The sequence below is a fragment of the Actinoplanes cyaneus genome (assembly GCF_016862095.1).
GTDB lineage: Bacteria > Actinomycetota > Actinomycetes > Mycobacteriales > Micromonosporaceae > Actinoplanes > Actinoplanes cyaneus.
Genome location: NZ_BOMH01000039.1, coordinates 1 through 55,282 on the forward strand (window position 1 = coordinate 1; position 55,282 = coordinate 55,282).

General features: G+C 71.4%; 54 protein-coding genes (1 of these 54 cut by a window edge). 31 read left to right on the plus strand and 23 right to left on the minus strand.

Translation table 11 applies throughout. The annotated features are described in order from the left end of the window. Nucleotides 1-410: 410 nt before the first annotated feature. Nucleotides 411-758 carry a histone-like nucleoid-structuring protein Lsr2 gene (locus Acy02nite_RS25775; RefSeq protein ID WP_203744943.1) on the plus strand — a complete coding sequence of 116 codons (348 nt, stop codon included), beginning with the start codon at nt 411-413 and terminating at the stop codon, nt 756-758. A 632-nt stretch (nt 759-1,390) separates the two neighbouring features. Beyond that, the gene (locus Acy02nite_RS25780; RefSeq protein WP_203744944.1) at nt 1,391-2,470 is read left to right on the plus strand and encodes an NAD-dependent epimerase/dehydratase family protein; all 1,080 of its coding nucleotides are present in this window, start codon (nt 1,391-1,393) and stop codon (nt 2,468-2,470) included. Between the two features lie 34 nt (nt 2,471-2,504). On the opposite strand, the gene Acy02nite_RS25785 is transcribed toward Acy02nite_RS25780, so the two are convergent. Continuing rightward, nucleotides 2,505-5,522: a putative bifunctional diguanylate cyclase/phosphodiesterase gene (locus tag Acy02nite_RS25785; RefSeq protein ID WP_203744946.1), complete on the minus strand. Its 3,018-nt coding sequence runs from the start codon at nt 5,520-5,522 to the stop codon at nt 2,505-2,507. An 86-nt stretch (nt 5,523-5,608) separates the two neighbouring features. On the opposite strand from Acy02nite_RS25785, the gene Acy02nite_RS25790 reads away from it, so the two are divergent. Beyond that, nucleotides 5,609-6,238 carry a class I SAM-dependent methyltransferase gene (locus Acy02nite_RS25790; RefSeq protein ID WP_203744948.1) on the plus strand — a complete coding sequence of 210 codons (630 nt, stop codon included), beginning with the start codon at nt 5,609-5,611 and terminating at the stop codon, nt 6,236-6,238. Nucleotides 6,239-6,266: 28 nt separating this feature from the next. Here the strand turns inward: Acy02nite_RS25790 and Acy02nite_RS25795 are convergent, their stop codons facing one another. From Acy02nite_RS25795 to Acy02nite_RS25810, 4 genes are all read right to left on the minus strand, one after another. Further along, entirely contained in the window at nt 6,267-6,995 is a 729-nt protein-coding gene (locus Acy02nite_RS25795) for an HAD family hydrolase (RefSeq protein ID WP_203745256.1), read from the minus strand. 96 nt (nt 6,996-7,091) lie between these two features. Further along, complete coding sequence (locus Acy02nite_RS25800) at nt 7,092-7,844, minus strand: ROK family protein (RefSeq protein ID WP_203744950.1); 753 nt, start codon at nt 7,842-7,844, stop codon at nt 7,092-7,094. Between the two features lie 56 nt (nt 7,845-7,900). Further along, complete coding sequence (bioD, locus tag Acy02nite_RS25805) at nt 7,901-8,668, minus strand: dethiobiotin synthase (RefSeq protein ID WP_239175230.1); 768 nt, start codon at nt 8,666-8,668, stop codon at nt 7,901-7,903. Nucleotides 8,669-9,102: 434 nt separating this feature from the next. Further along, entirely contained in the window at nt 9,103-10,239 is a 1,137-nt protein-coding gene (locus Acy02nite_RS25810) for an 8-amino-7-oxononanoate synthase (RefSeq protein ID WP_203744952.1), read from the minus strand. Between the two features lie 85 nt (nt 10,240-10,324). Between Acy02nite_RS25810 and bioB the strand changes: the two genes are divergently transcribed. After that, nucleotides 10,325-11,320, plus strand: coding sequence for a biotin synthase BioB (gene bioB / locus Acy02nite_RS25815; protein WP_203744954.1), 996 nt, complete (start codon nt 10,325-10,327; stop codon nt 11,318-11,320). Beyond that, nucleotides 11,320-11,544 carry a biotin synthase auxiliary protein BsaP gene (bsaP, locus tag Acy02nite_RS46685; protein ID WP_307872294.1) on the plus strand — a complete coding sequence of 75 codons (225 nt, stop codon included), beginning with the start codon at nt 11,320-11,322 and terminating at the stop codon, nt 11,542-11,544. The genes bioB and bsaP overlap by 1 nt, the downstream gene beginning before the upstream one ends. Nucleotides 11,545-11,829: 285 nt before the next feature. Here bsaP and Acy02nite_RS25820 read toward each other — a convergent pair whose 3' ends face one another. Both Acy02nite_RS25820 and Acy02nite_RS25825 read right to left on the minus strand, forming a co-directional pair. Next, nucleotides 11,830-12,900 (minus strand): GNAT family N-acetyltransferase, encoded by a 1,071-nt coding sequence (locus Acy02nite_RS25820; protein ID WP_203744957.1) that lies wholly within the window; start codon nt 12,898-12,900, stop codon nt 11,830-11,832. An 87-nt stretch (nt 12,901-12,987) separates the two neighbouring features. Continuing rightward, nucleotides 12,988-13,698: an ACT domain-containing protein gene (locus Acy02nite_RS25825; RefSeq protein WP_203744959.1), complete on the minus strand. Its 711-nt coding sequence runs from the start codon at nt 13,696-13,698 to the stop codon at nt 12,988-12,990. 329 nt (nt 13,699-14,027) lie between these two features. On the opposite strand from Acy02nite_RS25825, the gene Acy02nite_RS25830 reads away from it, so the two are divergent. From Acy02nite_RS25830 to Acy02nite_RS25890, 13 genes are all read left to right on the plus strand, one after another. Further along, a complete protein-coding gene (locus Acy02nite_RS25830; RefSeq protein WP_239175210.1) occupies nt 14,028-14,738 on the plus strand; it encodes a pyrimidine reductase family protein in 711 nt (236 codons plus the stop codon). 109 nt (nt 14,739-14,847) lie between these two features. Beyond that, entirely contained in the window at nt 14,848-16,593 is a 1,746-nt protein-coding gene (locus tag Acy02nite_RS25835; protein ID WP_203744963.1) for an ATP-binding protein, read from the plus strand. A gap of 15 nt (nt 16,594-16,608) precedes the next feature. After that, nucleotides 16,609-17,760: an exonuclease SbcCD subunit D gene (locus tag Acy02nite_RS25840; protein ID WP_203744965.1), complete on the plus strand. Its 1,152-nt coding sequence runs from the start codon at nt 16,609-16,611 to the stop codon at nt 17,758-17,760. After that, a complete protein-coding gene (locus tag Acy02nite_RS25845) occupies nt 17,757-20,255 on the plus strand; it encodes an AAA family ATPase (RefSeq protein ID WP_203744967.1) in 2,499 nt (832 codons plus the stop codon). Before Acy02nite_RS25840 ends, Acy02nite_RS25845 begins: the two co-directional genes overlap by 4 nt. Then, the gene (locus tag Acy02nite_RS25850) at nt 20,252-21,220 is read left to right on the plus strand and encodes a hypothetical protein (protein ID WP_203744969.1); all 969 of its coding nucleotides are present in this window, start codon (nt 20,252-20,254) and stop codon (nt 21,218-21,220) included. The genes Acy02nite_RS25845 and Acy02nite_RS25850 overlap by 4 nt, the downstream gene beginning before the upstream one ends. 1,006 nt (nt 21,221-22,226) lie before the next feature. Beyond that, nucleotides 22,227-22,910, plus strand: a complete 684-nt coding sequence (locus Acy02nite_RS25855; protein WP_203744971.1) for a sigma-70 family RNA polymerase sigma factor — start codon at nt 22,227-22,229, stop codon at nt 22,908-22,910. Then, nucleotides 22,907-23,686 (plus strand): zf-HC2 domain-containing protein, encoded by a 780-nt coding sequence (locus Acy02nite_RS25860; protein ID WP_203744973.1) that lies wholly within the window; start codon nt 22,907-22,909, stop codon nt 23,684-23,686. Before Acy02nite_RS25855 ends, Acy02nite_RS25860 begins: the two co-directional genes overlap by 4 nt. Nucleotides 23,687-23,887: 201 nt before the next feature. Next, the gene (locus Acy02nite_RS25865; protein ID WP_239175212.1) at nt 23,888-24,583 is read left to right on the plus strand and encodes a COG4315 family predicted lipoprotein; all 696 of its coding nucleotides are present in this window, start codon (nt 23,888-23,890) and stop codon (nt 24,581-24,583) included. Between the two features lie 17 nt (nt 24,584-24,600). Then, a complete protein-coding gene (locus Acy02nite_RS25870) occupies nt 24,601-25,362 on the plus strand; it encodes a DUF4142 domain-containing protein (RefSeq protein WP_203744975.1) in 762 nt (253 codons plus the stop codon). A 45-nt stretch (nt 25,363-25,407) separates the two neighbouring features. Next, nucleotides 25,408-26,544 carry a Pecanex-like protein 1 gene (locus Acy02nite_RS25875; RefSeq protein ID WP_203744977.1) on the plus strand — a complete coding sequence of 379 codons (1,137 nt, stop codon included), beginning with the start codon at nt 25,408-25,410 and terminating at the stop codon, nt 26,542-26,544. A gap of 284 nt (nt 26,545-26,828) precedes the next feature. Further along, the gene (locus Acy02nite_RS25880; RefSeq protein ID WP_203744979.1) at nt 26,829-27,728 is read left to right on the plus strand and encodes a DNA-3-methyladenine glycosylase family protein; all 900 of its coding nucleotides are present in this window, start codon (nt 26,829-26,831) and stop codon (nt 27,726-27,728) included. Nucleotides 27,729-27,826: 98 nt separating this feature from the next. Continuing rightward, a complete protein-coding gene (locus Acy02nite_RS25885; RefSeq protein WP_203744981.1) occupies nt 27,827-28,723 on the plus strand; it encodes a diacylglycerol/lipid kinase family protein in 897 nt (298 codons plus the stop codon). Between the two features lie 125 nt (nt 28,724-28,848). Then, the gene (locus tag Acy02nite_RS25890; RefSeq protein ID WP_203744983.1) at nt 28,849-29,064 is read left to right on the plus strand and encodes a hypothetical protein; all 216 of its coding nucleotides are present in this window, start codon (nt 28,849-28,851) and stop codon (nt 29,062-29,064) included. A 513-nt stretch (nt 29,065-29,577) separates the two neighbouring features. Here the strand turns inward: Acy02nite_RS25890 and Acy02nite_RS25895 are convergent. Next, the gene (locus Acy02nite_RS25895; RefSeq protein ID WP_203744985.1) at nt 29,578-30,678 is read right to left on the minus strand and encodes an MBL fold metallo-hydrolase; all 1,101 of its coding nucleotides are present in this window, start codon (nt 30,676-30,678) and stop codon (nt 29,578-29,580) included. A 148-nt stretch (nt 30,679-30,826) separates the two neighbouring features. Here Acy02nite_RS25895 and Acy02nite_RS25900 point away from each other — a divergent pair, with 148 nt between their 5' ends. Next, nucleotides 30,827-31,345 carry an LURP-one-related family protein gene (locus tag Acy02nite_RS25900; protein WP_203745262.1) on the plus strand — a complete coding sequence of 173 codons (519 nt, stop codon included), beginning with the start codon at nt 30,827-30,829 and terminating at the stop codon, nt 31,343-31,345. Nucleotides 31,346-31,354: 9 nt separating this feature from the next. After that, nucleotides 31,355-32,821 (plus strand): deoxyguanosinetriphosphate triphosphohydrolase family protein, encoded by a 1,467-nt coding sequence (locus Acy02nite_RS25905; RefSeq protein ID WP_203744987.1) that lies wholly within the window; start codon nt 31,355-31,357, stop codon nt 32,819-32,821. A 77-nt stretch (nt 32,822-32,898) separates the two neighbouring features. Here the strand turns inward: Acy02nite_RS25905 and Acy02nite_RS25910 are convergent, their stop codons facing one another. After that, nucleotides 32,899-33,528, minus strand: a complete 630-nt coding sequence (locus Acy02nite_RS25910) for a TetR family transcriptional regulator (protein WP_203744989.1) — start codon at nt 33,526-33,528, stop codon at nt 32,899-32,901. Nucleotides 33,529-33,873: 345 nt separating this feature from the next. On the opposite strand from Acy02nite_RS25910, the gene abmR reads away from it, so the two are divergent. From abmR to Acy02nite_RS25925, 3 genes are all read left to right on the plus strand, one after another. Then, a complete protein-coding gene (abmR, locus tag Acy02nite_RS25915) occupies nt 33,874-34,428 on the plus strand; it encodes an ATP-binding transcription factor AbmR (RefSeq protein ID WP_203744991.1) in 555 nt (184 codons plus the stop codon). 404 nt (nt 34,429-34,832) lie between these two features. Beyond that, nucleotides 34,833-35,555, plus strand: a complete 723-nt coding sequence (locus Acy02nite_RS25920) for a HipA family kinase (RefSeq protein WP_203744993.1) — start codon at nt 34,833-34,835, stop codon at nt 35,553-35,555. Further along, nucleotides 35,552-35,920, plus strand: a complete 369-nt coding sequence (locus Acy02nite_RS25925; protein ID WP_203744995.1) for a DUF3037 domain-containing protein — start codon at nt 35,552-35,554, stop codon at nt 35,918-35,920. Before Acy02nite_RS25920 ends, Acy02nite_RS25925 begins: the two co-directional genes overlap by 4 nt. A 54-nt stretch (nt 35,921-35,974) precedes the next feature. On the opposite strand, the gene Acy02nite_RS25930 is transcribed toward Acy02nite_RS25925, so the two are convergent. Further along, the gene (locus tag Acy02nite_RS25930) at nt 35,975-36,844 is read right to left on the minus strand and encodes a transglutaminase-like domain-containing protein (protein ID WP_203744997.1); all 870 of its coding nucleotides are present in this window, start codon (nt 36,842-36,844) and stop codon (nt 35,975-35,977) included. A gap of 5 nt (nt 36,845-36,849) precedes the next feature. Then, nucleotides 36,850-37,659 carry a MerR family transcriptional regulator gene (locus Acy02nite_RS25935; RefSeq protein WP_239175213.1) on the minus strand — a complete coding sequence of 270 codons (810 nt, stop codon included), beginning with the start codon at nt 37,657-37,659 and terminating at the stop codon, nt 36,850-36,852. A 196-nt stretch (nt 37,660-37,855) separates the two neighbouring features. Here Acy02nite_RS25935 and Acy02nite_RS25940 point away from each other — a divergent pair, with 196 nt between their 5' ends. Further along, a complete protein-coding gene (locus Acy02nite_RS25940) occupies nt 37,856-38,923 on the plus strand; it encodes an ATP-dependent DNA ligase (protein ID WP_203745001.1) in 1,068 nt (355 codons plus the stop codon). 116 nt (nt 38,924-39,039) lie between these two features. Then, nucleotides 39,040-40,560 carry an alpha/beta hydrolase gene (locus tag Acy02nite_RS25945; RefSeq protein WP_203745264.1) on the plus strand — a complete coding sequence of 507 codons (1,521 nt, stop codon included), beginning with the start codon at nt 39,040-39,042 and terminating at the stop codon, nt 40,558-40,560. Here Acy02nite_RS25945 and Acy02nite_RS25950 read toward each other — a convergent pair. Then, complete coding sequence (locus tag Acy02nite_RS25950; protein WP_203745003.1) at nt 40,511-40,966, minus strand: potassium channel family protein; 456 nt, start codon at nt 40,964-40,966, stop codon at nt 40,511-40,513. The two genes, Acy02nite_RS25945 and Acy02nite_RS25950, sit on opposite strands and share 50 nt — an antisense overlap. Nucleotides 40,967-41,044: 78 nt before the next feature. On the opposite strand from Acy02nite_RS25950, the gene Acy02nite_RS25955 reads away from it, so the two are divergent. Further along, nucleotides 41,045-41,500 (plus strand): GNAT family N-acetyltransferase, encoded by a 456-nt coding sequence (locus Acy02nite_RS25955; RefSeq protein WP_203745005.1) that lies wholly within the window; start codon nt 41,045-41,047, stop codon nt 41,498-41,500. Nucleotides 41,501-41,654: 154 nt separating this feature from the next. On the opposite strand, the gene ligD is transcribed toward Acy02nite_RS25955, so the two are convergent. From ligD to Acy02nite_RS25970, 3 genes are all read right to left on the minus strand, one after another. Then, on the minus strand, nt 41,655-42,686 hold the full coding sequence (gene ligD, locus Acy02nite_RS25960) for a non-homologous end-joining DNA ligase (protein ID WP_203745007.1): 1,032 nt from the start codon (nt 42,684-42,686) through the stop codon (nt 41,655-41,657). Between the two features lie 264 nt (nt 42,687-42,950). Then, nucleotides 42,951-43,550, minus strand: coding sequence for an LPXTG cell wall anchor domain-containing protein (locus tag Acy02nite_RS25965; RefSeq protein ID WP_203745009.1), 600 nt, complete (start codon nt 43,548-43,550; stop codon nt 42,951-42,953). Nucleotides 43,551-43,650: 100 nt separating this feature from the next. After that, a complete protein-coding gene (locus Acy02nite_RS25970; RefSeq protein WP_203745011.1) occupies nt 43,651-44,136 on the minus strand; it encodes a hypothetical protein in 486 nt (161 codons plus the stop codon). 63 nt (nt 44,137-44,199) lie between these two features. On the opposite strand from Acy02nite_RS25970, the gene msrB reads away from it, so the two are divergent. Then, nucleotides 44,200-44,604 (plus strand): peptide-methionine (R)-S-oxide reductase MsrB, encoded by a 405-nt coding sequence (msrB, locus tag Acy02nite_RS25975; protein WP_203745013.1) that lies wholly within the window; start codon nt 44,200-44,202, stop codon nt 44,602-44,604. On the opposite strand, the gene Acy02nite_RS25980 is transcribed toward msrB, so the two are convergent. The 4 genes from Acy02nite_RS25980 to Acy02nite_RS25995 all read right to left on the minus strand — a co-directional run bounded on the left by Acy02nite_RS25980 (nt 44,590) and on the right by Acy02nite_RS25995 (nt 46,793). After that, nucleotides 44,590-45,057: a dihydrofolate reductase gene (locus tag Acy02nite_RS25980; protein ID WP_203745015.1), complete on the minus strand. Its 468-nt coding sequence runs from the start codon at nt 45,055-45,057 to the stop codon at nt 44,590-44,592. The two genes, msrB and Acy02nite_RS25980, sit on opposite strands and share 15 nt — an antisense overlap. After that, the gene (locus Acy02nite_RS25985; RefSeq protein WP_203745017.1) at nt 45,054-45,851 is read right to left on the minus strand and encodes a thymidylate synthase; all 798 of its coding nucleotides are present in this window, start codon (nt 45,849-45,851) and stop codon (nt 45,054-45,056) included. The genes Acy02nite_RS25980 and Acy02nite_RS25985 overlap by 4 nt, the downstream gene beginning before the upstream one ends. Before the next feature lie 13 nt (nt 45,852-45,864). After that, nucleotides 45,865-46,473, minus strand: coding sequence for an NAD(P)H:quinone oxidoreductase (wrbA, locus tag Acy02nite_RS25990; RefSeq protein WP_203745266.1), 609 nt, complete (start codon nt 46,471-46,473; stop codon nt 45,865-45,867). 65 nt (nt 46,474-46,538) lie between these two features. After that, nucleotides 46,539-46,793 (minus strand): isoamylase early set domain-containing protein, encoded by a 255-nt coding sequence (locus tag Acy02nite_RS25995; protein ID WP_203745019.1) that lies wholly within the window; start codon nt 46,791-46,793, stop codon nt 46,539-46,541. Between the two features lie 83 nt (nt 46,794-46,876). Between Acy02nite_RS25995 and Acy02nite_RS26000 the strand changes: the two genes are divergently transcribed. Further along, nucleotides 46,877-47,323 (plus strand): GNAT family N-acetyltransferase, encoded by a 447-nt coding sequence (locus Acy02nite_RS26000; RefSeq protein WP_203745021.1) that lies wholly within the window; start codon nt 46,877-46,879, stop codon nt 47,321-47,323. 463 nt (nt 47,324-47,786) lie between these two features. Here Acy02nite_RS26000 and hemQ read toward each other — a convergent pair whose 3' ends face one another. The 3 genes from hemQ to hemE all read right to left on the minus strand — a co-directional run bounded on the left by hemQ (nt 47,787) and on the right by hemE (nt 51,003). Next, entirely contained in the window at nt 47,787-48,491 is a 705-nt protein-coding gene (gene hemQ, locus Acy02nite_RS26005; RefSeq protein ID WP_203745023.1) for a hydrogen peroxide-dependent heme synthase, read from the minus strand. Beyond that, complete coding sequence (hemG, locus tag Acy02nite_RS26010; RefSeq protein WP_203745025.1) at nt 48,488-49,885, minus strand: protoporphyrinogen oxidase; 1,398 nt, start codon at nt 49,883-49,885, stop codon at nt 48,488-48,490. Before hemG ends, hemQ begins: the two co-directional genes overlap by 4 nt. Nucleotides 49,886-49,968: 83 nt before the next feature. Continuing rightward, complete coding sequence (gene hemE / locus Acy02nite_RS26015) at nt 49,969-51,003, minus strand: uroporphyrinogen decarboxylase (protein ID WP_239175214.1); 1,035 nt, start codon at nt 51,001-51,003, stop codon at nt 49,969-49,971. A gap of 82 nt (nt 51,004-51,085) precedes the next feature. Here hemE and Acy02nite_RS26020 point away from each other — a divergent pair, with 82 nt between their 5' ends. After that, nucleotides 51,086-51,658, plus strand: coding sequence for a DUF3000 domain-containing protein (locus tag Acy02nite_RS26020; protein WP_203745029.1), 573 nt, complete (start codon nt 51,086-51,088; stop codon nt 51,656-51,658). A gap of 533 nt (nt 51,659-52,191) precedes the next feature. Here Acy02nite_RS26020 and Acy02nite_RS26025 read toward each other — a convergent pair. Continuing rightward, nucleotides 52,192-53,319, minus strand: coding sequence for a S1C family serine protease (locus tag Acy02nite_RS26025; protein WP_203745031.1), 1,128 nt, complete (start codon nt 53,317-53,319; stop codon nt 52,192-52,194). 176 nt (nt 53,320-53,495) lie between these two features. Here Acy02nite_RS26025 and Acy02nite_RS26030 point away from each other — a divergent pair, with 176 nt between their 5' ends. Continuing rightward, nucleotides 53,496-54,797 (plus strand): HRDC domain-containing protein, encoded by a 1,302-nt coding sequence (locus Acy02nite_RS26030; RefSeq protein WP_438820868.1) that lies wholly within the window; start codon nt 53,496-53,498, stop codon nt 54,795-54,797. 351 nt (nt 54,798-55,148) lie between these two features. Beyond that, nucleotides 55,149-55,282, plus strand: partial view of a thiolase family protein gene (locus Acy02nite_RS26035; RefSeq protein ID WP_203745033.1) — the beginning only. The gene runs 1,063 nt beyond the window's last position; 134 of the gene's 1,197 nt are visible here — the first part of the coding sequence; it begins with the start codon at nt 55,149-55,151; the stop codon falls past the right edge of the window.

Genomic DNA, 55,282 nt, shown 5'->3' on the forward strand with positions numbered 1-55,282 from the left:
GGACGTGCGGGGTGGGACGGGGCTGAGGACCAACCGGGCGGCGGGAGGGTTGGACGAACCGCCCCGGCGTCGGAGAATCGGCGACGAGGCGGCTCGGGATCGGGGCGCCGGCGTGCTGGCGTGGGCAGCGCTTCTCACCGAGGGCTCCGGAGGTCTGGGAGCGCTCCCAGGTGTGACGTTACCGCACATTCACAGGTACGAAAAGAGTCTCCGGGCAACGTTTCCGAGCAGGGCTGACCACCCTCCGCTGCCGAGTGGATGCGCAGAGGAATTGCGACATGCCAAGAGACGCAATTTGCAATGGCTACCATGTGCGCGACACAATGAATGTGACGACGACTAATCGCGGCATCCCCATCGCTCGCGTACAGCCGTCACCCGAATGACATCGCTGTAGGAGCGAACACAACATGGCCAAGCAGATTATTACCCTTCTGACCGACGACCTCGACGGCGGAGAGGCCGACCGCACCGTCGAATTCGGACTCGACGGCGTGAACTACACGATCGATCTGTCCGAGAAGAACGCCGGCAAGCTGCGTAAGGCTCTGGAACCGTTCCTCTCCGCGGCCACGCGCCTGGGCCGTTCCGGTGTCACTCCGACGGTTGCCCGGCGGGCCGCCCCGGCCGCGACGAGCCGGTCGAGCCGCGACCAGAATCAGGCCATTCGGGAGTGGGCCAACAAGAACGGCTACCCCGTTTCCGAGCGTGGCCGGATCCCGAGCAACGTCGTCGAGGCGTACCACGCCAAGCGATAGTCCGTCCGCCTGTCGTAAACGGCGTCACCGGGTCACCCGGTGGCGCCGTTTTCACAGCAGAACTCCGCGGGACGTCCCTCGGGCACCGATCCGGCACGGCCGGAACGCGTGGGCCGGGCGGCCGCCGGGGCGCACGGTTCCCCTGATGACCGGAGTCGATCCGGGCGGATTCCGGCGTCCGGCGCGGACAACCCGCGTTCATGATCGGGATCCGGCCATTTCGGCGGGCCGCGTGGAATGACCCCGATCCGGGACGCTTGCGTCGTGACCGGCGCGGCGCCCGTGACCACCGACCGGCGGCTGAATCGTGGGGCGGGCCGGGCTCACGGCGTACCGGAAAACTGATCGGACCGTGCCGGAAAACGGCGCGGGACGTGCGCGAAAACCGCGACGCCGGGCCGGTACGGGGCCGACCTATCGCCGCGGCGCGGGCGAAGCCGAGCCGGAAACGCGACGTATCGCAACGGCGGAAACCGACGCCGGGAAGTGCGGAAACCGGCGTCCGGGAAGAAGGAAAACCGCCGGTCCGGACGCGGAAACCGGCATGCCGCGGACCGGGCGCGGAAAACTTGCGGTGCGGAATAGTCGCGTGAATCCGATTCGATCGCGGTCCCGCGGGTACGCCCTCCGGCATGCGTGTCGTCATCGTGGGCGCGACCGGTAACGCCGGCACCGCGCTGCTGCGCCGCCTCCGGAGCGAGACGGACGTCGAGGTCATCGGAATTGCCCGCCGCACCCCACGGGACAGCGGGCCGTACGCCGACATGGAGTGGCACTCGGTCGACATCGGGCGCGACGACGCCCTGGACCGGCTCACCCCGATCCTGAACGGCGCCGACGCGGTGGTGAATCTGGCCTGGCAGATCCAGCCCAGTCACGACCAGCGGCAGCTCTACCGGACGAACGTGCTCGGCAGCCGCGCGGTGTTCCGGGCGGCGCTGCGGGCCGGGGTCGCCACGCTCGTGCACGCGTCCTCGGTCGGGGTGTACTCGCCGGGACCGAAGTGGGCGTACGTCAAGGAGAGCTGGCCGCGGGCCGGCGTGCCGGAGTCGTCCTACAGCCGGCACAAGGTGCTGACCGAGCGGATGCTCGACGAGATCGAGTCCGACCATCCGACGCTGCGGGTGGTGCGGCTGCGGCCGGGGCTGATCTTCCAGCGGGACGCCGGGACGGAGATCGGGCGCTACTTCGCCGGGCCGCTCCTGCCCGCGCGGCTGCTGCGCTTCGGCTGGGTGCCGGTGCTCCCGGCCAACCCGGGGCTGCGGCTGCAGGCGGTGCACGCGGACGACGTCGCCGAGGCGTACCTGCTGGCGTTGCGGGCCGACGTGCACGGCGCGTTCAACATCGCGGCCGGGCCGGTGCTCGACCCGATGGTGCTGGCCAAGGCGTTCCACGGGATGCCGCTGCCGGTGCCGGGGTTCGTGCTGGCGGGGGCGGCGGCGCTGAGCTGGGCGCTGCGGCTGCAACCGGTGGACCGCGGGTGGGTCAAGCTGGCGCTCAAGGCCCCGCTGCTGTCGTGCGACCGGGCGCGGGACGAACTCGGGTGGCGGCCGGCGCGGGGCGCGGTGGAGTCGCTGCACGAGCTGGTGGACGGGCTGGCCGAGCGGGCCGGGCGGGACGACTCGCCGCCGCTGGACCCAGCGGGCAGCAAGCCGGGGCGCCTCGGTGGACTGTTGCGCGGGCGGTTGCCCGGCTCCGGGAACCCCTACTGACGACGTACCGGGAAATCGCCCTTGATCGGAGGCTTCAGACGGCGACCGAGGCGCTGGTCATCCAGGCGAGCACCTCGGTCGGGCCGAGCGGGCTGGAGAAGAGGAAGCCCTGGCCCAGTGGGCAGCCCATCCGGACCAGCAGGTCGCGGTGCGCCATGTCCTCGATCCCCTCGGCGACCACCACGAGTTGCAGCGATCGGGCCAGGCTGACGATGCCACCGACCAGCTGCGGGCTGGTGACCATGTCGTCGATGAAGGTCTTGTCGATCTTGACGATGTCGATCGGGCGTTGCCGCAGGTAGCCCAGCGACGAGTAACCGGTGCCGAAGTCGTCGATGGCGATCCGGATGCCCATCTCGCGCAGCACGCTCAGATCGGCCCAGATCCGCTGCTCGTCGTCCTTCATCAGCAACGTCTCGGTGATCTCCAGCATCAGGGACTGCGGGGGTACGCCGGTGTGGTGCAGCGCGTTGCGCACCTGTTCCACGAAGCCGGCCTCCCGGAACTGGCGGACCGACACGTTGACGCTGACGTAGGGCGCACCGCCCGGCGGCAGGATCCGGCGCCACTCCGAGACCGTGCGCAGCGCCTCCTCCAGGACCCACCGGCCCATCGGCACGATCAGCCCGCTCTCCTCGGCGACCTCGATGAACTCCTCCGGGGTGATCACGCCGCGGCTCGGGTGGGCCCAGCGGACCAGCGCCTCGAAGCCGACCGCGTAACCGGTGACCAGGTCCACGATCGGCTGGTAGTGCAGCAGGAAGTGGCCCTCGTTGACCGCGTGGTCGAGCGCCGAGCGCAACTCCAGCCGCTCGACCATCTCGGCGTGCAGGTGCCGCTGGTAGCGCCGCCACTGGTTCTTGCCGGCGCCCTTCGCGACGTAGAGCGCGAGGTCGGCCTGGCGCAGCAGCTCGTCCCCGTCGGTGGCCTCCAGCGTGGTGGTGATGCCGATGCTGGTCATCGCGTGGAGCGGCTTGGCGTCGGTGTCGATCGGCGAGGCGAGCGCGGTCAGGATCCGGTTGGCGGTGTCCTCGACCGCGAGGGGGTCGTTGACGTTCTCGATCAGGGCCGCGAACTCGTCACCGCCGAGCCGGGCAGCCGTGTCGTCGGCGCGCAGCGAGCCGGCGATCCGGTTCGCGACCTCGATCAGCAGCTGGTCGCCGATGGCGTGCCCCAGCGTGTCGTTCACGATCTTGAAGTCGTCCAGGTCGATGAAGAGCACCCCGACCACCGACCCGTCCCGGGCACTGCGGGCCAGCGCGTGCTGGAGCCGGTCGTGGAAGAGCACCCGGTTCGCCAGGCCCGTCATCGCGTCGTGGAACGCCTGGTGCATCAGCTCCCGCTGGAGTTTGCGGGGCTCGGTGACGTCCCGCATGGTGATCACCACGCCGGCCACGCTGGGGTCCGCGCGCAGGTCCTGGCAGTGCAGCTCGAGCAGCAGCTCGGTGCCGCGCGCGTTGAGCGCCCGGAAGTCCAGCTGCTGCGAGACGGTGTCGCCGCCACGGACCGCGCCCAGGACGTCGATCAGCCGGTTCCGGTCAGCCACGTGGATGACGTCGGGCAGGCGCACCCCGGTCGGGTCGGCGCCGAAGACCCCGAGGGCGGACGGGCTGGCGTACCGGATCCGGTCGTCGGAGTCCAGGATCGTGATCACGTCGGCGGTGTTCTGGATCAGGGTCCGGAAGTACGTCTCGCTGTTGCGCTGGTTGACCTCGTGGTTCAGCGCGATCCGCTCCAGCGCCAGCGCCACCTGCCCGGCCAGCACCTCCACCGAGCGCTGCAGCTCGCGCAACGCCCAGCCGGGCGCGCCCACGTGCAGCACCCCCACCAGCGAATCGCCGTGCGGACGGTCCTGCAGCACCATCGGGCAGCGCAGCGTCTCGGGGAACTGGGTGAGCCGGACCGCGACCGCCCAGTCCACGTCCCGGGTGTGCACCAGCCGGGCCGCGGTGCCGGTCGCCCGGTCCACCGCCGCCTGCGCGGCGGCCTCCGGCGACGACGGCTCGGCCTGGGCGATGCTGATCGCCAGCACCACGCCGTGCGGCACGTCCCCGGGCAGCAGCTGGGCGACAGTGGTGCGGACCGCCAGCCCGACCGCCTCGGCGTCCGCCGCCGAGACCAGCGCCGCCGACGCCTCGCGCAGCGCGCGCTCCCGGGTCATCGCCTGCCGGTGGCTCGTCATGATCCCGGCCATCCGGGCCAGGACCAGCATCAACATCAGCAGACTGAGCACCGCCACCAGGAACAGGCCGGCCACCTGGCTCTCCTGGAACAGCTTCGCCATCAGCACGCTCGGTGCGACCAGCGCGGCGATCGCGAGCAGGGCCAGGCGTCCGCGGCTGGTCTCCGAGGCCTGCGCTCCCGACTGGCGGGTGAGCTCGGCCATCGACGGGATCAGGGCGGCCATCGCGGCGGTCGCGTACAGGGCCAGCTGCCCGTACGCCGAGGTCCGCACCACGTCCGCGACCAGCATCGCGCCGGTGCCCGCGCCGAGCCAGTACCCCGAGGCGACCAGCCGCCCCGGCACCACGGCCAGCCGGATCAGCAGGCCCAGGCAGAGCAGGTCGGCCACCGGGAGCAACTGCTCCAGGCCGCCCACGGACAGGTCGGACATCCGCGGGCCGATCACGAACGTCCAGACCAGCAGCGCCGCGCCGGACGTGACGATCGCCGCGTCGAGCAGGCCCGGCACGTCCCGGCCCGAGCCGGTGCGCCGCCGCGTGAACACCGCGAGCGCGGCCGCCAGCAGCGGGTAGGAGGCGAGCAGCAGCGCCGTGCCGACCGGCTCCAGCCACGACAGCCAGTTCGTCAGGAACGACGGGGCGTTGCCGATCGCGGCGCCCAGCCCGGAGAGCACCGTCGCACCGGCCAGCAACCACCACGGCCGGCGGTCGTCGGGCTGAGCGCGGTAGGTCCCGACGAGCACGGCGACGGCCGCGGAGAGGCCACCCGCCAGGATCAGCCAGCCGCGCAGCTCGGCGGCGACCGCGTAGGCGACGGCGAGGACCACGATCCAGGCGCCGAACAGGGCAGCCGGCCATCGCGTCGGCATCCGGCGTCATCCTCCCGACTCAGTCCTCTATGACCGACTCTTCGGCTGGTGGATCACCGATCTGAGCCAACGGGCACAATCGTCTGGTGCTTCTCGAATTCGTACGCGCTCACACCGTCCTGGCGCCGGTCGCCTTCATCCCGGAGGTCAAGCTGCGGCAGGCCGAGGAGCCGATCGCGCTCTGGGAGGCGACCGAGGCGAGCGGGGACGAGCAGCCGCCACCGTTCTGGGCGTTCGCCTGGGCCGGCGGGCAGGCGCTAGCCCGGCACATCCTCGACGAGCCGTCACTGGTGGCCGGGCGCAGCGTGCTCGATCTGGCCACCGGGTCCGGCCTGGTCGCCGTCGCGGCGGCGCTCGCCGGGGCCCGGCCGGTGGTCGCCAACGACATCGATCCGCTGTCGCTGGCGGCGGCCGCGGCCAACGCCGAGGACAACGGGGTGGCGGTGCAGACCCTCGAAGGGGACCTGCTGGACACCGACGACAAGTACGGGGTGGTGCTGGCCGGCGACGTCTTCTACAGCCGGGAGATGGCCGGGCGGGTGCTGCCCTATCTGCGGCGGGCGGCCGGGCGGGGGTCGCTCGTCCTGGTCGGCGACCCCGGCCGGGCGTACCTTCCGGAGGGGCTGGTCAGGCGGGCGACCTACGACGTGCCGGTCACCGAGGCCCTGGAGAGCTGCACGCAACGGCGTACCTCGGTCTGGCAGGTCCTGTCCTGACTCACTCGGACAGGAGGGCGATCAGCACTCACTCGGACAGGAGGGCGATCAGCCCGAAGCCGTCCTGGACGATCACGTCCGGCTCGGGGCTGAGCATCGGATCGTCCGGGTCCTTGCGGCCCGACGGCATCAGGATCGCCTTGGCCACGTCGGCGCGCCGGGCACACGCCACGTCACGCCGCCTGCTGTCACCGACGAACCAGCACTCCGCCGGCGGCACCCCGAGCGCGTCGGTGGCGTTCCAGATCATCTGCGGGTTCGGCTTACGGACGCCGGCCTCGTCGCTGTAGATCTGCACGGCGAAGTGGTGATCGATCCCGGCCGCGGCCAGATAGTCCCGGTGCGCGGCGCCGCTGAGCGTGTTGCTGACCACTGCCAGCGGGATCCCGGCCGTCGTGTACGCCGCCAGCGCCTCGCGGATGCCCGGCCGCAACTCCCAGCTGTTGCGCCAGGCCCAGGCGTAGCTGAGCTTCGTGATCGCGCCCCGGACCGCCACCTGCGCGGCCGGCGGCCAATCCTTGATCACGAACCGCTCCCAGACCTCGGCCTGCGGCAACTCGTCCGGCGAGTCCTCGTCCCGCCAGCGGGCATACGCCTCGCCGCCGGTGGCGAACGACTGCTGGATCCGGCCCGGCGTGAGAACGCCGTGGATCAGGTTGTAGACCTTCAGCACCAGCTCGGGCGAGACGGGCCGGGCCTCCCGCGGCGAGTCGGCGAGGACCCCGCCGAAGTCGAGCAGCAGCGCGGCCGGCCTCATCGCTGCCCCGGCGTCCACGCGCGCACCCCCCGCAGCACGGCCTTCTTCATCGCTGCCCCGGCGTCCACGCGCGCACCCCCCGCAGCACGGCCTTCTTCATCGCTGCCCCAGCGTCCACGCGCGCACCCCGCCGACGATGCCGGCCGTGTTCGGCACCACGACCACGTCGTCACCCATCCGGGCCAGCTGGGCCGGGGTGATCAGCCGGGAGTTGCCGCCACCCAGGTACACCCGGTCCCACAGGAAGACCGGACGCAACCCCTCGATCACGTTCCGCACCCGCCGTGACCAGAGCGCATCGCCCAGACGACGGCGTTCATGCTCCCCGATGTACGTGTCGTAGGACATCCCCCAGCGCACCGGCGCCTGCGACATCTCCAGGTGCGGGGCCAGCTCGCCGCCGTCGAAGAGCGCGCAGCCCAGGCCCGTGCCCAGCGTCAGCACCAGCTCGCAGCCGGTGCCCGCGACCACCCCGGCACCGTGCACCTCGGCGTCGTTCAGCACCAGTGTTGGCAGGCCGAACGCCTCCGCCAGGGCGGTGCGCGCGTCGAACCCGTGCCACGCGTCGACCAGCTCCGGATCCACCCTGGTGCGCGGGCCGCTGCGGGTCACGTAGTGCGGCGTCGCGACGACCACCCCGTGCCGGATCATGCCGGGCATGCCGACGGTCACCCGGTCCGCGTTCGGCAACTGGCCACCCAGATCGACCAGCGTCTTGACGAAAAGCTCCGGCGGCAACGGGTACGGCGTCGGCACCCGGATGGGCTGCGCCCGCATCGTCCCGGCGTCATCGAGCACCGAGCCCTTGATGCCGCCGCCACCACAGTCGATCGTCAAGGTGAAAGTCACGCCGCCAGTTTGCACGGAACTCACCTCCCGACAACGCAATTGTGACGGGAGCGTCGTTACCCCGCCTCCTCGGCCCAGACCCGCCAGTTGTCCAGGACACCGTGCAGGGCCGGCGTCAGCCAGCCCGGAGCCGAGCGCCGGAAGACCCCCGGATCCATCGACCCCGCGCCGGCCGGCAACGCGCCGACCAGATGCGGGACCAGCTCGCTCAGGTTCGCCCAGTGGACCAGCTCCGGCTCGGCCGGCCACGCGCCCAGAATCACCTTGGCCGGGACGCCGCGACGACTCAACGCCTCCAGGGTGAGCGCCGTGTGGTTCAGCGTGCCCAGCCCGGCGCGGGCCACCACCAGCACGCTCGCCCCCAGCGCGGTGGCCAGGTCGGCGAAGGTCCAGACATCGCCGCCCGGCCGCAGCCCCATCGGGACCAGCAGGCCGCCGGCGCCCTCGACCAGGACCAGGTCGTGCTTGTCGGCCTCGGCGCGGATCGCGTCGACGACCTCGTAGAGCTCCAGCGGCGGCAGCTCGGCGACCTTGGCGGCGGCCAGCGGGGCGAGCGGCTCCGGGTACTCCGCGAGAGTCTTCACCGTGTCCGGCCCGGCCAGCCGGGTGACCACCTCGGCGTCGGTCGGCGCGCCGGTGACCGTGCCGGTCTGCCCCGGCTTGATCACCGCGACCCGCAGGCCCTCGGCCTGGGCGGCGGCGGCCACGGCGGCCGTGCTGATGGTCTTGCCGACCTCGGTGTCGGTGCCGGTGACGAGCACGATGCCGTGCCACTCCCCCGGCGCGGCGGCCCGCCGGGGCGTCGCCTGCACTCCGGTGGGCACCGATGCGTCGTCGACTTCACCTTCACGGGAGTCGGTTGCCTCCGCCGGATCGCCGGGCGCGGCGGTCTCCGGCTGCGGCGTCGCGGCCGGATCTGCGGTGGCTGGGCCCGGCTCTCCGGGTTCCGGCTCAGGGGGCGGCGCGGTCACAAGCGGCGACGGTACGCCCTCACCCCGCTCGCCGTCTCCCGCAGGTCCCTCCCCGGCGTGCCCTCCCGTGGCAAGTCCATCCTCGGCGCGCACTGCCGTGGCAGGTTCCTCCCCGGGGTGCACTCCCGAGGCTCGCCCGCCGCCGTGCGCGAGCAGCGGATCGGCCGGATCCGGCGTCCGCGGCGCGGTGACCGCCGGCAGCCCGTGGCCCCCGCTGCGCCAGCCACGTGGGAGCGGGGTGACCGCGACTCCCGGGTACGAGGAGGCTGTCCGGGGTGGGTTGGCGTTCATGGTGCGCACTCCACGATCACGTCCAGTGCCCGGGCGAAGTCCGCCTCGGGCACGCCCGCGTTGACGGTCAGACGCAGGCGCGAGCTGCCGTCCGGCGTCGACGGCGGCCGGAAACAGCCGACCGCCACGCCACGATCCCGGCAGTCCGCGGCCCAGCCGACCGCGGCCTCCGGGCCCGGCGCGGGCACCGACAGCACCCCGGCCGCCGGGTCGGCGACCTCGAACCCGGCGGACCGCAGCCGCGCGGCGATCCGGGCGCCACGCTCGAACAGCGTCGCCCGCCGATCGTCCGCCGCCTGGGCCAGCCCGACCGCGGCGTGCACGCCGGCGACCACGGAGGGCGGCGGGGCGGTGTCGTAGATGAAGGTGCGGCCGGTGTCGACCAGGTGCCGGATCACCGGCCCGGCGCCGGCGACCACCCCGCCCGCGCCGCCCAGCGACTTGGAGAGCGTGGCGGTGACGATCACGTCAGGCTTCCCGGCCAGGCCGGCCGCCGCGACACCGCCGCTGCCCGACCCGCCGAGCAGACCGAGCGCGTGCGCGTCGTCGACGATCAGCAGCGCGCCCCGGGCCGAGGTGACCGCGTGCAGCTCGGCGAGCGGGGCGAGGTCGCCGTCCACGGAGAAGACCGACTCGGTGACGACGGCGGCGGTGCGGCCCGGATGCGCGTCGAGGATCGCGGCGACGCCGGCCGGATCGTTGTGCGGCGCGACCGTCACCGGCAGGCCGGAGATCTTGCAGCCGTCGATCAGGGACGCGTGGTTGAACGCGTCGGAGACGACCAGGTCACCGACCGCGGCGACGGCACGGATCACGGCCAGGTTCGCCAGGTAACCCGAGGAGAACACCAGGGCGGCCTCCGCCCCGAGCCAGGAGGCCAGCGACGACTCGAGCGCGGCGTGCGCGTCGGTGCTGCCACGGACCAGGCGTGAACCGGTGGCTCCCAACCCGTACGCCTCGAGTGCCGACCTGGCCGCCGAGACCACCGCGACGTGGCCGGAGAGGCCGAGATAGTCGTTGCCGGCCAGATCGACGACGGAGTCGCCGGCCGGCCGCGGCCTGAGGTGACGGGTCAGCCCCGCCTTGGCCCGTTCGCGGGCCAGGCGGTCGAGCGACTCCAACCAGTTCGCCACGACGCCCCCAGAGATCACGAGAATCGGAAACTACCACCCACCTCCGACAGTCCCCGCCGGGAAGGGAAGTCTGTAGGGTACGGACATGCCTCAGATCCTCGACCGGGCACGTGCCCGGGTCCTCGACGGCGGCGCCGGCCTCGATCAGGCCGAGATCCTCGAGATCCTGCGACTGCCCGACGAGGACCTTCCCGAGCTGCTCCAACTCGCCCATGACGTCCGGATGAAGTGGTGCGGCCCCGAGGTCGAGGTCGAGGGGATCGTGTCGCTGAAGACCGGCGGCTGCCCGGAGGACTGCCACTTCTGCTCCCAGTCGGGGCTGTTCGCCTCACCCGTCCGGGCCGTCTGGCTGGACATCCCGTCCCTGGTCAAGGCCGCCGAGCAGACCGCCGCCACGGGCGCGAGCGAGTTCTGCATCGTCGCCGCCGTGCGCGGGCCCGACCAGCGCCTGATGGATCAGATGCGCGAGGGTGTCAAAGCGATCAAGGAAGCCGTCGACATCCAGGTCGCGGCGAGCCTCGGCATGCTCACCCAGGAGCAGGTCGACGACCTCGTCGACATGGGCGTGCATCGCTACAACCACAATCTCGAGACCTGCAAGTCCCACTTCCCGAACGTGGTGACCACCCATTCGTGGGAGGAGCGCTGGTCCACGCTGACGATGGTCCGCGAGTCCGGCATGGAGGTCTGCTGCGGCGGCATCCTCGGCATGGGCGAGACGATCGAGCAGCGTGCCGAGTTCGCGGCGCAGCTCGCCGAGCTCGACCCGCACGAGGTCCCGCTGAACTTCCTCAACCCGCGGCCGGGCACCCCGTTCAGTGACCGTCCCGTGGTCGAGGGCAAGGACGCGCTGCGCGCCATCGCCGCCTTCCGGCTGGCCATGCCGAGGACCATCCTGCGGTATGCGGGTGGGCGCGAGATCACGCTCGGTGACCTCGGCACCCGGGAGGGCCTGCTGGGCGGCATCAACGCCGTGATCGTGGGGAACTATCTGACGACGCTCGGCCGGCCCGCCACCGCGGACCTGGAGCTCCTGCAGGACCTGAAGATGCCGGTCAAGTCGTTGTCGGCCACGTTCTGATGCCGATGGACCGGGGCAGCACGCGGGCACAGGGCGCGGCCCCGGTCCCGCCCTACTGCGACCACTGCGGCGAACCGGCGGCGGGCGGCCACGCGGCGTGCGCGACGGCTCGCGAGTTGGAGCCGCCGCGCTTCTGCCCGGATTGCCGGCGTCGCATGAAGGTTCAGGTCGTCCCGACCGGCTGGACCGCCACCTGCGTGGAGCACGGCACCCGCCACGGGTGACTCCCACGAGTGGTTCCGGCTGGTGCTCACGGCTGCAAAAGCGCCCCACCACAGCCATCAGCACCAGCCGGCAACCGCGCGCCGCACCGGGACCCGGCTGGCACTCACGGCTGCAAAAGCACCGGAACACAGCCGTCAGCACCAGCCGGCAACCGCGCGCCGCACCGCAAGCCCGCACCGGGACCAGGCTGGCGCCCACAGCAGCCGGCACCGGCCCGTCGCGTCGCTCGGGGTTTTGGGTGGCAGCGGGCCTGAACCAGTACCCGCCGCCACCCCTCTCACCCGCTACCCGGAATAGCGAGAGTCCTCGTGCTCCTGACCTGAGGTGACCTCATCGGCCACGGGCTCGGCACGGGCCGGGAGGGTGACGCTGACCAGGGCGCCGTCGCGGTCCAGAGAACCGCGGCCGAGGCGGCGCAACGTGCGCAGCATCGCCGCGTTGTCCGCCGCCGTGTGGGCGACCAGCGCGGCGAACCCGGCCCGCCCGGCGTGCGTGCGCAGCCGCCGGAGCAGGGCGGTGCCCAGGCCGCGGCGCTGCCAGTCGTCCTCGACGAGGACCGAGATCTCGCCCAGCTCACCCTCGGCGAACAGGCTGGCCATCGCCACCACGCGCCCGCCGGACGTGACCGCGAGCAGGGTCACCCCGCCGACCGGCTCCAGCAGGCGGCGCAGCCGGGCCTCGACCGGCGCCCCGCCGCTCAGGTAACGCCGGCGCAGGGTGGCCGCCGAGCACCGGTCGTGCAGCTCACGGACGGCGGCCAGATCGTCGGCGAGGGCCGGGCGCAGCGTGACCTCCGCCCCGTCCGGCAGCATGAATGTCACATTCTCCCGCTGGTGGCGGGTGACCGCGGCGGCGAGCTCGACCAGGGCCTGGGCCCGCGCATACTCAGCCGGGGTGAAGGCGGGCAGCGCGCGCAGCACCTCGTAGGAGCCGCCGGCCGGGTCGGCCAGGGTCATCCGCCCGCCGTGCACGCCGGGCTGGTCGTAAGCCGGGTGCGGACGCCAGCGCACGTCGGTGGCGTCGAGCAGGGTCACCAGGGTCTCGCCGAGCGCGTCCGGCTCGTGGACCAGGCGACCGGCCATGGCGAACGCGCGGGTCGGCTGGTCGGCCAGGCCCTGCGCCTCGGCGCGGCTCACGAACGCGTCCCGCCCGCGGCCCTTGGCCACCGCGGCCAGCAGGTCGGGCTCGGTCATCGCGTCCGGGGCGTCGACCAGGAAGTCGTCGACCGCGCCGCCCTCGGTGGTGTGCACCTGGACGGCGAGGATGTTGACCGATTTCAGGGCCAGGCTCGCGGTCAGCACGGACAGGTAGCCGGGACGGTCGTCGACCGTCGCCCGGATTCGCCACAACGCCATGCGGGGCACCCCTTTCGCTCCACCTCAAGAGTGCCCCGACGTTGTTGCCGTCTTATTGCCTGAGCTGCGAATTCGTCGTTAAAGCGATCACACCTTGGCGATGGTCGCGGGCGTCACGGCGTCCAGCCGGTCGCCCAGGATCACCGCGGCGGCGCGCACCAGCTGGGCCACCCGGTCCACCTCGGTCACGTGGAAGGCGGCCGCCTGCAGGTCGTCCTCGTCGGTGCGGGCGACCAGCAGGACCAGGCCGCCACGACCGAACGGCGCGACCGCGTAACGGGCGCCGCCCGGCTCGGCGAACGGCCGGGCCCGCAACGGGGTGACCTCGGGCAGGTGCAGCGGGGACGGGGCGCGCCACGACGCGTACGCCACCCGGGGTTCGTGCTTGACGCCGTTGGCGCCGCTGCGGGCCGCCCAGTCGGCGGGAACCACCGCGGCGGCCGCCCAGTCGGCGGCGAGCAGGCCGGGCATGGCGTCGACGAGGGTGGCCAGGCCGTCCGCCGGGTTCGCGGCGACCTGGGCGAGCAGCTCGGCGTCGTGACCGCCGTTGACGGGCGCGCCGATCGCCTTCCACACGCCGTCGACCTGGACGCCGGGAATGGCGGCGAGCCCGGCGAGGAGGCGTTCCACGCGGGCCGCGCCCGGCCAGACGACGGTGAAGTCGTCGACGGCCCGGCCGCCGAGCCGCTCCAGCACGACGACCTGGACGATGTCCGCGCCGGCCACACCCAGGGTGCGCGCGACCTGGCCGAGGGCACCGGGACGGTCCGGCAGGGTGACTCGAACCCGCAGCAACATGTAACTCCTCCCGTCGCGACGGCCGGTGGCGCCGTCCCTGCTGATGCCCAAACAGTGCCCAACCGGCGTTTCCGACCCGTTGCACGGTCGTGTCCCGGCCGTCAAGCCGAGTGGGATATGCCAGATTTCACAACTCGCGCCGGGCATCCCGGGCTCCGGGCCGGCCCCCGGCTGTCGCCTGTCCGACAGCCTCGCGACCGATAGGGTCGAGGCATGATTTGCGAGCCTTGCCGGGATCGGCGGCACGGGGACTGCCAGGGCGGGTCATGGTGCGACTGCCAGCATCGGGAGCCCGCGCCGGTCCCACCGGTGACCGGGCCGCCCGGTCCATGAGCACGCTGCCCTCCGGCCGGGACGAGCTGGCCGCACGCTATCCCCGGCTGGGCCGGCCCGCCCTGCGGGTGAACTTCATCGCCAGCGCCGACGGCGCGGTGACGGTCGGCGGCCTCTCGGCCGGGCTGCAGGGCCCTGGCGACAAGGAGGTCTTCGACACCCTGCGGATGGTCTGCGACGCGCTGATCGTCGCCGCCGGCACGGTTCGCGCCGAGCGCTACGACGCGCTCCGCCTCACCCCCGAGGACCGCGCCTGGCGTACGGCCCAGGGCCTGCCCGAGTTCCCGCTGATGGTGATCGTCTCCGGCTCGCTCGATCTCGATCCGGCCCAGCTGATCTTCTCGGACGCGCCGATCCGGCCGCTCGTGCTGACCCACGGCGCCGCCCCGCGCTCCTCGCCGATCGCCGAGGTCGCCGAGCTGGTCCGGGTCGGCGACGAGCGGGTCGACCTGGCGGCCGGCCTGCGGGAGCTGCACGCGCGCGGGGCGACCCAACTGCTCTGCGAGGGCGGCCCGGGCCTGCTCGGCTCGATGATCGCCGCGGACCTCGTCGACGAGCTCTGCCTCACCGTCGCGCCGCTGCTCGCCGGGGGCTCGGCCGGGCGCATCGCGCACGGCCCGGCGGCGCCGCCGCGGCGGATGGCACTGCGGCACGCGCTGACCCGGGAGGACATGCTGTTCCTCCGATACGGCCGCCCGCGTGTCTGACCTTTTCGATCAAGATCTTGTGCATAACTCTGTGGATGAACCCCATAAGTTGTGGAAAACCCGAAAGGCTGACGATCCCGTGGGGATTTTGTCGTACCTCTGAGGCACCATGATCGGCGTGTCTGACGAAACTTCCCCCGTCGGGCGGGTTCTTGGTACGGCCGACGCGACCCCGCTCCAGTTCTGGACGGCTGTCGCCCCCGGCAGTTACCTGCAGCTCGACGACGTCGTGACCACGAAGCGTGACCTGCCGGACCGTGAGCCGGTGACGATCTCCGGCGTGGTCACCCAGGTCCGGGCACGGCACGAGGGCGCCCAGTTCGACTCGGACGTGTTCGCCATCGCCGACGGCACGCTGCCGGCCATGGTGCAGGAGGCGGCCGAGATCACCACCACGCGCGTCGATCCGGAGCTCTACGTCCCGCCCGCTCCCGGCGCGATCGTGCACCGCGCCTCGGGGGCCGACCGGGACGCCGCCCTGCACTTCGACCGGATGGAGCGGCGCGTCCCGATGGGCACCGGCCGCGACGGCGTCCCGGTCTTCCTGAACGCCGACTTCCTGGACGGCACGCGCGGCGCGCACGTCTCGATCTCCGGCATCTCCGGCGTCGCCACCAAGACGAGTTTCGCCACGTTCCTGCTCTACTCGGTGTTCCGTTCCGGTCAGCTGGGCGCCGACGGGGCGAACGCGCGAGCGCTGATCTTCAACGTCAAGGGTGAGGACCTGCTCTTCCTCGACCACCCGAACACGAAGCTGGACGAGGCCACCCGGGCGAACTACAAGCTGCTGGACCTGCCGGACACCCCGTTCACCGACGTCCGGGTCTACGCGCCGCCGCGCGCCGGTGACCCGTCCGGCGCCCCCGACGTGAGCGGCCGGCTGACCGGGGTCGACTCGTTCTACTGGACGCTTGACGAGTTCTGCTCCCTCAAGCTCTTGCCGTACGTGTTCGCCGACGCCGACGACGAGCGCCAGCAGTACACGATGGTCGTGCACTCGGTCACCGCCCACCTGAACCGGTATGCCGTCCCGGCCGAGGGCGGGATCAGCATCGACGGCCGCCGCATCGGGTCGTACGGGGATCTCGTCGACCACATCGTCGAGCAGCTCACCGACGACGAGACCCGGGGCACCTGGGCCGGCAGCGCGGTCAACATGGGCACCGTCAACGCGTTCGCCCGCCGCATGATCAACAGCAAGCGCGACCTGTCCCGGCTGATCCGCGGCGACCTGGCCCAGCGCCGCCCGCACCAGATCAAGACCGCCGACAGCGCCCAGGTCACCGTGGTCGACCTGCACAACCTGCCGGACCGGGCGCAGCGCTTCGTGGTCGGCGTGACGCTCAAGACCGAGTTCGAGGAGAAGGAGAAGGCCGGCACCGGGCGCCCGCTGCTCTTCGTGGTCCTCGACGAGCTGAACAAGTACGCGCCTCGCGAGGGCTCCTCCCCGATCAAGGAGGTGCTGCTGGACATCGCCGAGCGCGGCCGGTCCCTGGGCGTGATCCTGATCGGCGCGCAGCAGACGGCCAGCGAGGTCGAGCGGCGGATCGTGACGAACTCGGCGATCCGGGTCGTCGGCCGGCTCGACCCCGCCGAGGCCTCCCGCCCGGAGTATGGATTCCTGCCGCCCGCGATGCGTCAGCGCGCGCTGCTGGCCCGCCCCGGCACGATGTTCGTCAACCAGCCGGACATCCCGGTCCCGCTCTGCGTCGAGTTCCCGTTCCCGGCGTGGGCCACCCGCAAGTCCGAGTCCGGTCCCCCGCCGGCGGAGACCCAGCGCTCGATCGTGCAGGGCGCCGACCCGTTCGCCGTCATCGGCGGGCGTGCCGGTGGCGACGACGACATCCCGTTCTAGGTCTAAGGTTCTGCGATGCGCATCCTGCACACCTCCGATTGGCACGTCGGCAAGGTTCTCAAGGGCCGGAACCGCTTCGAGGAACACACCAGGGTGCTCGCCCAGGTGATCGAGATCGCCCGGGTGGAGCAGCCTGATCTGGTCATCGTCGCCGGCGACCTCTACGACACCGCGGCGCCCACCGCCGAGTCGACACGTCTGGTCACCCGGGCGCTGTCCGCCCTGCGCAACACCGGGGCGCGGGTGGTGGCGATCGGCGGCAACCACGACAACGGCATGGCTCTGGACGCGCTGCGGCCGTGGGCCGACGCGGCCGGCATCGAGCTGCGCGGCTCGGTCCGGGACAGCCTCGCCGACCTGCTGATCGAGGGCACCACGACGGCCGGCGAGCGATGGAAACTCGTCGCGTTGCCGTTCCTCTCCCAGCGCTACGCGGTCCGCGCCGCGGAGATGTACGAGTTGACCGAGGCCGAGGCGAATCAGACCTACGCCGATCTGATGGCGCGGCTGATCGCCAAGCTCAGCTCGTCCTTCGACGAGCCCGGCGTGGTCAACCTGGTCACCGCGCACCTGACCCTGGTCGGGGCGAGCACCGGCGGCGGCGAGCGCGAGGCGCACACGATCATGGGCTACGCCGTGCCCTCCACGGTGTTCCCGCAGAACACGCACTATGTGGCGCTCGGCCACCTGCACCGCTCGCAGCGGGTGATCGGCCCCTGCCCGGTGCGCTATTCGGGCAGTCCCCTCGCCGTCGACTTCGGCGAGGAGGAGAACGTCAGCTCGGTGGCGATCGTCGACGTCGGGGCCGAGAAGGCCGCCCAGGTCCGCGACGTCCCGGTGACCTCGGCACTCACCCTGCGCACGGTCAAGGGAACCCTGGAACAGCTCGCCACGGTGAACCTTCCGGATGCCTGGCTGCGTGTCCTGGTGCGTGAGGCGCCCCGCCCCGGCCTGCGCGAGGACGTGCAGGAGCTGCTGCCGAACGCTCTGGAGGTCCGCATCGACCCCGACATGCTGCCCGATCGCACGGGGGCCCGCGCCGCGGAACGCGCCGGCCGTTCCCCGCGCGAGCTCTTCGGCGACTACCTGGACAGTCGTGGGAACGCCGAGGAGGGCGTCCGCGAGCTCTTCGACGCGCTGTACGACGAGGTGAGCAGCAACCAATGAGGCCCATTCGGCTCGACATGTCCGGTTTCACGGTGTTCCGTGACCAGACCACAGTGGACTTCACCGACGCCGACTACTTCGCGCTCGTGGGCCCGACCGGCTCGGGCAAGTCGACGGTGCTGGACGCGATCTGTTTCGTCCTCTACGGCCAGGTCCCCCGCTGGGGCGGCGCCCGGGGCATCGGCAACGCGCTCGCCCCGTCCGCAGCCGAGGCCCGGGTGCGCCTGGTCTTCGAGTCGGCCGGCGACCGGTATGTCGCCACCCGCGTCGTCCGGCGCGACGGCCGGGGCAACGTCAAGACGTCCGGCGCGGGGCTGCAGCTCATGCCGCCCGGTTTCGACGTGACGAAGCTGGACACCGGCATGGACCTGGAGGATCTCGGGGAGGTCCTGGCCGGCGTCCCGGCCGAGATGGACGAGGCAGTGCTGCACGCCGTCGGCCTGCCGTACGAGCAGTTCACCAGCTGTGTGGTGCTGCCGCAGGGCCAGTTCGCCGACTTCCTGCACGCCAAGCCGGCCACCCGGCAGCAGATCCTGATCAACCTGCTGGGTCTCCAGATGTACGAGAAGGTGCAGGTCAAGGCCGCCGAGCGGGGCAAGACCGCGGAGGCCAAGCTGTCAATGGTCGATCAGTCACTGGCCGCCCTGGAGGACGCCACCGAGGAAGCCGTCGAGGAGGCGGCCGCCCGTCTGGCGCGGATGCGCGAGCTGACCACCGAGGTCGAGGCCGCGATGCCGGGGCTGCGGGCGGCGCGGGCGGCCGAGGAGACGGCCCGCGGCACCCGTGACACGCTCGACGCGGAGCTGGGCCTGCTCTCCTCCGTCCGTACGCCGAAAGGTCTGGAGGAAGCGACCGGCGCAATCCTTGCCGCCCGGGAGGCCGCCGGAAAGGCCGCGGTGGCGGTGCACGAGGCCGAGGAGGCCGAGGAGAAGGTCCGCGGCGAGCTGACCGCGGCCGGCGATCCCGGGTCGCTGCGGCTGGCGCTGGACCGGCACACCGAGCTGGAACGCCTCGTCGAGCAGGAGGCGTGGTTCGCCGGCAAGGTGTCGGTCGCCGAGGTGGAGAGCCAGGACGCGCGGGCCGCCGCCGACCTGGCCGAGTCCGAGCACATCGGCGCGCAGCAACTGCTCGAGCAGGCCCGGCAGGACTACCGCGACGCCCAGCAGCTCGACCGCGCGACAGCGCTGCGCGGGCACCTGACCGCCGGGGACAACTGCCCGGTCTGCGAGCAGCCGGTCGCCGTGGTGCCGGAGGTGCCGCGCGAGTCCGCCGTCCGGCTCGCCGAGGCGGCCGGCGCCGCCGCGCGGGAGGCCGCCGAGCAGGCGACCGCCCGCTGGCAGCAGCGCGACGCGGTGGCCCGCAACCTGGAGAGCGACCTCGAACGCAAGCGCGGGCAGTATGAGCACCATCTGACCCGCCTCGCCGAGGTCCGCAAGGCCGTGCAGGGGCTGCCCGGGGTCGAGGCGATCAAGCAGCGGCTCGCCGAGTTCGGCCGCCTGCAGGGCAAGCTGGAGGACGCGACCTCCACGGTCCGCGCCGCGCGCGACACGCTGCGCTCCGCGCAGACGGCGGTCCAGGCCGCCGAGGAGCAACAGCGTTCCGCCTGGCGGAAGTTCGATGTGGTACGGGATGGGCTGGCCCGCTTCGTCCCCCCGCCCGCCGACCGCGACGACCTGGCCGCCGCGTGGCAGTCCCTGGTCGGCTGGGCCCGGGCCGAGCACGCCGCCCGCCTCGCCCGCCGCGACGAGGCGGAGGCCGCGGTGACCGCCGCGCACGACACCACGGTCCGGGCGCACGCCGCGATCGTGGCGCTCTTCACCGAGGCCGGGGTGCAGCCCCCGTCCGCCCGCGCCGACGACGCCGAGGCCACCCTGATCCGGGCCGCGGCGGTCACCGCCGAACGGGCCGAGGCTGCCTGGCAGCGCCTCGCCGAGCGGCTCGAACAGGCCCGCGAGCAGCAGGAGCAACGGATGGCCCTGCAGCTGGAGAGCCGGGTCGCCAAGTCGCTCGCCGGTCACCTGCGGGCGAACAACTTCGAGCGCTGGCTGCTCGAGGAGGCCCTGGACATGCTGGTCGACGGCGCGTCCCGGATCCTGCGCGAGCTCACCGGCGGGCAGTACGAGTTGATGCACGACAAGGGCGAGTTCTACGTCGTCGACCACCACGACGCCGGGCTGCGCCGCGCGGTGCGCACCCTCTCCGGCGGGGAGACGTTCCAGGCGTCGCTCGCCCTCGCGCTGGCGCTCTCCGAGCAGCTCGCCGGGATGAGCACCACGGCGGCCAGCCTGGAGTCGATCGTGCTGGACGAGGGCTTCGGCAGCCTCGACGCCGCGACCCTGGACGTGGTCGCGGCGACGCTGGAGAACCTCGCCGCCCGCGGTGACCGGATGGTCGGGCTGGTCACCCACGTGCAGGGGCTGGCCGAGCGGGTGCCGGTCCGGTTCGAGGTGCACAAGGACGCGCGGACCGCGTACGTCGAGAGGGTCGGCCTGTGACACGGATGTTCGTCGACGCGTGGGACCCGGCGTACGGGGCGAGCTTCGAGGGCGGGGACGGCGAGGGGCCGGCCTCGCCCAGCAGCGCGCAGGTCGACACCGACGTGGAGGTGCCGGCCGCCGAGTGGGCGCCGATCGACGTGCCCCCGGCGGCCCGGCCGCCCCGGGTGGTGTTCCTCGTCGACGGCGTGCGGCGCAACGACGCGCAGATCTGGACGGCGGAGGAGGACGGCACCTCCTACGCCGGGCTGGCGGCGTCGTTCGCGGCGGGCGTCGTGCGCTGCGACCTCGGGCGAGGAGTGGCCGAGCTGGTCTCCGCAAAGGTCGGCCGCGGCCTGTTCACCGCGAGCCCGTCGATCACCGACGTGCAGGCCGGCACGGTCCGGTACGAGATCCACCGGATCAACGGGACCGGCGAGGCGAGCAAACTGCCGGCCGCCGTGCAGGGCCCGCTGACCGCGCTGGAGATCGAGATCTCCAGCGCCGCGCGGGACGGCGGGACGGACGGCGCCGACCTGCTGATCGTGGACGGTCCGCTGCGCAACCGGCGGCAGCTGCCCCGCACGATCGGGTATGTGAAGACCCAGCAGAAGCAGTACCTGCCGGCCGCGCTGACCACCGTGGTGACCGCGTTGCGGCCGAGCCAGCGGACCCCGGTCTTCCACCTCGGCACGGTGTGGGGCGGCTGGTCGTGGTACCTGCGGCTGCCCGGGGCCACGGGGGCGCCGTGGTCCGGGATCGTGCGGGTCGAGTGCTCCCCCGACTTGACCGTCGACCAGGCGATCGAGCTGGCCGGGCTCTCCTCGGCGACGCTGCCGAAGTTCGCGTCGTCGTCGTACAAGGATCCGCGCGCCCCGCAGAACCTGGTGCCGATCGCGGGCCTGGAGCGGCGGCTGCGCGGCATGCTCGGTGACTCGCGGGTCCTGCACCGGGCGCTGGCCCTCGCCACGGCCCGGTCCCGCTGACGGCCGTCATCAGCCTGTCCCCAGTGAGCGCCGGTCGAGTCGACCGGCGCTCACTGTCGTCAACGACACCGGACACCACCGCCCAGCGGCCCACCGCCACACCACCCACACAACGGCCCACCGTCACACCACCCGCACAACGGCCCGCCGTCACACCACCGGCACCGCGCCCGGCCGACACACCACGCGCACCGCGCGGGCCGCCGTAGTGCGGGGGCTTCCCGGCTGGTCCTCATGGTCGTTATCGAGCGCCGATAACGACCATGAGGACCAGCCGAAGACCCGGCGGCGCGGCTGAGGGGTGGAGCGGGCCGGAGGTCGCGCGGGGCTGGGCGGTGGCGGGCTCACGACGTACGCGCGAATCAGCGGCCGGAAGCGCAGCGGAGCCGGCGGCGGACAGCGGAGCCGTCTCAGTTCCCGGGATGGGTGCCCGCATATCGGAACAGATCGGTCGGCTAACAGAAATTGGCCAAGAATTTTGGATCGTTGTCCCGGATCGGGCCGATCACTGCCCGTGGACCCGGGCGACCGGCGCCCAGCGGCATCTGGTAAACAATCGCTTACAAATCCGGAAAGCGTCCCAGCAGCAAGATCAAGAATTGGGAGCGCTCCCGACCGGGTGTCGCCCGAAAGGGTCCAAGAGATATCGGGGCATCCTCCGAACGGTTCGGCGACCCCGCCTTTCACCACACATTACTCACCGGTGAACACGCAACGGAATCATCCGTTCACGCAGCGAGATCACGCTCTCCCGCGTCCGGGGAAATTATTCTCAGAGCCATGTCTCGGGCCCGATGTCACTGAGTATCATTCCGCCTTACCTGGCGTCCGAATCGGCGTAGATCAATCCCCCCATGATCCGCGACCCGGCACGCCGCCACGATCGTCACCACAGCGGAGGACCCTTGAGACCGAGTGTCCCGGAAATTCTCGCGCCGGCTTTGATCCCGGCCGGGCCCCCCAGCCGTAACACAGGCGACGGGGAAAGGTCCGGGCGGAGGAATCGATGCATGCGGTGGCCGAGAAGCGGCTCACGCCGGAGAGGGTGCGTGTGATGGCGCGACACTCCGGAAGCAGGTGGCAAGCGGTCGACAAAGGGCGTGGTGCGCAGGATGACGGTTCGGTGATTCCCCGTCAGCAGTCGGCTCGGCACGGAGCACAGCCGGACACCGGCGCCAGCCACGAAGACACCCTTGTCAAGCTGCTCTACGAAGAGCACGCGGGCCCGTTGCTGATGTTCGTGCTGCGGCTGACCGGCGGTGACCGGCAGCGCGCCGAGGACATCGTGCAGGAGACGCTGCTGCGAGCCTGGCGCAACGCGCACCGGCTCGGCGCGCAGGGCCAGCAGTCGCTGCGCCCGTGGCTGGTCACCGTGGCCCGCCGGATCGCCATCGACGAGCACCGCAGCGCCAACGCGCGCCCCGCGGAGACGTACGATCGCGAGCTGGAGAGCTTCCCGACCACCTCGGACGAGACGGACCGCGTCCTGCAGTCGATGACGGTGTCGGATGCGCTCCGCCAGTTGAGCCATTCCCACCGGGAGATCCTGATCGAGACGTACTTCCGGGGCCGGACCGTGCCCGAGGCGGCCGAGTCGCTCAACCTTCCGCTGGGCACGGCGAAGTCCCGCGTGTATTACGCTCTGCGTGCGCTGCGTACCGCTCTGCAGCAGCGGGGGGTGACGGAATGACCCAGGATCAGCACTACGACGTCGCGTCGTACGCCCTTGGCGTGCTCGACGACCGTGACGCGGCCCGGTTCGAGGACCACCTGATCGACTGCCCACAGTGCGCCTTCGAACTGGAGTCCTTCGTCCAGGTGGCGGACGCTCTGGCGGACGTCGACGCGGAGGCGCTGCTCGCCGCGGAGAAGGCCGAGAAGGACGGGCTCCTTCTCACCAAGATGCTCACCGAGGTGCGCACCGACCGGAGCCGGGCCAACAGCCGCCGGCTCTACTCGCTCGCCGCCGCCGTGGTCATCTTCGCGATGCTCTCCATCGGCGCGCTCTTCGCCGGCGGCAAGTGGCTCGGCACCGACGCGCCGGCCACCAGTCCGGCCACCACCGCCCAGCGCGGCAGCGACCAGCTCGACCCGCTGCCGGACAGCAACGGCGTCGGCATCGGTGGCACCGCCCTGCCCGGTGAGAACTACAGCGGCACCGACAGCCGCACGAACGTCAGCGCCGCGGTCGGCCTGGAGAAGAAGGACTGGGGCACCCAGATCTCCTTCGCGGTCTCGAACCTCAAGGGCCCGAAGACATGCGCGCTGACCCTGGTCCACACCGACGGCACGTCGGAGCGGGTCGCCAGCTGGACGATCGGCGAGAAGGGCTGGGGCACCGCGGTCAACCCGGCGCCGCTGCTGCTGCAGGCCGTCACCGGCACGCCGCGCGACGACATCGCCCACGTCCAGGTCCAGGAGCTCTCGGCGAACGGGAACTCGGAGACGCTGGTAAGCATTCCGTAATCGTCCGAACACGAATAGGGCCCAGCCGACTCCGGCTGGGCCCTTTTCCGCTGTCCGGGCCATTCCTATACGTGCGTGACCCTGTGGAGGGTTCAAACAAAAATTCCCCAATTTGATCGAGCCGAATGTTCAACCGCTACCGCACGGGTCCCGTACTACTGCGCGGAAACGGCAAGAGGTATCGATCAGCTGGAGGACCCAGTGCTACCGGAGAAGCGCAAGTTGATGGTCGCCGGCGCGGCACTGGCGGCAATGGTCGCCCTGCCCGGATGCGCCCCGGCCGGATACAACGCGGCCGACTACGGGAACGCGGCCGAACCCGCCGCCGCCGACGTCGCGGCCACCCCGGGCGCCTCGGCGACCGACGGCGCCGTCGACCCGAACGCGGCAGACCCCGCATCAACCGCCGAGCCGGCCCCCGGCGACACCGGCAAGGTCGCCGACAACAAGGTGACCACGTCGCTCACCGGCACCTCGGTGGCGAAGATGGGCAAGGTCGTGGAGAACGCGAAGGGCTTCGTGACCTACCGGTTCGACGCCGACGGCGACAACCCGTCGAAGTCCACCTGCGACGGCGACTGCGCGAAGGTCTGGCCGCCTCTGCTGACCAACGACGGCAAGCCGACCCTCAAGGGCGTCGACTCCAAGCTCGTCGGCACGGTCACCCGGTCGGACGGGACGAAGCAGCTCACCCTCAAGGGCTGGCCGCTCTACACGTACGTCGGTGACAAGAAGCCCGGTGAGTGGAAGGGCCAGAACGTCAACGGCAAGTGGTTCGTGATCACGCCGACCGGCACGAAGAACCTCACCTGTCTTCCGAAGATCTCCAAGCCGGTCGCGCCGCCCGCGGACGCCTCCGGCAGCGCCGGTGACACCGGCAGCGACTACAGCTACTGATGGTGGTGGGTGTGAAGATGAAGTCCTGGTTGATCGGCGCCACGGCGGTGACGCTGGCGTTCCTTCTCACGCCGGCCGCGCCGGCGCTGGCCGCCGACAACCCGGTGCCGGTCCCCCCGAACACCGGGTTGACCGACACGGGGAAGGGCTCGGTCAGCGCCGCTGACATCGACTTCGTGATCAAGGTCCGGCTGGCCGGTCTCTGGGAGATCCCGGCCGGCAACATGGCCCAGGAGAAGTCGAACGACCCGAACGTCGTCAAGATCGGCAAGGCGATCGCGGCGCAGCACGTGTCGCTGGACGCCCTGGACCGGGAAGCGGCCAAGAAGCTCAACATCGATCTGCCCAACCAGCCCAACGGTGATCAGCAGGGCTGGCTGAAGGAGATGGAGAACGCTTCGGGGACGCAGTTCGACCAGATCTTCGTCGACCGGCTCCGCGCCGCCCACGGCAAGATCTTCCCGGCGATCGCCACCATCCGGGCCGGCACCCGCAACGACTCGGTGCGCAAGCTGGCCCAGGAGGCCAACCAGTTCGTGTTGACGCACATCACCCTTCTGGAGAGCAGTGGCGTCGTCGATTACGGCGCGCTGCCGACGGTGGCCGCACCGGCCAACCCCGCCCAGAAGGGCCCGGTCCCGATCGACAACCAGATGATCCAGGCCGCCAGCAACGGCGGCGGAGTGCCTGGTCTCAGCAACACCGTAATTCTGCTCGTCCTTGCTGCCGCGCTGGTGATCGGCGTGATCACCACGATGCGCATCTTCCGTTCGCGGTAGCCCCGAGAGATATCGCCCCGACGGCGACGAAGAAAGGTGTCACCCATGCGAAGGTCCAAGTACCGGCGCGCTAACGACTCTAAGTGGTTCAGCGGGCGTCGCCGTATCATCGCCGTGGCGGCCACGCTCGCGGCGTTCGGCGGCATCGTGACGGTTACGCAGATCTCCAGCGCCAGCACCAACGACGGACAGAAGACGGCGCTGGCGGCCTGCAACAACCTCAAGGCCGGCGGCGACAACAAGCTGTCGACGAACACCCGCCGTGGCACGTACACCACGAACAACGGCCAGGTCACCCAGCACCCGGACGACGGCGCGGGAGACGTGGCGACCACCGAGCAGGTGCGCGCTCGGTGCCGTGACTGGGTGATGCAGAACGTCGGCAACAACACCAACAAGGGCCGCGGCGGCAAGGGCAACAACAACAACGGTGGCGGGAACAACAACGGCGGGGCTGCCAGCAGCGCGCCGGCCGCCGGCGCCAGCGGTGCTCCGGCCAGCGCGCCGGCCGGCAACGGCGGGAACAACAACGGCGGTGGCGGCAACAACGGCGGGAACAACAACGGCGGCAACAACGGTGGCGGGAACAACAACGGTGGCGGCGCGACGGCCGCTCCCAGCACCGCCCCGCCCGGCGCCGGCCTCGGCATCCTGACCAACAGCTGCGCCACCAGCAACCTGCCGGCGCACGACGGTTTCCAGAAGGGCGACCGCTGCGTCAGCACCGAGTTCGGTGAGGTCGGCTCGGCCGCGAACAACCCGTCGCTGCTGATCACCCAGTCGCCGCGCCAGGTCAACCGGAACCAGGCGTTCACGCTGCAGGTCAGCACCCGGAACCTGATCCGCGACCGCTTCCTCGCGGCCGGCCAGGGCGGGTACTACGTGGAGTCCAGCGTTCTGCAGAACGGCCTGGTCCGCGGTCACTTCCACACCGCCTGCCGGATGCTCGCCAACAACAACGAGGCTCCCGCGCCGGAACCGGTGCCGGCGTTCTTCGTGGCGACCGAGGACAGCAAGGGCGGCCGCACTCCCGACTCGGTCACCATCCAGGTGCCGGGGCTGCCGCAGTCCGGCACCGCGCAGTGCGCCTCGTGGGCCGGTGACGGCTCGCACCGCATCCCGATGATGGAGCGCGCCAACCAGACCCCGGCGTTCGACGTGGTCCGGGTCCAGGTGCGCTGACCCCGCTCACCGCGGGAGACACAAGAAAACAGCTTGCGGAGCACAGCCGTCCGGTGGGCCCGAACCCTTCCCAGGGACCCCCCTTCGGGTCCACCGACCGTCCTTCCCCCTGCCGGACGGAACCACGGCTGCCCGGCCTCCACCCGGGGCACCGCTCCGCAACCGGGTGATCGAGCCTTTCTCGGATGTTCGATCACCGTCCGATGGCCCTGACCCCCAGCACCGGGGACAGGGCCATCGGCTTGTTCTTTTGCTTCGCACCCCTCGCGTGGCACAGTTCAGCGGTGACTTCCGAGGTGACGCGCCGGCTGACACCGCCGGAGCGATATCAGTTCGGTCCCTCGGTGCGCCCGCTCCTGGTGCCCAAGCACGACCCCTGCGGCACGATCGTGGACGGCGCTTTCTGGCTCGCCATGCGCACTCCCGCGGGCCCTGCGACACTCCGCCTCGACCGTCAGCTGCTCTCCACCGGCTTCGGCCCGGGTGCGGAGTGGGCCGTCGAGCACGCCGACGCGATCGCCGGCCTCCGCGACGACGTGAGCGACTTCCCCGAGCTGGCCCGGCGGCACCCGGTCGTCACTCGATTGGCGAAGACCTTCTCCGGCGTACGGATCCCGGCCACCCTGCGGGTGTTCCCGCGCCTGCTGCGGGCGATCCTGGAGCAGAAGGTGACGGGCAAGGAGGCGCACCGGTCGTACCGGGCGATCTGCCGGCACTTCGGCGAGCCCGCGCCCGGCCCGGTGGAGCTGGTGCTGCCGCCCGACCCGGCCGCGATCGCCGCCAGTGCGTACTGGGTGTTCCACCCGCTCGGCGTTGAGCAACGCCGCACCGAGGCCCTGCTGCGCGCCGCCCGCGTCGCCGACCGTCTCGAGCGCTGCGCCGACGCCGCCGAGGCCACCACCCGGATGACGGCCCTGCCGGGGATCGGCCCGTGGACCGCGGCCGAGGTGGTGCGGACCGTCTTCGGCGACCCCGACGCGGTGAGCGTCGGCGACTTCCACATCCCGAACACGGTGGCGTTCGCGCTGGCCGGCGAGCCGCGCGGCACCGACGAGCGGATGCTGGAGCTGCTCGAGCCGTTCCGTGGGCACCGCGGCCGGGTCTGCGACCTGCTCGCCATGGGCGGCCTGATGGCCCCGAAGTACGGGCCGCGGATGCCGGTCCGCTCGTTCGCGCGATTCTGAGCCGGGCTCGGCTCGGACGCCGGTGACGCGATTCTGAGCCGGGCACCGGCCGGACGCCGGTGAATGGAAGAGCGCCGGTTCGGGTAAACGGCGGCGATATGCGAACCCCCCGCAAGATCGCCGTCGTTGCCCACAAGAACAAGACGCTGGGTGGTGGCCTGGACGAGCTGCGCCGGCGCCTCACCGATCACGACATCAAGGACCTTCTCTGGTACGAGGTCCCGAAGAGCCGCAAAGCGCCGAAACGGGTCCGCAAGGCACTCCGCGAAAAGCCGGACCTGCTGGTCGTCTGGGGCGGCGACGGCATGGTGCAGCGGACCCTCGACGTGGTCGCCGGCTCGGACGTGCCCGTGGCGATCATGCCGGCCGGCACCGGGAACCTGTTCGCCGGCAACCTCGGGATCCCCACCGACCTGGAGAAAGCCGTCGAGATCGCGTTCCAGGGCGAGCGCCGCCGCTTCGACCTGGGCCGGCTCAACGGTGAGCACTTCGCGGTGATGGCCGGTGTCGGCTTCGACGGCGCGATGATCAAGGACGCGGACGGCGCGCTCAAGGACCGGCTGGGCAAACTCGCGTACGTCTGGACCGGCATCCGCCACGTCGGCGGCGACGCGCCCCGCACGAAGATCAAGGTGGACGGCACCACGTGGTTCGACGACGCGGCCAGTTGCGTGCTGATCGGCAACGTCGGGACGATCACCGGCGGGATCCGCGCCTTCGACGACGCGTCGCCCGACGACGGCTGGCTCGACGTCGGCGTGGCAACCGCGCAGGGTGCGCTGCAGTGGGCGCGGGCGCTCGGGACGATGGCGGTGAAACGGTCCGACAGCTCGCCGTTCGTGCGCACCACGCGCGCCCGGAAGGTCGACGTCACGCTCGAGTCGAAGCTGGAGTACGAGCTGGACGGCGGTGCCCGGACCAAGACGAAGCACTTCAGCGCGTCCGTCGTGCCGGCTGCGGTCTCGCTCTGCGTACCAGCGGCCACTGACCGATAACTGACAGTGCGGTTCGTCGTCGACTGCTGGGTTATTGCCCGTATTCGCCCGAGAATCCTCTGGATTGCGGCACGCCGCTGAGCCCAGACTGGCGGTTCACCATCCGTCGTCCAGGGGGAACTCCCATGACACTCATCGGCACTCTGCTCGCGGCCGGCGTGGTCCCGGTCATCGCCTACCGGATCGGTCGCACCCAGGCGGCCTGGCGGGACGCGCGCAACGCGAAACGGTCACTGCGCGCCGATCGGCGCACCGCCTGGTCCCACACGGCCCGATTAGCCGTCGGCGCGATCGTCCTGCTGCTCGGCCTCACCGCCGCCGCCGTCGGCCTCACCCGCTGACCCGCCCCGCGCCCCGCTCACCCAGTACGCAAGCCCCGCGTCAAGAACGAACCGTCGACCGCTGGCGCGCGTTCAGGACGCGAGCCGCGCGGCAACACCGGGCGGCAGCGCGGGTCGCGGTCCCGGCTGGTTCTCATGGGCGTTATGAGGCACGAATAACGCCCATGAGAACCAGCCCGGAGAGGGGGCGCGCTACGGGCGTGCGCACCGGCTTCGTCGCGGACTTCGACGGGCGGGACTTCTCCGGCCGGCTGCAGGCGTGGGCGGGGTTGCTGCCTTGACCGCGCCCAGCCACGGAGATCGCCCTTGCGGGCTGAGCGTTCTGGGCGCGCCAGCGCCCTGCTCGGCCCGGAAGGGTCCCCGCGGGAGCGACGATCTGGACCACAGCAAAGGCAGGCAATGAAGAATCTGATCTTCGGGTTGGGTCCTCAGGCAATCTGCTGCCACCAGCCACCGACCGACCGAAAAGGTGGGTCCTCAAGTGATCTGCCGACGCTGGCCGACCGAAAGTCCTCAGGCGATCTGCTGCCACCAGCCGTCGACCGGGGGCGGGTTGTCGACGTCGACGCGTTCGCCGGGGCGCGGGATCGCGAGCTTGACGCCGCGCGCCTTGGCCTCGCTCCAGGTGCGATCCGCGGGCTCGGACCAGTCGTGCAGCGCGAGGTTGAATGTGGCCCAGTGGACCGGGATCATCAGGCCGCCGCGGACGTCGACGTGGACCGAGACGCCGTCCTCCGGGACCATGTGGATGTCGGGCCAGGCGTCGCCGTAGGCACCGACCTGCACCAGCGTGACGTCGAACGGGCCGTGCTCGGCGCCGATCTCCGCGAAGCCGGGGAAGTAACCGGTGTCGCCGGAGTAGAAGGCACGGCGGGTCGGGCCCTTGATCACCCAGCTCGACCAGAGGGTCTCGTCGCGGTTGAAGCCGCGGCCGGAGAAGTGGCGGGCCGGGGTCGCGATCAGCTCGAGGGTGCCGATCCGGTGCGACTCGTTCCAGTCCAGCTCGATGATGCGAGTCTCCGGGACGCCCCAGCGCTCCAGGTGCGCGCCGACGCCGAGCGGGACCAGGAACGGGGCGGCCTGCAGGTCCACCAGGTTCTGGATCGACTCCATGTCGAGGTGGTCGTAGTGATCGTGGGAGATCAGGATCGCGTCGAGCGGGGGCAGCTCGCGCAGCGGCGCCGGCGGCTGGTGCAGCCGGCGCGGACCGGTCAGCCGGGACGGGGAGCAGCGCTCGCTCCAGACCGGGTCGAGCAGCACCCGGCGGCCCTCGATCTCGACCATCGCCGTGGAGTGCCCGAACCAGGTCACGTGCAGACCGTCGGCGGGCGCCGGGGCCGGTGTGACCACGGGGACCGGCTGGTGCGGGCGGCGGGTGTCACGGTCGGTCATCGCCGCGACGAGCAGCCGGGGCATCGAGGCCGCGGTCACTTCGGTGGCGGGCACGGTGTTGCGGAACTTACCGCCGGAGAACTGCGGGGACGACTCCATCCGGGCGCGGCGAGCGCCGCGCGCCTTGGCCCCCATCTGCGCGGGCAGGTCGCGAGCGGCCCAGACCGCCGCGGCGCCGAGTGCCAGAGCAACGACTGTACGGGTACGAACACGCTTCGCCATGCGCCCAGTCTGACCTGATCCGGGCCAACTCGCCCACCGCCTCCCTGAGCCGCTCCTCAGCTTGTGACAGGTATGACACACTGCCGCCGTGACAATCGATATTCTCCAGCAGCAGACGCAGCTCATCGTGCGTCAGCGCATCCGTTTGATGGTGAACCAGTACGAGGTGCACGGTGTCACCCCGGACGGTCAGGAAGCTGGTGTCCTCGCCTTCGCCCAGCAGAAGCGGCTGGCGTTCAAGGAGCAGGTCACCCTCTACGCCGACGACACCAAGCAGGTCCCGGTGCTCGGTTTCAAGGCGCGTCAGGTCATCGACCTGGGCGCGACCTATGACGTGTTCGACGCTGCCGGCAACCCGCTCGGCCTGTTCCGCAAGAAGTTCGGCGCCTCGCTGCTGCGCTCCACCTGGGTGGTCGAGCAGCCCGGCTGGCCGGAGATCGTCGGGCAGGAGCGGAACCTGTTCGTCGCCCTGTGCCGGCGCTTCATCGACTACCTGTCCTGGCTGCCGTACCACTTCGACTTCGAGGTCGACGGCCGCGTCGCGTTCTCGGTGGAGCGCAAGTGGGGCCTGCGGGACACCTACAACGTGACCATCAACGAGCCGAACCTGGACCGCCGCCTGGTCGTGGCGATGGCCGTCGGACTGGACGCCCTGCAGTCCCGGTAGCCTTCGCGCATGAACGATCCACGTGCTCAGCGGCTCTTCGGCGACAGCACGGTAGCGCCGGGCGACCTGGCTCTCAGCCCCTTCCGGGTCGACCGGGACAGGATCGTCAGCTCACCCTTCTTCGCCCGCCTCGCCGGGGTCACCCAGGTGATCAGCCCCGGCGGGGCGGGGCTGCTGGTGCACAACCGGCTCACCCACAGCCTCAAGGTCGCGCAGGTGGCACGGGCGATCGCCGAGCGGCTACAGGCCGCAAACCCGGATCTGACCGACAAACTCGGCGGCTGCGACCCGGATGTGGTGGAGGCCGCGGCGCTCGCCCATGACCTCGGTCACCCGCCGTTCGGGCATCTCGGCGAGCGCGTGCTGGACCGGCTGGCCCGGCAGCGGCTCGGGCTGCGCGACGGCTTCGAGGGCAACGCCCAGTCGTACCGGATCGTGACCAGCACCGAGATCCGCGGGCAGGCCACGATCGGGTTGAACCTGACCAATGCAGTACGGGCGGCGATCCTGAAGTACCCGTGGACCCGCCACGGGCATCCGGAGCCGCATCCACGGTTCATGGACCCGCCACCGCGCGGCGCCGCGACCCCTCCGGACGACCCGGAGAGTGGCTCGGCCAAGTTCAGCGCCTATTCGACCGAGATCAACGATGTACGGGCGGCGCGCGCCCCCTTCGCCGACCGGGTCGCGGACTGGCAGCAGACCGTCGAGGCGTCGGTGATGGACACGGCGGACGACATCGCGTACGCCATCCACGACCTCGAGGACGTGCACCGGGTCGGCGTGCTGCAGCAGGGCGCCGTGGCCACCGAGCTGATGGCGTGGCAGCGGTGGGGCCCCGAGAGTGATCTCAAACGGGCAGGTGGCGCGATCGAGTCGCTGCGGCGCGGCCTGCACCGGAAAGAGGGCTGGATCGCCGACGACGACGCGTTCGCGGACGCCGTGGAGCTGGTCCGGGCCGAACTCGTGGACGGGTTGCTGGCCCAGCCGTTCGACGGGTCGGTGCAGGCCGAGGCACGAGTCGCGGCCTTCTCGGCGACCTGGACCCAGCGGCTCGTCGACTCGGTCGAGCTGACCGAGCACGCGGCGATCAGGAGCGGTCACGCACAGCTGGCCGTCGCGCAGTGGCACGAGGTGCAGGTCCTCAAGTTCGTGCAGAACACGTTCGTGCTGGCACGGCCCGACCTGGCCCTGCATCAACGCGGTCAGGGCCGGCTGCTCGCGTCGCTGGTGGAGGCGCTGCTCGCCTGGCTGACCGACCCGGACGAGGAGGACCGGCTGCCCCGGCGGCTGCGGGATCTCGTGGAGCTGGCCGAGGCAGAGCTTCCGGAGGGTACGCCGGGACGGCGCGGACAGGCGCGCGGGCGAGCGGTGATCGACTTCGTGGCAGGGTTGACGGACAGCCAGGCGGTGGGGTTGATGGAGGCGCTCTCGGGGCGGTCGCGGCAGTTGTGGACGGACTCGTTCGTGCTCTGACCGGCGTGTTCCCGGCACGCGGGGTTCCGCGTGCTCGCCTTTCGGTCATTTCGCTGCGGCCCGGCGGGCGGCCGGGTCTACCTCTTGCCGGCCTTCTTGATGCGTGACCGCAGGACCCGCGTCGCCAGCGGGCCCAGCTCGTCCATCACCTCGACCAGCACCGCGAGCTGGTCGATCGCCTCCAGCGCACGCCTGCCGCCCGTCGCGTCGATCCCCTCGAAGAGCTCCAGCCCCACGAACGCCGACGAGATCGCCCCGGCCAGCCCCGGAATGTCGGCCGCCTCGGCGATCGGCGAATCGGCGAGGACCCGCCGCAGCACCGCCTCGATCTCGTCCGTCCAGAGCTGGAGCGTCGCCCGGATCGACTCGGCCAGCCGCTCGTTCGTCTGCGCCGCGGCGAGCATCTGGGCGAGCACCGACACGTTGCCCTGGGCCAGCTCGGTGGCGTGCAGGTCACGACCCACCTGGAGCAGCTCGCGCAGCGACGTGACGGCGGCGAACCGATCCGCGTAGAACGCCACCCGTTGCGCCGTCGCTTGCCGGCAGGCCGCCCCGAGCAGCTCGTCGACCGACCCGAAGTGATAGAAGACGAGCGCCTGATTGGCTCCCGCCGCGGCGGCGATGGTGCGGGCCGACGCGCCGGTCACGCCGTGCTCGCGCACAGCGGTCAGCGCGCCGTCGAGCAGGCGCTGTTTGGTGTCGCTCACCTTGTTCCCTCCGGCGGGGTGCTGTGGTGCGCCCGGGATCTCCGCGACGGCGGCTTCACCCCCTTCGAAGCGAAGTGCCATCCTCCCGTACGGCATCCGAGTCCACCATGATCGAGCGCGCACGCCGCGGCCGCCACATCCCCGGCGGAGTAGCCGCGCGTTCGCGTGCCCGGAGTCGTTCGCGTGCCCGGAGTCAGGAGCGGCCGGCCCCGTTCGAGCGACCGGTGAGTCACCGAGCCTACTCACAGTTGAGCGATCGCTCAAGCTTGGAGGACCACGGGATGGTGGCGGCTTACCGGATTGCGGTGTAAGCATGTAATCACTGCAAGACCGTAGGAGGTCGTCATGCGCTATCGTCCCGCCCCGCCCGGGGCACGTACCGAGCCGCCGCCCGCTGACGACGCCGCCGCCTGGGTGACCGGTGCGGTGCCGGACGGGTGGTTCGTCGAGCCGCCCGAGGTCGTCGTCGACCGCGACGAGATCATCATCTGGGGCCGGCTGCCCGAGCCGGACCTGGCCGCCGAGGCCACCGACGCGGACCGGGCCGCGGCTCAAGGTGGCCGGATCACCCAGTTCCGGGAGAACACCCGGGACGACCGGATCCGGGTCGCCCGCCAGGTCGAGCACCGCTACCAGCGCAAGGTCGCCTGGGGTGCGCGGTGCGGCCACACGTCGGAGCTGTACACCCATCTGGCCGCCCCGGTGATGACCCGCCTGCGGCAGCCGGAGCGCCAGGTTCTGGACACGCTGGTCGACGCCGGCGTGGCCCGCTCCCGCTCGGACGCCCTGGCCTGGTGCGTTCGCCTGGTCGGCCAGCACACCGAGGACTGGCTCTCCGATCTCCGCTCAGCCATGACGAAGGTCGACGAGCTCCGCCGTCAGGGCCCCAACACCCAGTAGCCCCGACCGGAGCCGCGCGCACGCTGCGGCCCGCCCGCGAGGTCCCAGCCGCAACCCTGCACACGCTGACAGGCTGCGGCCCGCCCGCGAAGCCACAGCCGCAACCCAGCACACGCTGGCAGGCTGCGGCCGCCCGCGAAGCCCCAGCCGCAACCCAGCGCACGATGACAGGCCGCGGCGCGCGCAACCCAGCCGGAGCCCGGCGCGCAACGGTCTCACCCGAGCCCGGCGCCGGAACGAGTCCCGGTTTGTCGAGCGGGCACGGGGCGCGGTGCCGGTGTTGCCACCGGTCCGTTCCCCGTGCCGCTCGCCGCGCCCCGGCGTGGGCAGCTCTGCGCACCGGCTCTCCATGGCGCCGTTGACGCGGGTCGGGGCCGGGAACCGCGGCTGGATAGGGTGATCAGGTGCTGCGCGAGGTCACCGCCATTCGTTATGTCACTCCTCTCCGCGAGGGTGGCTCGCTGCCCGGCGTCGTCGAGGCAGACGACCTCGGGACGTACGTGGTGAAGTTCCGCGGCGCCGGCCAGGGCCCGAAAGCGCTGGTCGCCGAGGTCATCTCCGGCGAGTTGGCGCGGCGGCTGGGCCTGCCGGTGCCGGAGCTCGCCCGGGTGGAGCTCGACCCAGTGGTGGCCCGCGCCGAGCCCGACGAGGAAGTCCAAGAGCTGATCAAGGCCAGTGCCGGCGGCAACCTCGGCATGGACTTCCTGCCCGGTGCGCTCGGTTACGACCCGAACGCGCACCCGGTCGAGCCCGGGCTGGCCAGCCGGGTGCTCGCCTTCGACGCGTTCGTCGAGAATGTGGACCGCAGCTGGCGCAACCCGAACCTGCTGATCTGGCACGGCGGCCTGTGGCTCATCGATCACGGGGCCACGCTCTACTTCCACCACAACTGGGCGCGGGCGGAAAGCGTGGTGCACCGGCCGTACAAGTGGGACGACCACGTGCTCAAGCCGTACGCCACACAGCTGCCCGCGGAGGGCCCGGCGCTCGCCGCCCGGATCACGCCCGAGCTGCTCGCCGAGGTGGTCGCGTTGGTCCCCGAGGACTGGCTGGACGACGGTGACCGTGACGCTTACCTCGATCATCTCGCGCGCCGCGCCGCGCAGCCGGAGGCGTGGCTGCCATGAGAATCCCGTACGAGTACGCCGTGATCCAGGCCGTGCCCCGGATCGAACGCGGTGAGCTGATCAACGTCGGAGTGCTCCTCTACTGCCAGCGCCAGGACTTCCTGGCTGCTCGGACTCATCTGGACGAGCCCCGCCTGCTCTGTCTGGACCCGGCCGCCGACGTGCCCGCGGTGCGCGCCGCCCTGGACTCGTGGGAGGCCACCTGCACGGGCGGCGGCGCCTCCGCCGGCATGAAGCTGGGCGAGCGTTTCCGCTGGCTGGTCGCCCCCCGCAGCACCATCCTCCGGGCCGGCCCGGTCCACATGGGCCTGGCCGAGGACGCCGCCGCCGAACTGGACCGCCTCGTCGGCCTCCTGGTGCATTAAGGCGCGTGTGGGAGACGAGCCCGAAGACGGCCGCGACGACGGCTGCGGCGCGGCCTAGGTGAGCGCCACGTCGTAATGGGCGCCCCGCGGGGAGACGCAGCGAACCGCCGGGCCCGGATGCAGTCGCGGATCCTCGGTGTAGCGCACCTCCAGCTTCCGCTCGGCGGCCTCGTCCCCCGCGTCGGCGGCGAGCAGCAGGTCGGCGATCTCGTCCAGGTGGGTCAGGTCCTCCGGAAGCTCGGCCGGGAGCTCGGACCACTCCCGGTCGGCGAACGGGATGCCCTGGCCGAAGATGTCCCAGAGCAGCAGTTCGTCGCCCATCCGGTGGGCCAGCTCCAGCATCAGGTAGTGCTGGATCATCCACGGGCCGCCGATCTCCTGGCCCGGCCCTGCCCCATACGCCGACGGGTCGATCTCGCCGCGCCGCATCGCCCGCCACGTCTGCGCCGCGGTCTGCAGCCCCGCCGGGGTCAGCTCCACCACCTCCACCCCGACGTCGGGATCGGTGCCGATCCAGCGGGAGCCGTCGTGATATTCGGCGATCACGTGATCCGCGTGGTAATCCGGCATCAGGTAACCGGCGAAGCCGACCCGGGTGCGGGCCGGGACGCTGTGGGCCCGCAGCGCGGAGACGGCGAGCAGTGCGACGTCCCGGCAGCAGCCGACCAGCCGTTCCGCCTCGGGACGCGGCGCGTCGAGCGGGACGCCGGCGAAGCGCTCCTGGTCGAGGTCGAGCATGCGGCTCACCCAGCGGGTGTCGATCTCAGCGAGCCGGTCCGGTGGGAAGTCGATGCCGGAGGCTCGATAGTGCACGGTCAGGTTCCGCACGGCCGCGTTGATCGCGGGCACGTCGCAGGGCAGCTCGCCGAGCCGGTCGTGGTGGCGGCCCGGGTCGGAGAATCGGGTCTGGCGTGTCCAGTCCATCGTCGTCACTCCTCGATCGGTTGTGCGACCAGGGCGAACGGGTCCTCGCCGGTCAGCCGGTCCCAATGGTTCAGATAGATCTCGCGCAGCGGGCCGGTGGCGACCAGACCGCCGGCGCTGACGTGCTGGTTCACCGCGTCGTACGCCGCGGTGATCCGTGGGTGGAAACAGTCGTCGCGCAGCACCGTCGCGAACGCCAGAAGCCGTGCCGGCTCCAGCCGGAGCGTGATGTCCCGCGCCGGCTCGACCGTCCCGGCGAAGGGCACGCAGACCTCGATGGTCGCCTCGGCATCCGGGGTGACCGGGCCGTGGTAGATCACCCAGTGCTCCGGCCCGTGCACCGCGCCCTGCTCGTCGAGGTGCGCCCGGATCGTCCACTGGGCGGTGCCGATCGCGGGCACGAGCGCCTGCTGGTCGACCTCCACCCGGATCGTGGCGATCCTGCGTTCGGGGCGGCGCTCCGTCCGTACCGCATAGGCCTTCTGGGGGTCGTCGGCATGGGCGAGACCGGTGCGCAACCAGTAGTAGGTGGATCGGCGAGCCTCCATTGCCGCATCCTCGGCGGCCCACCAGCGGTCGAGACGGGTCACCGCCTCGCTGTCGGGCCGCGCCAGCATCTCGCCGATCAGCCCCAGCGGAACACCGAGCCGGCGCAGCAGGCTGATCCGGCGGGCCGGCTCGAGCTGCGCCGGGGTGTATCGCCGATAGCCACTGCCCTCGCCGACCTCGGCCGGCGGCAGCAGGCCGGACGCGTCGTACAGCCGGAGGGCCTTCGCCGACAGCCCGGCCAAGCGACCGAACTCGGCAATGGACAAGGAGGCGGCACCCGGCACAGAGACTGCCGATGACGATGCGGTCTGAGGCGATGCGGTCTGAGGCGATGCAGTCGGGGGTGATGCCGTCGGCGGGGATGCGGGAGGCAGCGGCGAGCTCATGCGATCGATCGTGGGGTCTGCCCCAGGGGCAGAGTAAAGGGCTCCCCCGGAAGTATTTTCCCGGCACACTGAGCGGATGCAGCTGCCGATCCACCATCCGGTCAAGCCGATGCTCGCCAAACCCGTCGCGGAGATCCCACCGGGGCAGATCTACGAGCCCAAATGGGACGGATTCCGGTCGATCATCTTCCGGGACGGTGACGAGGTGGAGATCGGCAGCCGGAACGAGAAGCCGATGACCCGCTACTTCCCCGAGGTCGTGCAGGCGGTGCTGGCGAACTTCCCGGAGCGCGCGGTGATCGACGGCGAGGTGATCGTCGCCGACACCGAGCGCAACACGCTCGACTTCGAGGCCCTCCAGCAGCGCATCCACCCCGCCGCGAGCCGGGTGAAGCTGCTCTCCGAGCAGACCCCGGCCGGGTTCGTCGCCTTCGACCTGCTCGCGCTCGGTGACGAGGATCTCACCGAGCTGCCGTTCGAGCAGCGCAGGGAACGTCTCGAGCAGGCCCTCGCGCAGGCCCGGCCGCCGGTCTACGTCACTCCGGCCACCGGCGACCTGACGACCGCCCAGCGGTGGTTCGACGAGTTCGAGGGCGCGGGCCTGGACGGCCTGATCGCCAAGGGCCGTGACCTCACCTATCAGCCCGACAAGCGGGTGATGTTCAAGATCAAGCACAAGCGCACGGCGGACTGCGTGGTCGCCGGCTATCGGCTGCACAAATCAGGTGACAACCGGATCGGTTCGCTGCTGCTCGGCCTCTACGACGAGCGGGACGTGCTGGTCTCGGTCGGGGTGATCGGCTCCTTCCCGATGAAGGTCCGCGAGGAGCTGTTCGAGGAGATGCAGCCGCTGGTCACCGACTTCGAGGGCCACCCGTGGAACTGGGCGGCGCACCAGCAGGGCGAGCGCACCCCGCGCAAGAACGAGGTGAGCCGCTGGAACAACGGCAAGGACCTGTCCTTCATCCCGCTGCGCCCGGAGCGGGTGGTCGAGGTCCGTTACGACTACATGGAGGGTCTCCGATTCCGGCACACCGCCCAGTTCGAGCGCTGGCGGCCTGACCGCGAGCCGCGGACCTGCACCTACGAGCAGTTGGAGCGTCCGGTGCGCTTCGATCTGGCGGAGGTCCTCACCAGCCGCTGACCGGGATTGTCGGAGCCACCGGCTAGCCTTGGGCGCGCTTGAGAAAACGCTCGTCGAAAGGACGTGCCGTGCCCCGTCGATCGCGTTCGGTGATCGCTTCGCTTGCCGTGCTGGTCATGACCGCCGGCGGCTGCACGCTGCCCGCGTTCGCGCCGGAGGGCTCGGACGAGCCGGCCGGCCCGGGTGGCGGGGGCGCTCCGGCCTCGGCACCGGGCGCGGCCGCCCAGTGGTCGCCCTGCCAGGACGTGCCGGCGAAACTGGTCGGCCGGGCCGCGCCGGGCATGAGCTACGACTGCGCCACCGTGAAGGTCCCACAGGACTGGTCGAAACCGGACAGCGGCGGGACGTATGACATCGCCATGATGAGGGTCCGCTCGAAGTCGCAGAAGCAGCGGATCGGCTCGCTGCTGCTGAACCCCGGCGGCCCCGGCGGCTCGGGGATCGATCTGTCCGTCTACCTCTCGTTCGGCCCGCAGCTGGGCGGCCTGCCGACCGAGGTCACCGACCGGTTCGACCTGATCGGTTTCGACCCACGCGGGGTGAGCCGCTCGAGCCAGGTCAAGTGCATCAGCGACAGCGATCAGGACGCGAGTTTCGCGGCCGACCCCGACCCGGTCAGTCAGGCGGAGTTCGACCGGGTGGCGGCGCTGAACAAGAAGATCGCCGACGGCTGCGGCCAGAAATACGGCGACCAGCTGGCGAACTTCTCCACCGAGCAGGCCGCCCGCGACGTGGACGCGCTGCGGGCCGCGGTGGGCGACAGCAAGCTGACCTACCTGGGCTTCTCCTACGGGACGTTGCTGGGCGCGACCTATGCGCAGCTCTTCCCGCAGAACATCCGTGCCCTGGTCCTCGACGGCGCGGTCGACGCGACCGAGGACTACATCCAGGGCTCCGAGACCCAGGCCAAGGGCTTCGAGCGGGCGTTCGGCAACTTCACCACCTGGTGCAAGGCGAATGCCGCGAAGTGCCCGATCTCGGGCGACCCGCGCGCCGCGGTGACCGACGCCCTGGCCACGGCCGAGAAGTCCCCCCAGAAGTATCGGGACGGGCGCGAGGTCACCGCCGGCTGGATCTTCGTGGGGCTGATCTCGTCGCTCTACACCGAGTCCGGCTGGACGAGCCTGGCCGAGGCCATCGCCGACCTGGCCGACGGCGACGCCAAGGGAATCATGGACCTGGCCGATCAGTATGCGGAGCGCAAGGTCAACGGCACCTACTCCAACCTGTTCGACGCCAACCTCGCGGTGAACTGCGCGGACACCGAGGACGCGCCGACCGTCGAGCAGGTGCGCAAGCTGCAGGGCGAGTGGCGGCAGAAGTATCCGATCTTCGGGGCTCCGCTGGCGATGGGGATGCTGCCGTGCACGTACTGGCCGGGCAAGCGGGATCCGTATCCGGCCGGCAAGGCGAACGGCGCGCCGCCGATCGTCGTGGTGGGGACGACCGGCGACCCGGCCACCCCGTATGAGAACACCGCGCACCTGGCCGACATGCTCGGCACCGGGCACGTGCTGACCTGGGAGGGCGAGGGCCACACCGCCTATCCGTCGACCGACTGCATCGTCAAGGCGGTCGACAGCTACCTCATCGATCTGACGGTGCCGAAGGAGGGCTTACGCTGCCCTGCGAAGTGACGCCCTGACGGGCGGCCATCTCCTCGAGGAGCATGCGGACCTGTCGCAGGTTGGCCTTCAGTTCCTCCTGCTCCTCGTGCCGGAACGCGTCGTGGTCGACGATCAGCTTGCTGGCGAAATGCGCCGTGATCAGCGGGATCACCAGCAGCACCATGATCGAGATCAGCAGCGCGGCCAGCATCCGGGCCTGCCAGCTCGACGGGGAGATGTCGCCGTAACCGACGGTGGATGCGGTGACGACCGCCCACCAGAGGGAGTCGCCGATCGACCGGGTCTCGAAGTGGGAGTAAAGAGTCCCGCAGACCACGATCAGGATCAGGTAGGCGAGCAGCAGAGTCCGGGGCGAGTTGGCCAGCCAGATCACTCCGCGGTACACCGCCCGAGGCACACTGAGCAGCACATCCATCACGTCATCGTGCCTGAGCGGGCAACGCCGCGCAGCCCGCGAGCGGATCGCCGGGCCGGCGCTGCGAGACTGGCGGTCATGGAATTCCGGATCGCTGAGCTGGACGACGTCCCTGCCGTGCTGGCGCTGCTCGCCGATGACGCGATCTCCCGGGAGCGTGGCTTCGGCGAGGTCCCGGCCGAGGTGGAGCCGGCGATCGTCGAGGCGTTCGAGGCTATCACCGGCGACCCGAACAACGAGCTGATCGTCGCGGTCGACGGCGGCGTGGTGGTCGGGACGTGCCAGCTCACCTACCTGCCCGGGCTGAGCCGCGGCGGCTCGTGGCGGATGCAGATCGAAGCCGTGCGGATCCACTCCGGCCGGCGCGGCAACGGCCTCGGCGCGGAGATGATGCGCTGGGCGATCGAACGCGCCCGCGCCCGTGGCTGCCGGATGGTCCAGCTCACCTCGGACAACAAGCGCGTCGCCGCGCACCGCTTCTATGAGCGGCTCGGCTTCACGGCCTCGCACGTGGGCATGAAGCTGACGATCTGACCCCAAGGTACAAACTGCTTTGCGCGTACGGCGTCGAGCCGCGCCGCGAGGCGAAAGGCAGCGGCTCGCCGGGGCTCCCAGGATCGGCCGCTCCAAGGATGCTCGGCTCCCAGGACGCTCTGACCCAGGATCGGCCGCTCCCAGGAGAGGCGGACTAGGAGCCCGCCTCCCAGTTGGCCCGGTTCATCTTGCTGGGCTGGACCCGCGGCGGCTCCCCCGGCATCTTGGGGTGGTCCGGCGGGTACGGCATGTCGCCCAGTCCCGCCCGCTCGTCTCGCTCCACCCACTCCAGCAGCGGCGTCAGATCATGCGCCACGTCGTCGATCGCCGCGTGCGGATCCCCGATCTCCGCAACCCGCTTGGGAACGGTGCGAAGGTCGAAGTCGTCCGGTTCCACCTGCCTGAGCTCGTCCCACGTGACGGGTGTCGACACGGTGGCCCGCTGGTTGGCCCGCAACGAGTAGGCGCAGGCGATCGTCCGGTCGCGGGCCATCTGGTTGAAGTCGAGGAACACCTTCTGCCCGCGTTCCTCCTTCCACCAGGCGGTGGTGATCCCGGCCGGGTTGCGCCGTTCCACCTCCCGGGCCAGGGCGATCGCGGCCCGCCGGACCTGCACGAAGTCCCACCGCGGCGCGATCCGGACGTAGACGTGCACGCCCCGCCCGCCGGACGTCTTCGGGTAGCCCACCCAGCCAAGCTCGTCGAGCACCTCGTGCACGACGCCCGCGGCAGCGGTCACGTCGCTGAAGGTGAGTCCGGGCTGCGGGTCGAGGTCGATGCGCAGTTCGTCCGGGTGGTCGGGCTCGGCTCCGCGGACGGGCCACGGATGGAAGACCACGGTGCCCATCTGAGCCGCCCACGCGACGTGCGCCAGGTCGGCGACGCACAGCTCATCCGCCGTACGGGAACTGGGGAATCTGATTGTCGCAGTCTTGATCCAGTCGGGGACGCCGCGGGCCGGGATGCGCTTCTGGAAGAACGCCTCACCGTCGAGGCCGTCAGGGAAGCGCTGCAACGTGGTCGGACGGTCACGCAACGCGCGCAGGATGCCGTCACCGACCGAGCGGTAGAACTCGAAGACGTCCCTCTTGGTGTAGCCACGTTCGGCGAAGACGACCTTGTCGGGGCTGCTCAGGCGCACGGTGTGGCCGGCGATCTCGTGCTCTTCCGCGGCGGCTTTCGGCATGCCCCGACCCTATGCCACGACGAGCGGACCGCTCTGCCCCGACAAGCGACAGGCCCGCCACGACGGGCAACCGACTCCCCCTATGAACGACCGGCCCCGCCACGACGAGGGACAAGCAACAGGCCCCGCCACGAGCGACAGCCTCTCCCATGAGCGGCCGGCCGGGCCACGACGGGCGACAAGGCCCGCCGCGCCGAAAAGGTGAGGGTCACCCGACAAAGCCGGGTGACCCTCACAAATCGGACATAGCAGAGAACGAAAGGGTCACGCGGTGGTCCGGCGACGCGTGAACCAGAGCGCACCCACGCCACCGGCGATCAGCAGCGCGCCGACCGTGATGGTCGCGCCGACCGGCTCACCGGTCAGCGGCAGGGAACCCGAGCTGACGGCACCGCCCTGGGCGGAGACCGACTTGCTCACCGTCGGGGACGGGACGGTCTCGTTGTCGACACCGTTGCCGGGCACGGACTGCGCCCCACCGGTCGGCATCACGCTCGCACCGCCGTAGCCGGAGTGGCCGCGGGTGCCACCCACGGTGTCCGGGCTCGCCGCGGCAGCACCGGTCGCGGCCACGGAGGCGGCCGGCGGCGCGGCGGTCGTCGGCGCCGTGGTGGCCGGCGCAGTGGTGGTGGGCGCTGTGGTGACCGCGGGCGGCGTGGTGGTGACGACGGTCGCGGTCGGCGCGGTGGTGGCCGGCTGCTCGGCGCCATAACCCGCGCCGCCCCGGTCCGGGCTTGCGGTCACGGCCGGGTACGCGGCCGGAGCGGCACCGGCGGCGAGGGACGGCCACGAGACGGCGAGCGCGGCGAAGGCGGTGACACCGGCCGCGGGGAGACCCAGGGCCAGCCGACGAACTAAGCTCATGAGGAGTATCCGTTCTGTTGCCATTAGGTACATTTGCATCGTCTCACGCGAGCTTATCGGCAAATGACGGTTTTACCCGAAAAGATCCTTCGGCGCGTCATCACCCCGGAAGTCCACCGAATCGGTGACTACGCCACAAATGAGACAAAGCAAACACCTTGAGCTCGAACTGGGGATCGGCGGCGAAGAGTCCCCCGCTGTACGGCGCGGTGAGCTGCACGCTGGCGCCGGAATCCAGGTAGACCGACACGACATTGCGCCGCCCGCGCCGCTCGGCACGCAGGTCCACCACCTGGTTCCAGGGCACCTCCCCCTCGCCGAGCAGCGACGAGGTGCGGATCTCGCGGTTGCCCACCTCGACCCCGGTGCGCCGGCCGCCCATGATCCCGAGCGCGATCCCGAGCATCAGCGGCACCAGCACCAGCACCGCCCACGACCAGGCGGGCGGGCTCACCGGCCCGGCCCACACCATGGTCGCGATCACCCCCGTCGTGACACTCGCCACGGCGCTCAGCGCGCCGAGATACAGCCCGTGGCCGAAAGCCTGCTGGAAGGTCGGCCGGAACGTAGGAGATGCGGCGTCCATAGACGGCTCAACGGCCCGGTCACGCACGCCGCCGCACCGCAGGTGCGACGTACCTTTGACGGCATGGCAATCGAAGAGACCACCCTGCCCACCACCGAGGACGAGTGGCGGGTCCGGCTCGACCCGGCCGAGTTCCGGGTCCTCCGCGAGGCCGGCACCGAGGCCCCCTGGAGCGGGGAGTATGTCGACACCAAGACCGAGGGAATGTATCACTGCCGCGGCTGCGGCGCCGAGCTCTACCCGAGCTCGACGAAGTTCGACTCGCACTGCGGCTGGCCGTCGTTCGACGATGCCATCCCGGGCGCGGTCAAGGAGATCGAGGACCGCACGCACGGCATGGTCCGGGTGGAGATCCGGTGCGCGCGCTGCGACGGGCACCTGGGCCACGTGTTCCGGGGTGAGGGCTTCACCGCCAAGAACACGCGGCACTGTGTGAACAGCTTGTCGATCAAGCTAGACCCGCGATAGGTCCTCGACCACGTAACGGATCCCGTTCACCGCGGTGATCCATCCGGTGGAGGCGGTCACCTTCCACTCCGGGCCCAGCTCGGGGGCGTGGGTGTCGCCCTCCACGTCCAGATCGATCGTCGTCCGCACGATGTGGTCAGCGACCGGCAGGAACATGGCGTAGATCGCCGCCCCTCCGATGACCCAGAAATCGTCGTCGGCGATCAGATCCGGACTCAGCAGGACCTCGGCGCCGTCCGCCGTCCACGAAGCGTCCCGGGTGAGCACCACGTTCCGGCGCCCGGGCAACGGCCGGCGCGGCAGGGAATCCCAGGTGGCGCGGCCCATCACCACTGTCGCGCCCCGGGTCCGTTCCTTGAAGATCGCCTGTTCACCGGGGACGTGCCACGGGATGTCGCCACCGGCGCCGATCACCCGGTGGTGCGCCTGCGCCCAGATCAGGTGCACACTCATACGGCGACGGGCGCTTTGATGGCCGGGTGGTGCTTGTAGTCCACGACGGTGAAGTCCGCGAACTCGTGGTCGAAGAGGCTCGGCCGCGGCGCGATCTCCAAGTCCGGGAACGGGAACGCCTCCCGGCTGAGCTGCTCCTTCACCTGATCGACGTGGTTGTCGTAGATGTGGCAGTCGCCGCCGACCCAGATGAAGTCGCCCGGGATCAGGCCGACCTGGTCGGCGATCATACGGGTGAGCAACGCGTACGACGCGATGTTGAACGGCACGCCGAGGAACAGGTCGGCGCTGCGCTGGTAGAGCTGGCAGGAGAGCTTGCCGTCGGCGACGTAGAACTGGAACATCGCGTGGCACGGCATCAGCGCCATTTTGTCCAGCTCGCCGACGTTCCAGGCTGACACGATCATGCGGCGTGAATCCGGATTGCTCCGCAGAGTGTCCAGGATTTCGGAAATCTGGTCGATGTGGCCGTCCGGAGTGGGCCACGACCGCCACTGGTAGCCGTAGACCGGGCCGAGCTCACCGTCCGGAGCGGCCCACTCGTCCCAGATCGTCACGCCCTGATCCCGCAGCCACTGCACGTTCGTCTCCCCGCGCAGGAACCAGAGCAGCTCCACCGCGATCGACTTGAAGTGCACCCGCTTCGTCGTGACCAGAGGGAACCCCTGGGAGAGGTCGTAGCGCAGGCGCTCGCCGAAGAGGCTGCGGGTGCCGGTCCCGGTGCGGTCGCTCTTCGGGGTCCCGGTCTCCAGCACCCGCCGGAGAAGATCTTCGTACTGCGTGTCGACGGCCATGGACCCCTTTTTATCAGGCCCGCAACCTGCCACCGATCTGCACGATCCGGCGCGCCAGGTGATCAAGGGCGGCGAACTGCACGTCCGTCAGCGGCGCGTCGTTCGTCCCGCCGGTGACGTGAGAGACGCCATACGGATTGCCGTCCGCGAACTTCAGCGGATCCGTGTAACCGGGCGCGACGACCACCCCGCCGAAGTGGTAGATCGTGTTGTAGAGCGCCAGCAGCGTCGACTCCTGGCCGCCGTGCTCGGTGTTCGACGCGGTGAACCCGGCGTACGCCTTGTTCGCCAGCAGCCCCTGCGCCCACTGCGGGCCGAGCGTGTCGAGGAACTGCTTGAGCTGGCTGGCCACGTTGCCGTACCGGGTCGGCGAGCCGAACAGCACCGCGTCCGCCCAGACCACGTCGTCGGCGGTCGCCCTCGGCTCGTCCTTGGTGGTGTCGAAGTGCTGGCTCCACGCCGCGTTCGACGCGATCGCCTCCGGCGGGGCCAGTTCGGCGACCTGACGCAGCCGTACTTCGGCGCCGGCCTTCTCGGCGGCCTCGTGCAGCCGGCGCGCCATGGCGTGCAGGGTGCCGGTCGCCGAGTAGTAGATGATCGACAGCTTGACGTCTGCCACGATGTGCCCTTCGTCGAGGATGCACTTGCAAGCTCAAGCAAATCCCCTCGACGGGTCGCCCGAAACACTTATAGGCGGAGTTCACTGCCCTCCGGATCGTCGAACCAGACACCGCCGGACGCCAGGTACCGGAACTGGTACTCCCCCGGATCCAGCGGAACGCTCACCGTCCGCGTCCCGTTGCGGCGTACCTGCAGCTCGTGTCTGCCGGGCTGCCAGTCGTTGAAGGTGCCCACCACACTGACCACGCCGGACGGCTCGTCCGCCGGAAGGGTGAAGGTCACCCGCGTCTTGTTACCGAACAGTTTGCTGCGTTTGATCATCGCGTCCTCCACAGGCCGTAGCCCCATCACTACAACAGCGGGACCGGCGACGGGGTGACGACGCGCCGCTCTACGCTGTGCGGATGCACCCTGAGCAGCACGACGAGTTCCGCGCGGCCTCGTTCCGCGACCTGACCGCCGCCACGCTCTACGACATCCTGCGCCTGCGCAGCGACGTGTTCGTGGTGGAGCAGGAATGCGTCTACCCCGACCTGGACGGCCGCGACACCGAGCCCGGTACCCGACACCTATGGTTCTCCCGCGACCGGGAGATCCGGGCCTATCTGCGGATTCTCGATGACCATGGGACGGAACGGATCGGGCGGGTCGTCACGGCCAAGTCCGCCCGCGGCTCCGGACTGGCCGGGCGACTCCTGGGGCACGCACTGGAGATCATCGGCCACCGGCCGGCGGTGCTCGACGCGCAGTCGTACCTGGTCGGCTTCTACGGGAAGTTCGGCTTCGAGGTGTCCGGCCCGGAGTTCGTCGAGGACGGCATCCCGCACACCCCCATGACCCGCAAGATCTGAAACCCCACAAGCCGGGGCCCTTGCCCGTACGGCGTGAGCCGCCCGCCCCGGCAACCCGCCCCACCGCACGGCCAACCCACCCCGCCCGCCCCGGCAACCCGCCCGCCGCCCCGGCAACCCGCCCGCCGCGCGGCCAACCCGCCCCGCCCGCCGGGGCAACCGCCCGCCCAGCCGGCACCGCGACCCGCGTCCGCCACCGGGCCGCAGCGCGCCGCGCTCTCTTCGGCTGGTGCTCATGGGCGTTATTCGTTCCTCATAACGCCCATGAGCACCAGCCGGGACCGCGACCCCCGGCCGGAGCCCAGCCACCAGCGCGGCTCGGGTACCGCGGGTACCGCGACGCCCAGCGGGCTCCAGCCAGCAGCGCGGCTCAGGCACAGCGGCTGGCACTCACGGTGGTTGTCCATGCCTCACAACAACCGTGAACACCAGCCGGGACCGCGACCCCCGGCCGGCGACCGGATCAGGGCAGGGAGGCGGCGATCTCGGCGATCGAGCGACGCCGGCCGGTGTAGAACGGCACCTCTTCGCGCACGTGCCGCCGTGCCCGGGACGCCCGCAGGTCGCGCATCAGGTCGACGATCCGGTGCAGTTCGTCGGCCTCGAACGCGAGCATCCACTCGTAGTCACCGAGCGCGAACGACGCGACCGTGTTGGCGCGTACGTCCGGGTAGCCGCGGGCCTGCCGGCCGTGCTCGGCGAGCATGTCCCGGCGCTCCTCGTCGGGCAGCAGGTACCACTCGTAGGAGCGGACGAACGGGTAGACGCAGATGTACGGCCGCGCCTCCTCCCCGGCCAGGAACGCCGGCAGGTGGCTCTTGTTGAACTCGGCCGGCCGGTGCAGCGCCATCTGCGACCAGACCGGGGTCAGGTGGCGGCCCAGCGCGGTACGGCGGAACAGCGCGTACGCCTCCTGCAGCGCGTCCGAGTCGCTGGAGTGCCACCAGATCATCACGTCCGCGTCGGCGCGCAGACCGGACAGGTCGTACGTGCCGCGGATCGTCACGTCCTTCGCCTCGAGCTGCTCGAAGAGCGTGCCGACCTCACCGGCCAGCTCGTCGCGCAGTGCCGGGAGCGGGGTGGACGCCCGGAAGACCGACCACATCGTGTACCGGATCGTGGCGTTCAGCTCGTTGATCCGAGCCGCGTTCGTCTGCTGCTCACTCATAGTGCCTCCAAGTAACTGCTCACATCGTCCGCCGCCCGCTCACCACTGGCCACACACACCGGGATGCCCACGCCGTCCAGCGCGGCACCGGCCACCGCCAGGCCCGGGGGCAGCCCGTCCCGCACGGCTCGCACCCGGTCCGGATGGCCCGGCGCGTACTGCGGAAGTCCACCACCCCAGCGCTGGATCCACGAGGCGACCGGCTCCGGGAGCGCCGTGCCGGCCAGCTCGCCCAGCTCCCGGTGCGCGATCTCGAGCAACGCGTGGTCGCTGAGGTGCAACCGCTCCTCCTCGCCGGCCCGGCCGAGCGAGGCCCGCACGATCACCGGGCTGTCCGGCCCGGCCAGGTGCGGCCATTTGCGGGTGAAGAAGGTGGCCGCCTTGACCAGGGTGCCCTCGCCCGGCGGGACCAGGAAACCGGACAGCTCGGGCAGCGCGGTGCCGGGCGGCAGGGCCATGCCGGCCAGGGCGACGCTCGCGTACTCCAGCTCACCGATCGCCTTGGCGGCCTCCGGCGCGACCCCGGTCAGCAGCCGGGACGCCGGGGTCGCCGGGACGGCCAGGATCACGGCGTCGACGTCGTCGGTCTGCGGCTCGGGCGCGGGGCCGAGCACGAGATGCCATCGCGTCCCGGCACGCACGATCTCCCGCACCGGCAGGCCGAGGCTGATCCGGGCGCGGGCCGTGGTCGCCGCCGCCCCGACCAGCCTGGTCATCCCGCCGTCGACGGCCGCGAACACGGGGCTGCCGGGGACCCGTCTGCTCAGCGCCTGGGCGGCCCGGACGGCGCCACGCAGCGTGTGCTCGGTCTCCGCGGTGCGGGCCAGCTGCGGCATCGTGGCGCGCAGCGACAGCCGGTCGGCGCGGCCCGCGTAGACGCCGCCGAGCATCGGGTCGACCAGCCGGTCCACCACCTGCGCCCCGTACCGCGACCGGACCAGCTCGCCGACCGCGACGTCCTCGCCCGGGGCGAGCAGCGGCCGGCCGGCGTCGGCGTCCGACTCCGCGTCGGGCAGCGCCACCCCGTCCAGCGTCGACAGGTCGCCGGGCACCCCGACGAGCGTGCCGGCCGGGATCCGCGCGAGACTCCCGCCGATCGCCAGCGCGGCCGGCTGGGCGGCCGGGTGCACCAGGGCGTCACCGAGGCCGACCCGCCGCGCGAACGTCACCGCCGCGGACTCGCCGCCGTCGGGCGCGCCGTTCAGGAACGACTCGGCGCCGCGCTCCACAGTGACGCCGGCCAGCTCGCCGGTGCGCAGTTTGCCGCCGAGGGCGCCACTCTGCTCGTACACGATGATCTCGGTGTCCGCCGGGGTCACATCCCGCAGGCGCACGGCGGCGGCAAGGCCGGCGATGCCCCCGCCGATGATCGCGATCCGCTTCCGCACGCTCACCACCCTCCCAGGCCGCGCCGCCCACCGGCCAGTGGGGTCAGCCTCTGTGACATGGGCCGGAAGCCTCTGTCACCGGAGCTCTGTCACCGGGCGGAGACCTCGTGCACCAGAGCGGTCAGCCGGGTGAGGATCTCCGGATCGGTCTCCGGCATCACGCCGTGACCGAGATTGAACACGTGCCCGGGCGCCGCCCGGCCCTGCGCCAGCACCCGCCTGGCCTCGCGCTCGACGACGTCCCACCCGGCGAACAGGATCGCCGGGTCCAGGTTGCCCTGGACCGACCTGTCCGGCCCGATGCGCTCGGTCGCCACGTCCAGCGGGGTGCGCCAGTCGACGCCGACCACGTCCGCGCCGGCCTCGCCCATGGCCTCCAGCAGCACGGCCGTGCCGACCCCGAAGTGGATCCGCGGCACCCCGGCGTCGTCCAGGCCGCGCAGCACGCTCGCCGAGTGCGGCATCACGAACTCGCGGTAGTCCGCCTCGGACAGCGCGCCGGCCCACGAGTCGAACAGCTGGACCGCGCTGACCCCGGCCGCGATCTGCGTCCGCAGGAACGCCAGGGTGATCTCCGCGAGGCGGGACATCAGCGCGTTCCAGAGCGCCGGATCGCCGTACATCATCGCCTTGGTCTTGAGGTAGGTCCGCGACGGGCCGCCCTCGATCAGGTAGCTGGCCAGCGTGAACGGGGCCCCCGCGAAGCCGATCAGCGGCGTGCTCCCGAGCTCGGCGACGAGCAGCCGCACCGCCTCGGCGACGTAGTCCACGTCACCCTCGGCGAGCGGGCGCAGCCGCTCGAGGTCCTTCTCGGCACGGATCGGCTCGGCGACGACCGGGCCGGTGCCGGGGACGATGTCGAGATCGATGCCGGCCGCCGCGATCGGCACCACGATGTCGCTGTACAGGATGGCCGCGTCCACGTCGTGCCGGCGGACCGGCTGCAGGGTGATCTCGGTGACCAGGTCCGGCCGGCGGCACGAGTCCAGCATGCCGATCCCCTCGCGGATCTTCCGGTACTCCGGGAGCGAGCGCCCGGCCTGCCGCATGAACCAGACCGGCGTGTGCGGGCCGGGCAGTCCCCGGCACGCACGGACGAAAGCGGAATCCTCGAGAACCGTCACCGGGTCATCGTGCCACGTGACCGACGAAGCCCCGGCGGCGCGGCGAAGGCTGCCGGGGCGTAGATCGGCATACTCTTCCCCCATGGCGTCCCCCTCCGCTGTTCCCGAGGCGTTCACCCGCGCGGTGGCCGCGTTGCGCGCGGACTCGCCACGGCCCGAGATCCTGCTCGAGGAGATCGCCGCGCCGCAGCGGCTCGCGCCGTACTCGTTCGCGCTCAGCGCCACCGTCCTGCGCTCCGGCGACGAGGTCGCCAGCGGCCGCCTCATCCTCCTGCACGACCCGGCCGGCCACGACCAGTGGCGCGGCGACCTGCGGCTGGTCACCCTGGTCACCGCCGAGCTCGAACCCGACCTGGCCACCGACCCGCTGCTGCCCGCGGTCGCCTGGACCTGGCTGACCGACGCGCTGGAGCAGTTCTCCGCCACCTACACGGCGATCGGCGGCACGGTCACCGAGACCGCCTCCACCCGCTTCGGCGAGCTCGCCGGCCCCGCCCCCACCGCCGACCTCGAGGTCCGCGCCTCCTGGACCCCGACCTCCGGCGACTTCGCCGCCCACCTGCGCGGCTGGTGCGCCATGCTCGCCTCCACGGCCGGCCTGCCGCCGCCCGGCGTCGCCTCCCTCACCGACCGCCACCGCGCCCCGGCCACCTGACAACCAGGCGCCCTGCCGCCGGCCATCGCTGTTCTCCTCCGCTTCCCTTGCCGCAGTACGACCGGGCCCCGCACCCCACCGCACCGGTCCGGTCCCCGGTCCAGGGCCGCGACCTCGTCCCGGTGCCGGCCCGCCCGGCGACCATCCGCGCGGGCAGGGCCCCGCACCAACCGCACAGCCACTCAGGCCGGTCCTCGCGCCGCATCCGACCGCCACACGGGAGCAGCCCGCGAGCCGATCCCGGGTCGAGGCCGCTGCCGCGCCCCAGGTCCCGGCTGGTGCTCATGGGCGTTATTCGTCCCTCATAACGCCCATGAGCACCAGCCGGACAGCGCGAGCCGCGGCCGGACCGTGACCAGCGGCGACCTCGCGCAGCGAGCCACGCGCGCGGTTACGGGCTGGAGTGGGCGAGGCGCGCGGGTGCGGGGTGGAACCGGTGAGGCGCGAGAGGGGTCGGACGGGCGAGCCCCGCGCGGGATTCGCACGGGGCTCGGGGGTGGGCGGGCGTCTTGACGACGTACGCGCAAAGGCTCTTAACAGACGTCGAACGTGTCGCAGGCGGTCTTGATGTCGATGCCGAGGCCGATGCCCTCCGCGTCACGGGCCTTGGCGGTGGCGAGCGCGACCACCTGCTTGCTCGCGTTGACGACCGGGCCGCCGGAGTTGCCCGGGTTGATCGGCGCGTCGAACTGGATCGTCGGGCCGTCCGTGTCGTCCTCCCGGTATGCGCTGATCACGCCCTGGGTGACGGTGTCGTCGAGGCCGAGCGGCGCGCCCACGACGACGACCGGCTGACCGGGTTTGACAGTGCCGGTGAAGACCGCGAGCGGCTTGATCGTCTTCTTGGCGACGAGCAGCGCGAGATCCTTGTCCTGGTCGACCTTGACGATCGTCGCGTTGATCTTCGTGGTGCCGCGCTCGAGCGTGACCGCCTTGTTGCCGGCCTTGAAGACGGATTCGACGACGTGGAAGTTCGTGAACAGGTTCGCGGTGCCGTTCGTGGCCTTGGTCCCGACCGAGAAGGCGGTCCCGGTGAAGTCGCCGGCCCGGACCCGGAAGACGCTGGGCAGCGCCGCGGTCGAGATGGCCTCCGGGTTGAAGACGTTGGTGAGCGCCTTCTCCAGTTCGGCGTTGCGATCCGTCTGGGCCGTGGTCAGGGCGTTGTTGGCGCTGAGCACCGACTCGATGCGGTAGGCCTGCCAACCGACGACGGCGAGAAGCACCGCGACGAGTCCGAAGACGATCGGCTTGGTACGGCCGGAGAGCCCGGACGTCCGCCGGGCGGGCTGCGGAGCGGGGCTCTCGTAGGCCGGCGCGGCGTAGGCCGGGGCGGCGGCCCAGGCTACCTGCGACTGGTCGGACCAGCGCGGCGCCGGCTGCGGATCCTGCCACGCCTGCGCCGGCTGCGGATCCTGCCAGGCCGGGGCCGGTTGCGGCTCCTGCCAGGCCGGAGCCGGCTGCTCCCAGGAACGCGGCTGCTCCGGCGCCGCCCACGGGTCCTCGGCCCGGCCGTAGCCCTCGTCACGCCGGTCGCCGCGGCGCCGATCCCCGTAACGGTCCTCGTAACGGTCGTCGTAGCGCTCGTCCTGCCGCGCGGCGTAACGCTCCCGGCGCGGCTCTGGTGAGCCGGCTGGAGTGAAGGGCTCGTAGGTGGCGGTCATCCGCACGGCCTCCCGGTGTCTCGGCGTGGCACCCGGGTATACGGACCGGAACGCGCAATGGTTGAACCCGGAAGCTGTGCGTGAGATATGAGAACTTGACCGGAAGTCGATCGAGAAATCGGCGCGCCGGGACCCGGCTGCGCACGGCAAGGGTGTGACCCCCGTACGGTTACGGAGTGACCGACGAAACACCCCTGCGCCGTCGGGACACGCCAGAGCCAGCAGGGGACGGACCGCACGACGTGCCGCCCGACCCGAGTTCTGGCGGTTCCGAGGCTGTTCCCCTGACAGCGCCCCGCGACGGCACCCCCGCTCCGGTGGAGAGCGCCACCGAGCTGGCCGAGGTCGTGGCCCGGATGGCCGCGGGCACCGGGCCGGTCGCCGTGGACGCCGAGCGCGCCTCCGGCTACCGGTACACCCAGCGCGCCTACCTGGTGCAGCTGCGCCGGGCCGGCGCCGGCACGGTGATGATCGACCCGCTCCCGCTGGACGACCTGCGCACCCTGGACACGGCACTGGCCGACACCGAGTGGGTGCTGCACGCCGCCAGCCAGGACCTGCCGTGCCTGGCCGAGCTCGGGATGCGGCCGCGCCGGCTGTTCGACACCGAGCTGGCCGCGCGCCTGGCCGGGTATGAACGGGTCGGCCTGGCCGCGCTCACCGAGAGCCTGCTCGGCTTCTCGCTGGAGAAGCACCACTCCGCGGCGGACTGGTCGACGCGGCCGCTGCCGGACTCCTGGTTGACGTACGCGGCGCTGGACGTCGAGCTGCTCACCGACCTGCGCGACCTGCTGGCGGCCGAGCTGGACCGGCAGGGCAAGGCGGCCTGGGCGGCGGAGGAGTTCGCCGCGCTGGTGGCGGGCGCCGACCGGCCGCCCCGGGTCCGCGCCGACCCGTGGCGGCGCACGTCCGGCATCCACCGGGTGCGCGGCGCGCGGGCCCAAGCCCGGGTGCGCGCGTTGTGGTACGCGCGGGACAGCGTCGCGGCCCGCCGGGACTCGGCGCCCGGCCGGGTGCTGCCCGACTCGGCGATCGTGGCCGCGGCCGAGGCGGACCCGAAGGACGAGCGCACGCTGCTCGCCATCCCCGGGTTCGGCGGCCGTTCGGTGCGCCGCCTCGCGAAGATCTGGCTGGACGCGCTGGATCAGGCGCGGGCCCTGCCGGACGACGCGCTGCCGGTGAACCAGCCGGTGGAGGGGCCGCCCCCGCCGCATCGCTGGGCCGAGCGTGACCCGGTGGCCGCGGCCCGGCTGGCCCGGTGCCGGGCGGTCGTGGTCGGCACCGCGGACACGCACCGCCTGCCCCCGGAGAACCTGATCAGCCCGGATTACATCCGCAGGCTGGCCTGGTCCCCGCCGGACGACATCTCGGCGCAGACGGTGAGTGACACGCTGCGCGGCTTCGGAGCCCGCAACTGGCAGGTCGGCCTGATCGCGAGCCAGCTCGCGGCGGTGCTGCCCCCGCCGCTCGCGGACTGACCGGGGCGACAGGCGGTGCTGCCCGCGCCGCTCGCCGACTGACCGCGGCGGCCGGCAGTCCGGCCGCCGCCGCGTCCGGACGGGCCTTTGCGGTCTGACCGCGACCACCCACGGACGTCGCCCTGCCGGTCCGAGCGTTCTGGGCGCCCCGCGCCCTGCTCGGATCGGGAGGGTCCCCGCGGGAGCGACGGTCTGTATCCCGGCGGACGTGGGACAAAAGGCCTCTGACCTTGATCTTCCGAGCGGAGACGAAACCGCGCTGTGACATTTCGGCGAGGGCCTGGCACCCGCTAGTTACCGGCGAGTAGCATTCTTCACACATTTGGGTTCACGCCCGCAAGGAGGCTTGCTGTGCCCCGTGAAGTACGCGAGGTCGTCTTCGTCGACGGCGTCCGCACCCCGTTCGGCAAGGCGGGCGGCATGTATGCCGAGACCCGCGCCGACGACCTGGTGATCCGCTGCATCCGAGAGCTGATCAAGCGCAA

Excerpts from the sequence above, each read along its gene's own strand:
- Acy02nite_RS25775 (WP_203744943.1), top strand. The coding sequence starts at position 411 with ATGGCCAAGCAGATTATTACCCTTCTGACCGACGACCTCGACGGCGGA.
- Acy02nite_RS25780 (WP_203744944.1), top strand. The coding sequence starts at position 1,391 with ATGCGTGTCGTCATCGTGGGCGCGACCGGTAACGCCGGCACCGCGCTG.
- Acy02nite_RS25785 (WP_203744946.1), bottom strand. The coding sequence starts at position 5,522 with ATGCCGACGCGATGGCCGGCTGCCCTGTTCGGCGCCTGGATCGTGGTC.
- Acy02nite_RS25795 (WP_203745256.1), bottom strand. The coding sequence starts at position 6,995 with ATGAGGCCGGCCGCGCTGCTGCTCGACTTCGGCGGGGTCCTCGCCGAC.
- bioB (WP_203744954.1), top strand. The coding sequence starts at position 10,325 with ATGCCTCAGATCCTCGACCGGGCACGTGCCCGGGTCCTCGACGGCGGC.
- bsaP (WP_307872294.1), top strand. The coding sequence starts at position 11,320 with ATGCCGATGGACCGGGGCAGCACGCGGGCACAGGGCGCGGCCCCGGTC.
- Acy02nite_RS25820 (WP_203744957.1), bottom strand. The coding sequence starts at position 12,900 with ATGGCGTTGTGGCGAATCCGGGCGACGGTCGACGACCGTCCCGGCTAC.
- Acy02nite_RS25825 (WP_203744959.1), bottom strand. The coding sequence starts at position 13,698 with ATGTTGCTGCGGGTTCGAGTCACCCTGCCGGACCGTCCCGGTGCCCTC.
- Acy02nite_RS25830 (WP_239175210.1), top strand. The coding sequence starts at position 14,028 with ATGAGCACGCTGCCCTCCGGCCGGGACGAGCTGGCCGCACGCTATCCC.
- Acy02nite_RS25835 (WP_203744963.1), top strand. The coding sequence starts at position 14,848 with ATGATCGGCGTGTCTGACGAAACTTCCCCCGTCGGGCGGGTTCTTGGT.
- Acy02nite_RS25840 (WP_203744965.1), top strand. The coding sequence starts at position 16,609 with ATGCGCATCCTGCACACCTCCGATTGGCACGTCGGCAAGGTTCTCAAG.
- Acy02nite_RS25845 (WP_203744967.1), top strand. The coding sequence starts at position 17,757 with ATGAGGCCCATTCGGCTCGACATGTCCGGTTTCACGGTGTTCCGTGAC.
- Acy02nite_RS25855 (WP_203744971.1), top strand. The coding sequence starts at position 22,227 with ATGCATGCGGTGGCCGAGAAGCGGCTCACGCCGGAGAGGGTGCGTGTG.
- Acy02nite_RS25860 (WP_203744973.1), top strand. The coding sequence starts at position 22,907 with ATGACCCAGGATCAGCACTACGACGTCGCGTCGTACGCCCTTGGCGTG.
- Acy02nite_RS25870 (WP_203744975.1), top strand. The coding sequence starts at position 24,601 with ATGAAGTCCTGGTTGATCGGCGCCACGGCGGTGACGCTGGCGTTCCTT.
- Acy02nite_RS25875 (WP_203744977.1), top strand. The coding sequence starts at position 25,408 with ATGCGAAGGTCCAAGTACCGGCGCGCTAACGACTCTAAGTGGTTCAGC.
- Acy02nite_RS25885 (WP_203744981.1), top strand. The coding sequence starts at position 27,827 with ATGCGAACCCCCCGCAAGATCGCCGTCGTTGCCCACAAGAACAAGACG.
- Acy02nite_RS25890 (WP_203744983.1), top strand. The coding sequence starts at position 28,849 with ATGACACTCATCGGCACTCTGCTCGCGGCCGGCGTGGTCCCGGTCATC.
- Acy02nite_RS25895 (WP_203744985.1), bottom strand. The coding sequence starts at position 30,678 with ATGGCGAAGCGTGTTCGTACCCGTACAGTCGTTGCTCTGGCACTCGGC.
- Acy02nite_RS25900 (WP_203745262.1), top strand. The coding sequence starts at position 30,827 with ATGGTGAACCAGTACGAGGTGCACGGTGTCACCCCGGACGGTCAGGAA.
- Acy02nite_RS25905 (WP_203744987.1), top strand. The coding sequence starts at position 31,355 with ATGAACGATCCACGTGCTCAGCGGCTCTTCGGCGACAGCACGGTAGCG.
- abmR (WP_203744991.1), top strand. The coding sequence starts at position 33,874 with ATGCGCTATCGTCCCGCCCCGCCCGGGGCACGTACCGAGCCGCCGCCC.
- Acy02nite_RS25925 (WP_203744995.1), top strand. The coding sequence starts at position 35,552 with ATGAGAATCCCGTACGAGTACGCCGTGATCCAGGCCGTGCCCCGGATC.
- Acy02nite_RS25930 (WP_203744997.1), bottom strand. The coding sequence starts at position 36,844 with ATGGACTGGACACGCCAGACCCGATTCTCCGACCCGGGCCGCCACCAC.
- Acy02nite_RS25940 (WP_203745001.1), top strand. The coding sequence starts at position 37,856 with ATGCAGCTGCCGATCCACCATCCGGTCAAGCCGATGCTCGCCAAACCC.
- Acy02nite_RS25945 (WP_203745264.1), top strand. The coding sequence starts at position 39,040 with ATGACCGCCGGCGGCTGCACGCTGCCCGCGTTCGCGCCGGAGGGCTCG.
- Acy02nite_RS25950 (WP_203745003.1), bottom strand. The coding sequence starts at position 40,966 with ATGGATGTGCTGCTCAGTGTGCCTCGGGCGGTGTACCGCGGAGTGATC.
- Acy02nite_RS25955 (WP_203745005.1), top strand. The coding sequence starts at position 41,045 with ATGGAATTCCGGATCGCTGAGCTGGACGACGTCCCTGCCGTGCTGGCG.
- ligD (WP_203745007.1), bottom strand. The coding sequence starts at position 42,686 with ATGCCGAAAGCCGCCGCGGAAGAGCACGAGATCGCCGGCCACACCGTG.
- Acy02nite_RS25965 (WP_203745009.1), bottom strand. The coding sequence starts at position 43,550 with ATGAGCTTAGTTCGTCGGCTGGCCCTGGGTCTCCCCGCGGCCGGTGTC.
- Acy02nite_RS25970 (WP_203745011.1), bottom strand. The coding sequence starts at position 44,136 with ATGGACGCCGCATCTCCTACGTTCCGGCCGACCTTCCAGCAGGCTTTC.
- msrB (WP_203745013.1), top strand. The coding sequence starts at position 44,200 with ATGGCAATCGAAGAGACCACCCTGCCCACCACCGAGGACGAGTGGCGG.
- Acy02nite_RS25980 (WP_203745015.1), bottom strand. The coding sequence starts at position 45,057 with ATGAGTGTGCACCTGATCTGGGCGCAGGCGCACCACCGGGTGATCGGC.
- Acy02nite_RS25985 (WP_203745017.1), bottom strand. The coding sequence starts at position 45,851 with ATGGCCGTCGACACGCAGTACGAAGATCTTCTCCGGCGGGTGCTGGAG.
- Acy02nite_RS25995 (WP_203745019.1), bottom strand. The coding sequence starts at position 46,793 with ATGATCAAACGCAGCAAACTGTTCGGTAACAAGACGCGGGTGACCTTC.
- Acy02nite_RS26000 (WP_203745021.1), top strand. The coding sequence starts at position 46,877 with ATGCACCCTGAGCAGCACGACGAGTTCCGCGCGGCCTCGTTCCGCGAC.
- hemQ (WP_203745023.1), bottom strand. The coding sequence starts at position 48,491 with ATGAGTGAGCAGCAGACGAACGCGGCTCGGATCAACGAGCTGAACGCC.
- Acy02nite_RS26020 (WP_203745029.1), top strand. The coding sequence starts at position 51,086 with ATGGCGTCCCCCTCCGCTGTTCCCGAGGCGTTCACCCGCGCGGTGGCC.
- Acy02nite_RS26025 (WP_203745031.1), bottom strand. The coding sequence starts at position 53,319 with ATGACCGCCACCTACGAGCCCTTCACTCCAGCCGGCTCACCAGAGCCG.